At 38.7% G+C, this 57,671-nt stretch carries 44 protein-coding genes and 1 tRNA gene (2 of these 45 cut by a window edge); 28 read left to right on the top strand and 17 right to left on the bottom strand.

What is annotated here, in order from left to right:
* On the bottom strand, positions 1-594 hold the 5' portion of the coding sequence (locus tag B9Y87_RS17755) for a sensor histidine kinase (RefSeq protein WP_245808740.1). It extends 1,332 nt beyond the left edge of the window; only the first 594 of its 1,926 coding nucleotides appear in the window; the start codon lies at positions 592-594; its stop codon lies off the left edge, out of view.
* A 670-nt stretch (positions 595-1,264) separates the two neighbouring features.
* Positions 1,265-2,032 carry an XRE family transcriptional regulator gene (locus tag B9Y87_RS17750; RefSeq protein WP_085500310.1) on the bottom strand — a complete coding sequence of 256 codons (768 nt, stop codon included), beginning with the start codon at positions 2,030-2,032 and terminating at the stop codon, positions 1,265-1,267.
* 173 nt (positions 2,033-2,205) lie between these two features.
* On the opposite strand from B9Y87_RS17750, the gene B9Y87_RS17745 reads away from it, so the two are divergent.
* Together B9Y87_RS17745 and B9Y87_RS17740 are read left to right on the top strand one after the other, a co-directional pair.
* Positions 2,206-2,385, top strand: coding sequence for a hypothetical protein (locus B9Y87_RS17745; RefSeq protein ID WP_085500309.1), 180 nt, complete (start codon positions 2,206-2,208; stop codon positions 2,383-2,385).
* Positions 2,386-2,387: 2 nt separating this feature from the next.
* Entirely contained in the window at positions 2,388-3,107 is a 720-nt protein-coding gene (locus tag B9Y87_RS17740; protein WP_085500308.1) for a TIGR03915 family putative DNA repair protein, read from the top strand.
* 108 nt (positions 3,108-3,215) lie between these two features.
* Here B9Y87_RS17740 and B9Y87_RS17735 read toward each other — a convergent pair whose 3' ends face one another.
* On the bottom strand, positions 3,216-3,743 hold the full coding sequence (locus tag B9Y87_RS17735) for a hypothetical protein (protein WP_085500307.1): 528 nt from the start codon (positions 3,741-3,743) through the stop codon (positions 3,216-3,218).
* Between the two features lie 121 nt (positions 3,744-3,864).
* On the opposite strand from B9Y87_RS17735, the gene uvrA reads away from it, so the two are divergent.
* The 5 genes from uvrA (at position 3,865) to B9Y87_RS17710 (ending at position 13,399) form a co-directional block, all read left to right on the top strand.
* Positions 3,865-6,699 (top strand): excinuclease ABC subunit UvrA, encoded by a 2,835-nt coding sequence (gene uvrA, locus B9Y87_RS17730; RefSeq protein ID WP_085500355.1) that lies wholly within the window; start codon positions 3,865-3,867, stop codon positions 6,697-6,699.
* Between the two features lie 94 nt (positions 6,700-6,793).
* Entirely contained in the window at positions 6,794-7,480 is a 687-nt protein-coding gene (locus B9Y87_RS17725) for an LOG family protein (protein ID WP_085500306.1), read from the top strand.
* Between the two features lie 11 nt (positions 7,481-7,491).
* On the top strand, positions 7,492-10,338 hold the full coding sequence (locus B9Y87_RS17720) for a gluzincin family metallopeptidase (protein ID WP_245808739.1): 2,847 nt from the start codon (positions 7,492-7,494) through the stop codon (positions 10,336-10,338).
* A 162-nt stretch (positions 10,339-10,500) separates the two neighbouring features.
* Entirely contained in the window at positions 10,501-12,912 is a 2,412-nt protein-coding gene (locus tag B9Y87_RS17715; protein ID WP_085500305.1) for an alpha-ketoacid dehydrogenase subunit alpha/beta, read from the top strand.
* Positions 12,913-13,036: 124 nt separating this feature from the next.
* Positions 13,037-13,399 (top strand): DoxX family protein, encoded by a 363-nt coding sequence (locus B9Y87_RS17710; RefSeq protein ID WP_085500304.1) that lies wholly within the window; start codon positions 13,037-13,039, stop codon positions 13,397-13,399.
* Positions 13,400-13,536: 137 nt separating this feature from the next.
* Here the strand turns inward: B9Y87_RS17710 and holA are convergent, their stop codons facing one another.
* On the bottom strand, positions 13,537-14,535 hold the full coding sequence (gene holA, locus B9Y87_RS17705; protein ID WP_085500303.1) for a DNA polymerase III subunit delta: 999 nt from the start codon (positions 14,533-14,535) through the stop codon (positions 13,537-13,539).
* Between the two features lie 26 nt (positions 14,536-14,561).
* Between holA and B9Y87_RS17700 the strand changes: the two genes are divergently transcribed.
* From B9Y87_RS17700 to B9Y87_RS17690, 3 genes are all read left to right on the top strand, one after another.
* Positions 14,562-15,011 carry a type I restriction enzyme HsdR N-terminal domain-containing protein gene (locus tag B9Y87_RS17700; RefSeq protein WP_085500302.1) on the top strand — a complete coding sequence of 150 codons (450 nt, stop codon included), beginning with the start codon at positions 14,562-14,564 and terminating at the stop codon, positions 15,009-15,011.
* Positions 15,012-15,170: 159 nt separating this feature from the next.
* A complete protein-coding gene (locus tag B9Y87_RS17695) occupies positions 15,171-16,175 on the top strand; it encodes a glycosyltransferase family 2 protein (RefSeq protein WP_085500301.1) in 1,005 nt (334 codons plus the stop codon).
* A 96-nt stretch (positions 16,176-16,271) separates the two neighbouring features.
* On the top strand, positions 16,272-17,120 hold the full coding sequence (locus tag B9Y87_RS17690; protein ID WP_031443860.1) for an OmpA/MotB family protein: 849 nt from the start codon (positions 16,272-16,274) through the stop codon (positions 17,118-17,120).
* Between the two features lie 240 nt (positions 17,121-17,360).
* Here B9Y87_RS17690 and B9Y87_RS17685 read toward each other — a convergent pair whose 3' ends face one another.
* Entirely contained in the window at positions 17,361-17,981 is a 621-nt protein-coding gene (locus B9Y87_RS17685) for an L-threonylcarbamoyladenylate synthase (protein WP_085500300.1), read from the bottom strand.
* 46 nt (positions 17,982-18,027) lie between these two features.
* Between B9Y87_RS17685 and B9Y87_RS17680 the strand changes: the two genes are divergently transcribed.
* Entirely contained in the window at positions 18,028-18,771 is a 744-nt protein-coding gene (locus B9Y87_RS17680) for an alpha/beta hydrolase (protein ID WP_245808738.1), read from the top strand.
* A 144-nt stretch (positions 18,772-18,915) separates the two neighbouring features.
* On the opposite strand, the gene B9Y87_RS17675 is transcribed toward B9Y87_RS17680, so the two are convergent.
* On the bottom strand, positions 18,916-21,237 hold the full coding sequence (locus B9Y87_RS17675) for an ATP-dependent helicase (RefSeq protein ID WP_085500299.1): 2,322 nt from the start codon (positions 21,235-21,237) through the stop codon (positions 18,916-18,918).
* A gap of 255 nt (positions 21,238-21,492) precedes the next feature.
* Between B9Y87_RS17675 and B9Y87_RS17670 the strand changes: the two genes are divergently transcribed.
* The 4 genes from B9Y87_RS17670 to B9Y87_RS17650 all read left to right on the top strand — a co-directional run bounded on the left by B9Y87_RS17670 (position 21,493) and on the right by B9Y87_RS17650 (position 26,266).
* Entirely contained in the window at positions 21,493-22,767 is a 1,275-nt protein-coding gene (locus B9Y87_RS17670; RefSeq protein ID WP_085500298.1) for an amidohydrolase, read from the top strand.
* Between the two features lie 129 nt (positions 22,768-22,896).
* Complete coding sequence (locus B9Y87_RS17665; protein WP_085500297.1) at positions 22,897-24,477, top strand: FMN-binding glutamate synthase family protein; 1,581 nt, start codon at positions 22,897-22,899, stop codon at positions 24,475-24,477.
* Positions 24,478-24,682: 205 nt separating this feature from the next.
* The gene (locus B9Y87_RS17655; RefSeq protein ID WP_085500295.1) at positions 24,683-25,486 is read left to right on the top strand and encodes an OmpA family protein; all 804 of its coding nucleotides are present in this window, start codon (positions 24,683-24,685) and stop codon (positions 25,484-25,486) included.
* Positions 25,487-25,747: 261 nt separating this feature from the next.
* Entirely contained in the window at positions 25,748-26,266 is a 519-nt protein-coding gene (locus B9Y87_RS17650) for a DUF7935 family protein (protein WP_072860966.1), read from the top strand.
* A 7-nt stretch (positions 26,267-26,273) separates the two neighbouring features.
* Here B9Y87_RS17650 and B9Y87_RS17645 read toward each other — a convergent pair whose 3' ends face one another.
* Genes B9Y87_RS17645 through B9Y87_RS17625 form a run of 5 tightly spaced genes read right to left on the bottom strand, consistent with a single transcriptional unit; the run spans position 26,274 to position 31,525 of the window.
* Complete coding sequence (locus B9Y87_RS17645) at positions 26,274-27,167, bottom strand: patatin-like phospholipase family protein (RefSeq protein WP_085500294.1); 894 nt, start codon at positions 27,165-27,167, stop codon at positions 26,274-26,276.
* Positions 27,164-28,075 carry a patatin-like phospholipase family protein gene (locus B9Y87_RS17640; protein WP_085500293.1) on the bottom strand — a complete coding sequence of 304 codons (912 nt, stop codon included), beginning with the start codon at positions 28,073-28,075 and terminating at the stop codon, positions 27,164-27,166. Before B9Y87_RS17640 ends, B9Y87_RS17645 begins: the two co-directional genes overlap by 4 nt.
* Entirely contained in the window at positions 28,072-30,159 is a 2,088-nt protein-coding gene (locus tag B9Y87_RS17635; protein WP_085500292.1) for a M1 family metallopeptidase, read from the bottom strand. The genes B9Y87_RS17640 and B9Y87_RS17635 overlap by 4 nt, the downstream gene beginning before the upstream one ends.
* 54 nt (positions 30,160-30,213) lie before the next feature.
* Positions 30,214-30,939: a hypothetical protein gene (locus tag B9Y87_RS17630; RefSeq protein ID WP_085500291.1), complete on the bottom strand. Its 726-nt coding sequence runs from the start codon at positions 30,937-30,939 to the stop codon at positions 30,214-30,216.
* 4 nt (positions 30,940-30,943) lie between these two features.
* Entirely contained in the window at positions 30,944-31,525 is a 582-nt protein-coding gene (locus B9Y87_RS17625) for an RNA polymerase sigma factor (RefSeq protein WP_085500290.1), read from the bottom strand.
* Between the two features lie 313 nt (positions 31,526-31,838).
* Between B9Y87_RS17625 and B9Y87_RS17620 the strand changes: the two genes are divergently transcribed.
* The 6 genes from B9Y87_RS17620 (at position 31,839) to recG (ending at position 41,687) form a co-directional block, all read left to right on the top strand.
* A complete protein-coding gene (locus B9Y87_RS17620; protein WP_085500289.1) occupies positions 31,839-32,855 on the top strand; it encodes a hypothetical protein in 1,017 nt (338 codons plus the stop codon).
* Between the two features lie 165 nt (positions 32,856-33,020).
* Positions 33,021-33,587, top strand: coding sequence for a hypothetical protein (locus tag B9Y87_RS17615; RefSeq protein WP_085500288.1), 567 nt, complete (start codon positions 33,021-33,023; stop codon positions 33,585-33,587).
* A 114-nt stretch (positions 33,588-33,701) separates the two neighbouring features.
* Entirely contained in the window at positions 33,702-34,724 is a 1,023-nt protein-coding gene (locus tag B9Y87_RS17610; RefSeq protein ID WP_085500287.1) for a hypothetical protein, read from the top strand.
* A 179-nt stretch (positions 34,725-34,903) separates the two neighbouring features.
* A complete protein-coding gene (locus B9Y87_RS17605) occupies positions 34,904-36,856 on the top strand; it encodes a PKD domain-containing protein (RefSeq protein ID WP_085500353.1) in 1,953 nt (650 codons plus the stop codon).
* A 30-nt stretch (positions 36,857-36,886) separates the two neighbouring features.
* Positions 36,887-39,415, top strand: a complete 2,529-nt coding sequence (locus tag B9Y87_RS17600; protein WP_085500286.1) for a CHAT domain-containing protein — start codon at positions 36,887-36,889, stop codon at positions 39,413-39,415.
* 172 nt (positions 39,416-39,587) lie between these two features.
* Positions 39,588-41,687, top strand: coding sequence for an ATP-dependent DNA helicase RecG (gene recG, locus B9Y87_RS17595; RefSeq protein WP_085500285.1), 2,100 nt, complete (start codon positions 39,588-39,590; stop codon positions 41,685-41,687).
* A gap of 18 nt (positions 41,688-41,705) precedes the next feature.
* On the opposite strand, the gene B9Y87_RS17590 is transcribed toward recG, so the two are convergent.
* Both B9Y87_RS17590 and B9Y87_RS17585 read right to left on the bottom strand, forming a co-directional pair.
* Positions 41,706-42,302, bottom strand: a complete 597-nt coding sequence (locus B9Y87_RS17590; protein ID WP_085500284.1) for a hypothetical protein — start codon at positions 42,300-42,302, stop codon at positions 41,706-41,708.
* A 161-nt stretch (positions 42,303-42,463) separates the two neighbouring features.
* A tRNA-His gene (locus B9Y87_RS17585) sits at positions 42,464-42,539 on the bottom strand.
* 237 nt (positions 42,540-42,776) lie between these two features.
* Here B9Y87_RS17585 and B9Y87_RS17580 point away from each other — a divergent pair.
* Entirely contained in the window at positions 42,777-44,861 is a 2,085-nt protein-coding gene (locus B9Y87_RS17580; protein WP_085500283.1) for a tetratricopeptide repeat-containing sensor histidine kinase, read from the top strand.
* Here B9Y87_RS17580 and bshB1 read toward each other — a convergent pair.
* The 4 genes from bshB1 to ccsA form a co-directional block, all read right to left on the bottom strand.
* Positions 44,858-45,580, bottom strand: a complete 723-nt coding sequence (gene bshB1, locus B9Y87_RS17575) for a bacillithiol biosynthesis deacetylase BshB1 (protein ID WP_085500282.1) — start codon at positions 45,578-45,580, stop codon at positions 44,858-44,860. The genes B9Y87_RS17580 and bshB1 overlap by 4 nt on opposite strands.
* Positions 45,581-45,678: 98 nt before the next feature.
* Positions 45,679-46,851: a trans-sulfuration enzyme family protein gene (locus tag B9Y87_RS17570; RefSeq protein ID WP_085500281.1), complete on the bottom strand. Its 1,173-nt coding sequence runs from the start codon at positions 46,849-46,851 to the stop codon at positions 45,679-45,681.
* 53 nt (positions 46,852-46,904) lie between these two features.
* Positions 46,905-48,314, bottom strand: a complete 1,410-nt coding sequence (locus tag B9Y87_RS17565) for an MATE family efflux transporter (RefSeq protein ID WP_085500280.1) — start codon at positions 48,312-48,314, stop codon at positions 46,905-46,907.
* 156 nt (positions 48,315-48,470) lie between these two features.
* Positions 48,471-51,647, bottom strand: coding sequence for a cytochrome c biogenesis protein (gene ccsA / locus B9Y87_RS17560; protein ID WP_085500352.1), 3,177 nt, complete (start codon positions 51,645-51,647; stop codon positions 48,471-48,473).
* A gap of 428 nt (positions 51,648-52,075) precedes the next feature.
* On the opposite strand from ccsA, the gene B9Y87_RS17555 reads away from it, so the two are divergent.
* From B9Y87_RS17555 to B9Y87_RS17530, 6 genes are all read left to right on the top strand, one after another.
* Entirely contained in the window at positions 52,076-52,840 is a 765-nt protein-coding gene (locus B9Y87_RS17555) for a Rossmann-like and DUF2520 domain-containing protein (RefSeq protein WP_085500279.1), read from the top strand.
* Positions 52,824-53,351 carry a KdsC family phosphatase gene (locus B9Y87_RS17550; protein WP_085500278.1) on the top strand — a complete coding sequence of 176 codons (528 nt, stop codon included), beginning with the start codon at positions 52,824-52,826 and terminating at the stop codon, positions 53,349-53,351. The genes B9Y87_RS17555 and B9Y87_RS17550 overlap by 17 nt, the downstream gene beginning before the upstream one ends.
* Positions 53,352-53,355: 4 nt before the next feature.
* Positions 53,356-53,943, top strand: a complete 588-nt coding sequence (locus B9Y87_RS17545; protein WP_085500277.1) for a Maf family protein — start codon at positions 53,356-53,358, stop codon at positions 53,941-53,943.
* A gap of 35 nt (positions 53,944-53,978) precedes the next feature.
* The gene (locus B9Y87_RS17540) at positions 53,979-54,929 is read left to right on the top strand and encodes a septum formation inhibitor Maf (protein WP_085500276.1); all 951 of its coding nucleotides are present in this window, start codon (positions 53,979-53,981) and stop codon (positions 54,927-54,929) included.
* Positions 54,930-54,934: 5 nt separating this feature from the next.
* Positions 54,935-55,483, top strand: coding sequence for a mechanosensitive ion channel domain-containing protein (locus B9Y87_RS17535; protein WP_085500275.1), 549 nt, complete (start codon positions 54,935-54,937; stop codon positions 55,481-55,483).
* 78 nt (positions 55,484-55,561) lie between these two features.
* Positions 55,562-57,671 carry the 5' portion of a PIG-L family deacetylase gene (locus B9Y87_RS17530; RefSeq protein WP_085500274.1) on the top strand. The gene runs 401 nt beyond the window's last position, so 2,110 of the gene's 2,511 nt are visible here — the first part of the coding sequence; its start codon is at positions 55,562-55,564; its stop codon lies off the right edge, out of view.

Here is a 57,671-nt window from a genome sequence, read left to right as displayed (position 1 = left end):
CATATCCAAAAGAAGGTAGTTCCCAACGTTGCTCTGATATTCCGCCTGGCCATAATAGTCGTCTTCCCTTATAGTTTTAAGCTTGTCCTTGATATAGTCGTCCATTGCCTTTCTATGAAGTCCAAGGTTGGAGTAGATATCATAGAAAATAACCTTATCTGTAAGGCCTAAATTCTTTTTCTCATTTCTTATTTCAAATTGCCTATCATATAGCCCCAATTTAGCATAGTTGTTGTCTATCAGGTCTAAAAGGATTTTTTTGGATGGCATATCCAAATTATCAATTTTCTTGTACAATTGGTTTGCAATGGCCACACTTTTGCTAAAGTCGCCTATATCATAATAAAGTTGGGATTGCATAAGCTCATATTTGGTGATGCTTGTTGAATCCTTAACTTTTTGAGCATTGTTGTGATAAACATTTACTGCAGCTTGCCAATCATAGGCTGAATCCTCTAAATAGCGATTGGGCACACCAAAGAAATAATCAAATCTTTCCTGTACTCCCTTCTTATTTTGAAACTCCTGGAAATAATCCGGTTTGGTAGAAGGGTCTTGGGCAGACGAATACCAAAAACACAATGAACAAATCATTAATGAAAAAAACATTTTATTAAAAGACTTCACCATTGTTCAATTGTTGTCTAAATATTCTAATTACTTCTTGGTCTTTTTAATAATTTTAAAGCCTTTGGGCGTTTTTACACCCAATACAACAAACGCCAAAGCAGGGTTATTGTTGTGCCCTGTGTATCCCTAAATTACCATCATCGGTACTTGCCCATGAAAAACACAAATCAAATTAAAGGATTTGTGGACAAGTAAACCATTATTTATCCTACATTTTTGTACCGGTAGTAAGATTTTAAAATAAAAAAGGCGATACAATATTATTGCACAGCCTTTTTATATATGTAATGATAAGATTTGGGACTCATTATCAGCTCAAAAATATGTTGTTGTACTTTGAATTTTAGAATTTTGTTGTGTAACCTCACGATCTTGTTGTGAAAGCGTACAAATGAAGGTAATACTGCATTTCATCGATAAAAATATACGCTTTATCGATAAAAATACCTATAAGGTAAAACCTACAATAACAAGATATTAATCCTATTTAATGTAAAAACTCCATGATGGGTCAAGTTTAATCCTATCCGAAGCAGGCAGGAACAATAGGTTTCAATAATCTTTTTATTACAGGAAAAGGCTTCCCTAAAAAATATTTTGGATATAAGCCTCTAAGCCTAAAAATAAGGAGGTATTAGTTGTTGACTTTTTTTAATTGATTTTTTAGCTCATCCATAGATTCCTGTAATTGCCTTAACAATCCCTTCTCGGAAGTGGCATCTACGCCAAAGGTTATTTTACTACTAACTTGCCAAAGCTCTTGTATGTCTTCAGTGTTTACGCTGTATGGAGGATAGTTTTCATTTAGTGATATTAATGAAATTACGGCCGGATTGGGCGATTTTTCAATCTTTTTCACCAAAACCGCGTCCTGTAATACCACAACATAAATCTTATTGGGACTGATATCCTTTAGACCTTCAACGGCTCTGGCCAATACCCATTCGCCTGGCTTTAGATTGGGCAACATACTATCCCCTTCAATTTGGAAACCTCTATAGGTGGCATTTCTGAATTCTGGCAAAGGAATATCGAAGGCAGGCAGCTGTTTGTACCAACTGGTGTCCTGAATATTTTGGGGGTATCCGGCGGCGGCCTTTGCATTTACCAATACCATATTCTCGTTTTCGGATGAATTAACCGTAACCACCTTGGGAATAACACTGACATTGGTAACCGCTAGAAATTTTTGGGAACTGTCACCGAATAGCCAAAGTGGATTTATTTTAAATTGCTTGAGTAATTCAGCCACTACTTTTCCCGATAACTTGGTACGCCCCCTTTCTATGTCGGCCGTAGTATTTGAAATGCCAAGCAAGTTGGCAAAGTCAGATTGGGTATACCCCAATTCACGACGTAAATCGGTAAAACGCTTTGTAACAATTTCCATATCCTCGTTCATAGTACAGATTTTTAATTCATATAGTTGATATATAGATATTCCCTATTTGGGTAAAAGACTATATCCCATAGCCTCAAATATACGTATTTTGGAATATATCCAAAAAATTTATTGGACTATTTCCATAATTAGGAAATAATCCATATATTTGGAATAATTACAAATACGAAAACATGACTTTGGACGATTTGCATCAAAAATTAAGTAGTCTAGCCTTTTCCGGGATGGATGATAATCACTTTGTTTCCATTAGCTCTAAAAAAGAGAGTGGTTTATCCAAGGGTCGTTTAGTAAAGACGGAAAGAAGACGTTTAAAAAAGGAATTAAGTGTACAACTCAGTTTATTTGAATAATTATGGAAAATCCTAAGGTTTTAATTTACGACGGCAGTTTCAATGGTTTTCTAACTACGGTTTTCAAAATTTTTGAGGAGAAAATCCCTGTGGCGAACATCCAAAAAAATAAGGAGCTACAAAAAGGTCTGTTTTCGGAAGCGATAACTGTTTTTACCCAGATGGATAAGGCAAGACGGGTTTGGAACAGTATACAGAACAAAAGCAATGCGGCCATTAAGTCCATTTACTTTGCCTTTTTAAGCGAAACCAAAGGTATTGAACTACTGCTGTACCAATACATCCGTTCTATGTATGCCAATCCCAATGAAAACCCTGTTGAAGGATTGTCGGAAATTGTTTTAAAAATTCAGCAACTCTCCAGAATGGTGGCACGGGAAAAACATAGAATAGAAGCCATTGCAAAGTTTAAGATATCGCAAGATCAGGTCTACTTTTCCAATGTTTCACCAGGATTCGACGTGCTACCGCTTATTTCCAAATACTTCAGGTCAAAATTCCATGGTCAGGAATTTATGGTTTACGATCAAAAAAGGAAGTATGCCATTTATTACAACCTATATACTGTAGAGATTATATCCTTGGAATTATCAACCTATGATTGTACCGGAGATCTTTCCCAGACGAACATAAAACAATTGATAAGTAACAAAATACACTCACATTCCCGATATTCCGGACAACGGCAGTTAGCAATAGTAAGTGAAAAGGAAGCGGTATAATAAATGTGTCCGTATGTTTGGCACAGTGAATCAATTAAGCCCCCCTATTCCTTCTTTATACAAATGTGTCTTGTACCTTCAATTTGTGGTATAGAATGCTATTTTAGGTTACTTGGATTTTTCTCCAACAAAATTATCGCTCTGATTTTTAAAAAGTACGTTGAAGGTAGTTAGGCTACCATAAATTCGGGTTATATACTGCTGTAGGTCAACTTTTTCCTGATCATCCAAATTGTTGCTGCTGTTTATTTTTTGCTCCATTACCCTAATTCGGTCCCTTACCATAACAATTTTGTGAAAAAAGGTATCCAGTGGAATTTCCTTATCGGATAAGTTGGCATCACCAGGTTTTAAAACTAGGCTCCCGCCCTTCCATTTGTCCGCAATTGGAGTGATGGAACTGGTATCGCTCCATCGTTTTAAAATGGAAATCAGCGATTGTTCCACTTCGGAAAAACTTATGGTATCCACTTCGTCCTCCACTGCTTCTATAACATCAAAATTGGAATCCAATTCTATGGTTTCCAAACCATTTTCCATGAAAGTCACCCAGTAATGTTTAGACGTAACATTGGTAACTACCCCTTTACCGTATTCGCTATGATTAATCCTAGAACCAATTCCTAAAAGCTGCATTTAATAATATTTTAAAGTTAAGAACGCTAATTTATAGCTAAGCTTTTAATCTACAAAAAACTAAATAGCACCTACTTCATTTTTAGGAGTCAAAGTCGTAACTTCGCACATTGCTATGAAAATGATTAATTACGAAGAGAATATTGAGGTTAAAGGCGCTCGTGTGCACAACCTTAAAAACATAGATGTTACCATACCCCGAGAAAAGCTGGTAGTTATTACCGGACTTTCAGGAAGTGGCAAATCATCCTTGGCTTTTGATACCATTTATGCCGAAGGGCAAAGGCGGTATATTGAGACTTTTTCGGCCTATGCCCGACAGTTTCTGGGTGGCCTGGAGCGCCCGGATGTGGACAAGATCGATGGCCTGTCACCTGTAATTGCCATAGAGCAAAAGACGACTTCAAAATCTCCAAGGTCTACCGTAGGCACCATTACCGAAATCTATGATTTCCTTAGACTTTTATTTGCTAGGGCCGGGGATGCCTACAGTTACAATACTGGGGAGAAGATGGTTAGTTATGATGATGCACAGATAAAGGAATTGATCATATCTTCCTATAAGGGCAAGAAAATAAATATACTGGCTCCAATAGTTAAATCCAGAAAAGGTCATTATAGGGAGCTATTTGAGCAAGTTGCCAAACAAGGTTTTGTCAAAGTGAGGGTAGATGGTGAAATCAAGGATATTGTAAAGGGCATGAAAGTAGACCGTTACAAGACCCATGATATTGAGATTGTTATTGATCGACTCAAAATTGAGGAGAGTACCGAATTGGACAAGCGTATTTCGGAAACCATCAATACCGCCATGTACAGCGGTGAAAATGTACTGATGATTTTGGAAGAGGGCAAGGATGAACCCCGTTATTTTAGTAGGGATTTAATGTGCCCTACCACTGGAATTTCATACCCCTCCCCAGAACCCAACACCTTTTCCTTTAATTCACCAAAAGGCATGTGTCCCGATTGTAATGGGCTTGGACATATTTATGAGGTAAATGAAAATAAAATTTTCCCAAACAAAACTCTGTCCATTAAAGGAGGTGGCATTGCTCCATTGGGCGAATATAAAAATTCGTGGGCCTTTAAACAGATAGAGACCATTGCGCAGCGATATAGTTTTGAACTAACCACATCAATTGCCAAAATACCCGAGGAAGCTATTGGGGTACTGCTTTATGGGGGTAAGGAAAGTTTCGAGGTTGACTCTAAAACCCTTGGGGTAAAACGTCTATACAAAATAGATTATGAAGGCATATCCAACTTTATAAAAAGTCAATTTAACGAGGCCAACTCCACCTCCATCAGACGTTGGGCCAAGGAGTATATGGACAAAATTAAATGTCCAACTTGTGAAGGCACTAGGTTAAAACAAGAATCGCTTAATTTTAAAATAGACAACAACAATATTGCCGAACTATCCAATCTGGATATCGCGGAATTGGCCGATTTCTTTAACGGTCTGGAAAAAAAACTAGAGGGAAACCAATTAAAAATTGCAGAGGAAATTATAAAGGAGATCAAAACAAGGGTCCAATTTCTACTGGATGTCGGTTTGGATTATCTCTCCTTAAATAGAAGTAGTAAATCCCTGTCCGGAGGGGAAGCACAGCGTATTAGATTGGCAACCCAAATTGGGTCACAGTTGGTAGGTGTACTTTATATCCTGGATGAGCCAAGTATTGGTCTGCATCAGAGGGATAACGAACGATTGATAAAGTCTTTGGAATCGCTCAGAGACCTTGGTAATTCAGTAATTGTGGTAGAGCACGATCGTGATATGATAGAACGAGCAGACCATGTTATAGATATAGGGCCAAAAGCCGGAAAACATGGAGGGGAAATAATTTCAGAAGGTAAACCCGATGATCTAAAAAATCATCATACCCTAACAGCCGATTATATTACCGGAAAGTTAAAAATTGAAGTTCCCAAAAAAAGAAGGCAAGGTAATGGAAACAGCCTGGAATTATCCGGTTGTTCAGGAAATAATCTTAAAAATGTTTCGGTAAGTTTTCCTTTGGGAAAAATGATAGGGGTAACGGGTGTTTCGGGCAGTGGTAAATCTACCTTGATCAACGAAACCTTATACCCTATTTTGAACGCCCATTATTTTAACGGCGTAAAAGTTCCTATGCCCTACAAGAAAATTAAGGGCTTGGAACATATAGACAAGGTCATTGATATTAATCAGTCGCCCATAGGAAGAACGCCGCGGTCCAATCCGGCAACCTATACTGGTGTTTTTAGTGAGATTAGGTCCCTTTTTGCCAAAACACAGGAAGCTTCGATTAGGGGCTATAAACCCGGGCGTTTTAGCTTTAATGTTACTGGAGGACGATGTGAAACCTGTCAAGGTGGAGGTCTAAGGGTTATTGAAATGAATTTTCTTCCAGACGTATATGTAGAATGTGAGACCTGCAATGGCAAACGGTTTAACAGGGAAACCTTGGAGATTAGATATAAGGGCAAATCTATTGCCGATGTACTGGAGATGACTATTAACGAGTCTGTGGAGTTTTTTGAAAATATCCCTAAAATCTATCGCAAGTTAAAAACCATTCAGGATGTGGGACTGGGATATATCTCCTTGGGCCAGCAGTCCACTACCCTATCGGGTGGAGAAGCGCAGCGTATAAAGTTGGCTACCGAACTTTCTAAAAGGGATACTGGAAATACCTTTTATATTTTGGACGAACCTACTACGGGACTCCACTTTGAAGATATTAGGGTATTGATGCATGTACTTAACAAACTGGTAAACAAAGGAAATACCGTTCTGGTAATTGAACACAATATGGATGTCATAAAAATGGTAGACCATATTATAGATATTGGCTATGAAGGCGGTCGAAATGGTGGTATGGTAGTTGCGGAAGGTACTCCGGAGGAAGTGGCCTTGGATAAAAAGAGTTACACCTCAAAATTTTTGAAAAAGGAATTAGGTTTGTGAAATTAAGTGTCGGCCAAAGATACTTTTTTCTTCAAAACTGCATTATAATGATAAGAAAACGGTAGTCTATATTGATTATTGATAATATTCAAATATGAGAAAAGAACAGCATCACAAAGGTTGGAACGAGATTAAAACTAACGATTCCTGGGCCTTATTCAAGATTATGGGCGAGTTCGTAAATGGATTTGAAAAAATGAGCGCCATTGGCCCATGTGTTTCTGTATTTGGGTCTGCCCGTACAAAGCCTGGGGACAAATATTACGAATTGGCGGTTAGTGTGGCCAAGAGTATTGCCGAGGCAGGATATGGGATTATTACCGGTGGTGGTCCAGGGATAATGGAAGCCGGGAACAGGGGAGCACATCTGGCAGGGGGTACCTCTGTTGGTTTGAACATTGATTTGCCTTTTGAACAACATGACAATCCTTATATAGATGGGGATAAAAGTTTGGATTTTGATTATTTCTTTGTCCGTAAGGTTATGTTCGTAAAATATTCCCAAGGCTTTGTGGTTATGCCTGGCGGTTTTGGTACGTTGGATGAACTTTTTGAAGCAATTACGCTAATACAGACCAACAAAATAGAAAAATTCCCAATTATTCTAGTGGGCTCGGAATTTTGGAATGGCTTGTTGGACTGGATTAAGGATGTCATGCTTAAAATGGGAAACATTAGTCCTAGTGATCTGGATTTGATACAAATTGTTGACACGGAAAAGGAAGTGGTAGATATAATAGATTCCTTTTACAAAGGCAATATATTGAGTCCTAATTTCTAAACACAAGGTTCTTGAAGAAGTTGGATTGCATACGGAAACCTATTTTATTGTTGATAATTTTATGTATCAATGGTCTCTGCATTGCCCAACATTCCAATAAACTTACGGCCACCTTGGACGTAGAAGGTAAAACCATTAACATACAACAGGAAATTAATTATGTAAATAATTCCAAGGATACCTTGGAGTTTTTATATTTCAATGATTGGGCCAATGCCTACGCGAACAAGAATACGGCATTGGCCAAAAGATTTTCTGAAGAATTTAAAAAAGGGCTACATCTGGCCAAAGAGGAAGAAAGGGGTAATACCAAAATAACAAGTACCGTTGACGATAATTACCAAGGTTTGGATTGGGAATATGCCCCAGGAAGGGACATTATAAAAATTAATCTGAACCACCCCCTACCGCCGAAAGAATCCACTAAAATATTTATTACGTATAGAGTGAAGTTGCCTTCGGATAAATTTACCACTTACGGATATGATAACAGGGGAGGATATTATTTAAAGGATTGGTACCTCACCCCTGCCGTTTACGATGGGTCATGGCATTTATATTCCAACAAGAATCTGGAAGATCTATATACGGATATGGCCGATACTTCCATAGAACTCATTATACCCCAAAATTTATTTGCCGTCTCTAATTTTCATGAATTGGGCAAGAATAAGGAAGGTAGTGTTCAGCATATTTATTTTCAAGGAATCAATCAGAAAAGTGGGGAAATAATTATAAGGCCTTCCAAGCAGTTTGTAAAGCATGTAACGCCGGAGATCACCATATTAACAGACCTACAGTCCGCAAAGTACGATGAGATTTCTTCGGGAATATCCATCAATCGGGTGGCAAAATATATTTATGAAAATTTGGGGGATTTTCCACATAAACAATTATTGGTCTCGGAATTGGATTATAATAAGGACCCGTTATATGGCATAAACCAACTCCCCAGTTTTATTAGGCCTTATGAAGAACAGTTTCAATTTGAAATGAAGTTTTTGAAAACAGCACTCAATAGCTTTATCAAGGAAACTCTCTTCCTGGATCCCAGAAATGAAAAATGGGTTACCGATGCTATTTTGAACTATTTAATGATCGGTTTTGTGCAGGAATACTATCCAGATCAAAAACTATTGGGAAAATTATCCCGTATTTGGGGGGTACGAAATTTTCATTTGGCCAAAATGAATTTTAACGAACAGTATCCCCTGCTCCATATGTTATCGGCAAGACGAAATATTGATCAGTCCCTTACTACTCCCAACGATTCCTTGGTAAAATTCAATCAGAAAATAGCTAACCGGTACAAGGCTGGTTTGGGATTGGCATATTTAGCCGACTATACGGGTAAAGAACATGTTGACCGCAGTGTGAAGGAATTTTACATCAATTATAGGTTAAAACCCACCACAGCGGCAGATTTCAAGTTTATAGTCGTAGAAAACTCGGACAAGGATATTAATTGGTTTTTTGATGAATATGTCTCTACCACACAAAAAATCGATTTTAAAATTAAAAAAGTCCGTAAAATGGAGGATTCTTTGGTGGTCATCTTAAAAAACAAGGAAGGCACCAATGTACCCATTTCTCTTTTTGGGATAAAAAACGATTCCGTAGTTTCCAATTATTGGTATACGGATATTACGGATCAACAGGCCTTTAGAATTCCAAAGAACGGGGAAGATCGTTTGGTTTTAAATTATGATCAGACCATCCCTGAGTTTAACCAAAGGGATAATTGGAAATCTCTGAACGGCTTCTTTTCAAGTAACAAAAAACTGAAGTTTCAGTTTTTTAAGGATGCCGAGGACCCTTACTACAATCAAATTTTTTATGTTCCTGTCCTGGGATTCAATAAGTATGACGGACTCTCGCCAGGCATGCGATTGCACAACAAAACCTTATTGGAAAGGCCGTTCGTTTTTGATCTGGCACCTACCTATGCTCCCAATGAAAAAACTTTTGTTGGTTATGGTAAATTTAATTTCCGTAAATATCATGGTAAAAGCGGTCTGTACGTTACCAACTATTCCTTAAGGGGATCTACTTCCCATTTCCAGGAAAATTCGCGCTATAGTACCGTGAGTCCGTCTATAGGTTTTGGTTGGAGGCCCAGCAATCTTTTATTGAACAAAAGGGAGGCTTTGATATTAAGGACTATTAGTGTTTTTAGGGACATAGATCCGGATTTACAGAGTTTAGGGCTGGAAACGGATCCTGATTATAACGTGTTCAATGCCAAATATTATAATACCCATAATAATATAATCAATTATCTCTCGTGGTCTGTGGACGCTCAGTATTCCGATAAATTTACCAAGCTGGCATATGAATTGGAATACCGAAAACTTTTCGAAAACAATAGGCAGTTTAATTTGCGATTTTTTGCCGGTAAGTTTCTAAGAAACGAAACAGCTGGTAGTACTGATTTTTTTAGCTTTTCCCTGGATAGGCCTACAGACTATTTGTTCGATTACGAATACTTGGGCAGATCGGAAGGATCTGGAATATATAGTCAACAGATCATAGTTGCGGAGGGCGGTTTTAAATCCAAATTGGAAAACCCCTTTGCCAATGATTGGATGGCAACCATTAATACCAGTGTAAATATTTGGCGATGGATAGAGGTTTATGGTGATCTTGGTTTTGTTAAAAATAAAGGGTTAAAGGAGCGTTTTGTATACGATTCCGGTATTCGTTTAAATTTATTGACAGATTATTTTGAACTATATTTTCCATTATACTCCAACAATGGTTGGGAGATTTCGCAACCTCAATACGACCAAAAAATTAGATTTGTTATAACCTTTAGTCCAAGGACATTAACAGGATTATTTACTAGAAAATGGTTCTAAATTTTTAATATATTCTCAAATATCAGTACTATTATTGCGATATTACTAATATTTAAAAATACACTTCAATTATTTTTAAGGAATTATTAATTATTATCCTGCACTATTGGTTGCAAAAACCATATTGATTTGATATTTTTGCGATAAACCATCAAGAGCGTAATGAATATAGATTCCGAAGCAAGCAACGATATTTCATTTGACGATTTTCAATTACAAATATTGAAAGACTATGAAATAGCAGTTACGAGCAGGGAATGTAGCCTATTGGGCAGAAGGGAAGTTCTGACAGGAAAAGCGAAATTTGGAATTTTTGGTGATGGTAAGGAGCTTCCACAATTGGCCATGGCCAGGTCTTTCAGGGATGGCGATTTTAGAAGCGGTTATTACAGGGATCAAACCTTCATGATGGCCTTGGGGCTACTTACTCCAAAGGAATTTTTTCACGGACTATATGCCACCACCGATATAACCAAAGAAACTATGAGTGCCGGAAGGCAAATGGGAGGTCACTTTACCACCTATAGTATAAATGAGGATGGCAGTTGGCGGGACCTCACCAAACAAAAGAACAGCAGCGCCGATATTTCCTGTACAGCGGGACAAATGCCAAGATTACTAGGCTTGGCCCAGGCATCCAAAATATATAGGAACGTAAAGGTCAAAAACAGCACCAAGTTTTCTGATAATGGTAATGAAGTTGCTTGGGGAACTATTGGAAATGCCAGTACCAGTGAAGGAGTTTTTTTCGAAACCATAAACGCGGCCGGGGTTTTGCAGGTACCCATGGTAATCAGTATTTGGGACGACAACTACGGTATTTCCGTTCATGCCAAACACCAGACCACCAAGGAAGATATATCAAAAATCTTAATCGGTTTTCAACGGGACAAGGACCATAAGGGCTATGAAATCTTAAAAGTTAAGGGTTGGGATTATACGGCCTTGATCCACGCCTATGAAAATGCTTCTGATATTGCCAGGGACGAACACGTTCCAGTGATTATCCATGTAACCGAACTAACGCAACCACAGGGACATTCCACTTCGGGTTCCCATGAGCGTTATAAGAGTGAGGAGCGTTTGGAATGGGAAAAAGAAAATGACTGTAATAAGCGATATAGGGAGTGGATATTGGAAAATAAAATTTCTACGGAAGAAGAATTAAAATCGCTTGAAAAGAATATCAAAAGGCAGGTTAGAAGTGCTCGAAAAGAAGCTTGGGAAGAGTTTTTAAGACCGCATAAGGAGCAGAAAAGAACATTGGTGAACTTATTGGATAATGCTGCCAATTCCAGTATGAACAAACTTTTTATCACCAAATTAAAAAACGATCTAATCGCTATTGAAGAGCCCATAAAAAAGGATATGGCTTCCAAGGCTAGGAAGGCTCTGCGTTATTTGTTGGGGGAAAGCAGTAAGGAGAAAGATCTTTTGGCTGCATGGACCAAGAACTTTTTGGAGGAATCCCAAACTAAGTTCAGTTCCCACCTGTACAACGAGCAGCGTAACAATGCCTTGAATGTTCCTGAAGTGAGACCAACTTATGATGAAGAACCAGAGCAAGTAGATGGAAGAATTATCCTCAGGGACAATTTTGACTCCCTTTTTGAAAGATATTCCCAAGCATTGATTTTTGGCGAAGACAGTGGTACCATAGGAGATGTAAATCAAGGTTTGGAAGGATTGCAAAAGAAATATGGAGAACTTCGGGTTGCAGATGTTGGTATTAGGGAGGCCAGTATAATTGGACAAGGAATAGGAATGGCACTAAGAGGATTACGACCCATTGCGGAAATCCAATATTTGGATTATATATTTTATGCACTTTTTACATTGACCGATGATTTGGCCACACTACTATATAGAACTGTAGGAAAACAAAGAGCCCCATTGATCGTACGGACCCGTGGACACCGATTGGAAGGAATATGGCATTCCGGTTCCCAAATGGGTGGATTGATTCATTTATTGAGGGGTATGTATATTCTAGTGCCAAGAAATATGACCAAAGCAGCCGGTTTTTACAATACCTTAATGAAAGGAAATGAGCCGGCCCTTTTGATTGAGAGTTTAAATGGATACCGTTTAAAGGAACCTAAACCAAATAACCTCGGGGATATATGTACCCCCATCGGAATCGTTGAAGTAGTTAGGGCCGGTACGGATATTACCTTACTTTCCTATGGATCTACCTTAAGAACAGTATTGCAGGCCGCTGAAGAACTTAGGGAAGTAGGCATTGATGCGGAAGTTGTGGATGCTCAGAGCTTATTGCCATTCGATTTACGACATGATGTGCTTAAGAGCATTAAAAAAACAAGTAGGTTGTTGGTTATAGACGAAGATGTTCCTGGAGGTTGCTCTGCTTATTTAATACATGAGATTATTGAGAAACAAGGTGCCTATAAATATTTGGACAGTGCCCCACAAACCCTAACGGCAAAGGCACATAGGCCGGCATATGCTACTGATGGGGACTACTTTTCAAAACCTAATGCCGAGGATATATTTGAAAAGGTATATGCTATAATGCACGAGTCCAATCCTACGGATTTTCCTAAATTGAGATAAACCTAGCTCTATTTTAAGGTCTGTACAAAATTGACCATTATAATTCCTTTTGATTTTAATAAACTTATGGTTACTTTTATAAGCTTTAAATCTATTAATTTTTTATAAAACCTATCTCCCCCAAATGAAAGACCTAGGCCTACTATTTCTTCGCATTTCCTCGGCTATTTTAATGATGACCCACGGACTACCTAAATTTCAAAAACTTATTAGTGGTAATTTTGAATTTGGGGATCCTATTGGAATTGGTGCCGCTCCTTCCCTATTTCTTGCGGTTTTAGGGGAATTTATTTTTCCAATTTTGGTTATTATTGGTTTTAAGACCCGTTGGGCAACAGTTCCTCCTATAATAACCATGATGGTCGCTGCAGTGATAGTTCATGGTGCCGATCCTTTCAATGTAAAAGAAAAGGCTGTTTTATTTTTGGTTGCCTTTATCTCCATACTTATGCTGGGTCCTGGAAAATATAGCTTGGACAAGAAGTAGTTCCTACTCAATATAAGTTTGTTGCTACCAAAGCTTAGGGCTTCCTTGGATTTATACCAAATGGGTTATTCCCATGCATTCCAAATAGACACTTTTGTTTAATTTTCTAGCGGTAGGCCAATCAATCCATACAGGGCCTAGAATATTTTGATCAATAGTTCTTTAAGCAAGTCTGCCTGTGATATGTTGGAACCTACTCCTTTGCCTTTTACATCCAATTCCCTTAAGCCGGAAATAATTTCACTAACGCGTCTCATAGGATAATTTCTGGCCGCTGTCTGAATTTCGGCAACAAAAAATGGCCTAATGCCCAGCGCGGAGGAAACACTCTTGGGGGAGTGATCCTTTAAACCGTGATATGAAAGCAACTGTATAAAAAAAGAATACAAAAGGGTTACGGTTAGCACAAACGGATTGTCCTTTGGGTTTTGCGCAAAATAATTGACAATTCTAGTTGCCTTTTCAACATCTCTTTCACCTATAGCTTTTTTTAGTTCGAAATTGTTATAGTCCTTACTAATTCCAATATTGGATTCAATAACATCTGGGTTGATTTCAATTCCCTTTGGGACAACCAAACACAATTTCTCCAATTCCTTGTCTATCTTGCCTAAATCCGTACCTAGGAACTCGACCAGTAGATTGGCAGCCTTAAAAGTTATACCGTAGCCCCTTGAGTGCAAAGATTTTTTAATCCAGTCCCCTACCTGATTTTCATATAACTTTTTACCTTCAAATATTACCCCTGATTTTTTAATGGATTTATATAACTTCTTACGCTTATCCAGTTTATTGTATTTATAACATAATACAAGGATAGTGGAAGGTTGGGGCTGATCGGCATAGGAAACAAGATTTTCTATGGTACGGGACAAATGTTGTGCCTCCTTCACAATGACCACTTGGCGTTCTGCCATCATAGGATATCTCTTGGCATTACTAACGATGTCCTCGATGGTGATTTCCTTGCCGTAAAGAACAACCTGATTAAATCCACGTTCTTCTTCTGTAAGGGCATTTTTTTCTATATACTCCGCAATCTTATCAATATAGTATGGTTCCTCCCCTGTAAGAAAATATATTGGTGCTATATCTCCTTTTTTTATATTGCTTACAATTTGTTTTACCTCGTCCATCTAAAAAAAATCATCAACTTTGCACAATGCAACCATTAAACTATCCGTCTTATCCCTTTCGATTCAAAAATAGGGAAAATAAAATCTATATTTTTGATGTCATACGCAAAAAATTTGTGGTTCTACAACCTGAAGAATGGGTAAGACAGCACGTAGTGCACAATCTAATTTCGGACAAGAATTATCCTAAGGCGCATATCAACGTTGAAAAGCAACTCCTAATTAATAATCTAAAAAAAAGATACGACGTAGTGGTCTTTAATCCAAACGGTAGTATTGAAATCTTAGTGGAATGTAAATCACCCGAAACTAAAATTGACCAAGTGGTTTTTGACCAAATCGCCCGATATAACCTTTTGCTCAAAGCCAAGTATTTAATGGTTACCAACGGTTTGGATCATTTCTTTTGCAGTATGGATTTCGAAAGGGAGCAATATAGTTTTCTTAAGGACATTCCGGAATATAGACCTGGATAAGGGAATGCCACTATATCTAATTGCATAATAAAAATAAGGGATTGGGAATAACGGTTGTCCAAATATACATCGTTAAATATAAATTATTTCTTTACATTGCCAACTTAATCAGAACCTCTTAATTTGAATATATGCCTGTTGTTTTGGGCATTATAGAAAATGTTGAAAATAGCAGTAGTTATACTTAATTGGAACGGGGAAGCGCTTTTGGAAAAGTTTCTGCCATCCGTAACGGAATTCTCCAAGGAGGCTGATGTCTATGTCGCCGACAATGCCTCTACGGATGGTTCTATCGCCTTTCTTAAAAAAAATTATCCAGGGATTGGTATCGTCCAAAACTCGAGCAATGGGGGTTACGCCAAGGGATACAATGATGCCTTGCCCCATATAGAGGCAGATATTTATTGCCTTTTAAATTCTGATGTGGAAGTGACCAAGGATTGGCTTGCCCCAATAATAAAGGAATTTAATGACAACCCTTTGACATCCATTGTACAGCCCAAAATATTGGATTATAAAAATAAGACCCAATTTGAGTATGCAGGCGCTGCCGGAGGCTATATTGATAAGTTTGGTTACCCCTTTTGTAGGGGGCGTATTTTTAATGAATTGGAAGCGGATAATGGCCAGTACAACGACGTAAGGGAAATATTTTGGGCTACCGGAGCATGTTTGTTTATTAAAGCGGATGTATTCCGGGAGCTAAAAGGATTTGATCCAGATTATTTTGCCCATCAAGAAGAAATTGACTTATGTTGGAGAGCCAAAAATAAGGGCTATAAAGTTTATTATGTAGGAGAATCTGAAGTATACCATTTAGGTGGCTCCACTTTAAGTAGTATGAATCCGAAAAAGACTTTTCTCAACTTTAGAAATTCCCTTTTTTCGCTAGTCAAAAATCTTCCTGGACCAAAAGTATTTCCAATAATCCTTATAAGAATGGTTTTGGATGGCCTAGCGGCACTACATTTTATTGTTCAGGGTAGGTTTAAGCATTTTTGGGCAATAGTACAGGCCCATTTTAGCTTTTACAGAAATTTTAGGAAAATTTACAAAAAGAGGGAAAAGGACTGTTATACAGGTGATTATTACCTAATAAAATCTATTGTATGGGCCTATTATATAAATCATGTAAAAAATTTTAACAATTTAGTAAAAGATTAACTAAATTGGTCTCGCAAAATATTGCGTTTTACATAATTTTGCGAACATTAAAACGAACTAATTAAATTATAAATTATTAATTCTATTATCATAACTATGAGAAAAATCATTTTAGGCTGTTTAGGTATTACCCTTTTGTTGTCTTCGTGTGTATCACAGAAGAAGTATGCAGATATGGAAGCCAAGGCAAAAGAAGCACAAGATTTATTAAATTCCGCGACAGTTAAATTAAATACCTGTTTAGAGGACAAGGCCGCTGCAACTTCAAAAATGCAGACTTTGGAAGATCAGAATGCCTTCCTTAAAGCCAATAATCAAGACTTAATCAACAATATGGGTAACCTAACTACTCTTACAAGTAAAGGTGCCGATAACTTGGAGAAATCTTTGGAAAGTTTAAAAGAAAAGGATCTGACCATAAGAAAGCTTAACGACGCCATTACCAGAAGAGATTCTGTAAACTTGGCTTTGGTACAAAGTTTAAAAGGTGTTCTTGGAAACTTGGATGATGAGGACATTGAAATCAGTGTAGAAAAAGGAGTTGTTTTTGTTTCTATTTCTGACAAACTTTTGTTTAGAAGCGGAAGCTTTAACGTAACTCAGAGAGCTAAGGAAATCCTAGGTAAAGTTGCCCAAGTGGTTAATAACAAACCTGATTTCGAATTTATGGTTGAAGGTCATACCGATACTGATCCTTACAACAGTGGTGTATTGTATGACAACTGGGATCTAAGTGTGAAGCGTGCTACTTCAGTTGTACGTATTTTACAAAAAGATTATGGTGTTGATCCTAAGCGTATGACTGCTGCAGGAAGAGGAGAATATATTCCTGTTTCCCCAACAGACAAAGCTAAAAACAGAAGAACACGTATAGTTGTACTTCCAAAAATTGATCAATTCTACAGCATGATCGAAGAAGGAATGAAAGATCCTAAGATTAACTAAGAATAACATATTCAACTTAAAAAGCGACCTTATGGGTCGCTTTTTTTTTGCTCTAATTGCAGTTAAAAAACATAATAAGTGGAACTCAATTTTGAGAAGTCGGTAAGATGTACTTAAAATTGCAAGTTGAACTTACCATGCCTTTTTCGGCGGGATCCAGGTTGAATACCTCGACCCTTGGGTCGGTTCCTATTATTGGGTTCAGGGCTTGCCCTGAGGTTTAATTCTTTTTATTTCTTCTTAAAAGATATCCAAACTCCCCTTTCCTTCCCTGACCACAATGGGTTCATCTTCAGAAAGATCTATTACCGTTGATGCCATGTTGTCCCCATAACCCCCATCAATAACTATATCTACAAGATTTCTCCATTTTTCATAGATCAATTCCGGATCGGTAGTATATTCCAAAAGCTCATCCTCATCGCGAATGGAGGTGGAAACGATAGGATTCCCTAGAGCTTCTACCAAGGTCCTGGCAATGGAATTATCAGGAATACGGATACCTACCGTTTTTTTCTTTTTAAATTCTTTGGGAAGATTGTTGTTCCCGGGAAGTATAAAGGTATAGGGGCCTGGTAGGGCACGCTTTAGTATTTTAAAGGTCGAGGTGTCTATTTGTCTTACGTAATCCGAAAGGTTACTGAGATCGGCACATATAAAGGACCAATTGGCTTTGGCCAATTTTACCCCTTTTATCCGCGCTATTTTCTCCAAAGCTTTGGTGTTGGTAATATCACAACCCAAGCCATAGACGGTATCTGTAGGATAAATAATCAGCCCTCCTTTACGCAGAACATCCACAACTCTCTTAATTTCCTTAGGATTAGGATTTTCAGGATATATTTTAATAAATTCAGCCATATTATTGGTTCAAAATAAACGTTATCAATATAATAAATAATGTTTTATGTATAAGTTTCAGTTTATCCTACTTCTTGGATTTCTCTTTGTTACTTGTAATTCCTGTACAGAAGATCGTATTGAAACCAGTACGGGCACATTGGAGGCCAAGAATATTATCGACTTGGAATACGGTTCCCATAGCCATCAAAAATATGACATTTATCTTCCAAAAAACAGGACTAGTAAAACTAAAGTTTTGATTTTGGTACATGGAGGCGGATGGAATGCCGGTGATAAATCGGAAATGAATGCCTTTAAAGATTTTATCAGGGAACAATTACCGGAGGTAGCTGTGGTAAACATGAATTATAGATTGGCAGATGAAAACAATCCGCCCTACCCCATGCAAATCAATGACATAGGCCAATTGGTACAGGAATTATACGATAGAGCGCAGGAATTTCAAATTTCCAAGGAGATCGGATTTATTGGTTCCAGTGCCGGGGCACACCTTTCATTGTTGTGGAGCTACGCTCACGACACTAAAAAACAAGTGAATATGGTCTGCAGTATTGTGGGGCCTACCAACCTTTTGGACGAGGCATATATAAATACTCCCAATCAAGTTCTGAGGACCCTTTTAGATCAATTTGGAAATGAAACAGGGGTTTTGGAAGAGGTGAGTCCGTTATACCAAGTAAAATCAACTTCTCCGGCAACTATATTGTTTTATGTAGCGCAGGATCCACTAGTTCCAAATACCCTAGGAATAAGCCTAAAAGATAAATTAGTGGAACTAAATGTGTAACATCAATTTAACCTGTACCCCAATGGAGGTCACGGCTGGGTTGGGTTGGACCTTTTGGATACTTCCATTAAATTAAAGGCTTTTATCCAAGAACATTTATAACCTATCCTAGAATACTAGGTGTACACATGGCGCCCTTCGGAATCAGAGAACTTCCAATTTGGCAAACCTTAGCAAAAGCTTTTTAATGTCTCCCTTATCAAATTTTATTTCAGCTTTCCTATCATTTCCTACCCCTTCAATTTTCAGCACTTGCCCCCTTCCAAATCTAGTATGGTTTACCAAGGATCCTTCAGATAAATTGGGGTCTACCGCATTGGTGTTTCCAACGGGAGTACTGAGTTCGGGTTTTAATTTACGGAGTTTTCGCAACTGATTTTCATTGGGCTTAACACCGCTGGGTGGTGTGCCTTGTATGGGTTTGTTCTGTCTCAATCTACTTTTGTCAACATCGCCAAAAATATCAACATCAATTAAGGGAGTGTATCTGGATCTCTGAACAGGTGTCAGGTTTTCAATATATTTTTCATCAATTTCTTCTATAAATCTACTAGGTTCGGCATCTACCAATTTGCCCCAGCGATATCTATTTTGTGTGTAGGTTAAATAGGCCTGTTTTTCCGCCCTGGTCAGGGCTACATAAAATAGGCGTCTTTCCTCCTCCAGTTCACTCCTGGTATTCATACTCATGGCTGAGGGGAAAAGATCTTCTTCCATCCCTACAATGTATACGTGAGGAAATTCCAACCCTTTTGCCAAGTGAATGGTCATTAGGGCCACTCGGTCATCATCTCCGGTATCCTTATCTAGATCGGTTGCCAGTGCCACATCCTCCAAAAACTCCCCAATGTCGCCCTTGGTATCGGCCAATTCCTTTTGTCCTTCCACAAAATCCTTAATACCGTTCAGCAGCTCCTCAATATTCTCCATCTTGCCAATTCCCTCTGGAGTCCCGTCTTTCTTAAATTCCAATAAGACCCCGGATTTTTTGGCAACATGTTCCGCCAAGGTAAAGGCATCGGCACTTTCGTTCATGATCTGGAAGCTCTTGATCATGGCCACAAAGTCTCCCAATTTTCTTTTTGTACCAGAATTGATTTTTAAATCTATCCTTTCAAGGTTCTCCATAACCTCAAAAATTGAGCGATTATAGTGATTTGCGGCCACGGTAAGTTTATCCAATGTGCTCTGACCAATGCCACGCGCCGGGAAATTGATAATACGTTTAAGTGCCTCTTCATCCTTTGGATTGATAACCAATCTCAAATAGGACAGTACGTCCTTAATTTCCTTTCGTTGATAAAAGGAGAGTCCACCATAAATTCTATAAGGTATATCCCGCTTTCTAAGGGCATCCTCAATGGCCCTGGATTGTGAGTTGGTCCTGTACAAAACGGCAAAATTGCCATTTGGCAATTGATTCTGCATTTTATTTTCAAAAATGGATCCTGCCACAAATCTACCCTCCTCCGCATCCGTGGGGCTTCGGTGTACCTTTATCAATGGACCCTCGTCATTGGAGGTCCACACTACCTTTTCCAATTGATTGGTATTTTTGGAAATTATGGAATTGGCGGCATTCACAATATTTTTAGTAGACCTGTAGTTCTGTTCCAATCGGTACATTCCCACATTGTCATAGTCTTTTTGAAAATTTAAAATATTGCTAATGTTTGCCCCCCTAAAGGAATAAATACTCTGGGCATCATCCCCTACCACACAAATATTCTGGAACCTGTCCGATAGCGCCTTAACGATCAAATACTGTGAATGGTTGGTATCCTGGTACTCATCTACCAGAATGTACCTAAACCTATCCTGGTATTTGGCGAGAACTTCAGGGAATCTTGTTAGTAGTTCATTGGTCCGTAAAAGTAGATCATCAAAATCCATAGCACCCGCCTTAAAGCAGCGATCCACATAGTTCTGATAAATTTCTCCCATCCTAGGACGCTTGGCCATAGCATCTGCCTCTACCAAATCCGGATTATTGTAATATGCCTTAACAGTAATAAGGCTGTTCTTATAGGAAGATATTCTATTTTGTACCTGCTTGTATTTATAAATATCCTTATCCAAGCCCATTTCCTTAATAATAGCGGACAAAAGGCGTTGGGAATCTTGAGTATCGTAAATGGTAAAATTGGAAGGATAGCCCAGTTTGTCCCCATCGAACCTTAATAGCTTTGCAAAAACGGAATGAAAGGTACCCATCCAGAGGTTCTTGGCTTCCGAGGTTCCAACAATATCGGATATACGCTTTTTCATTTCCCTAGCTGCCTTATTGGTAAAGGTCAGTGCCAAAATATTAAAGGAATCCACGCCTTGGCTCATTAAATAAGCAATACGGTATGTCAATACCCTTGTCTTACCGGAACCGGCACCTGCAATCACCATTAAAGGCCCGTCCTTATGCAAAACGGGAGCCTTCTGGGCTTCATTTAATTCATTAATATAGTTCTCCAAAACGCATGTAGATATTAAGCTCGTTACGATCGGTGAATTTAACCATAAATAGCCTTATCAAAAAATCAACTTTAATATTTGTGATAATCCAACCGAGTTAATAGTTCTAATTTGAATATATTTATCCTTTAAATCCAGTTTTATGGGAAGTAACTTTTTTTATAATGTTACCTACTGTAAAATTATTAAAACTATGTTCAGTGTTTAAGGCAATTCAATCTTAGGCATCAAAAATTTTAAATCCCATTTATTTGTATGAAGTTATATTTGATTCTACCAATGCTTTTATGGTTTTTGAACTCCACGGCCCAGAAATACAATTTTGAAAAGGAATATAAGGCTATTGAACCGAAGGTAATCGATTGGAGGAGGGATTTTCACCAAAATCCGGAACTATCCAATAGGGAGTTCAATACTGCCGAAAAAATAGCGGTCCATTTAAAATCCTTGGGGCTGGAGGTACAAACCGGAGTAGCCAAGACGGGGGTGGTTGGGATCCTTAAAGGCAATAAAAATGGAAAGGTAATCGCTTTAAGGGCAGATATTGATGCCTTACCCGTCACCGAAAGAAACAATCTTCCGTTTAAATCCACTGTTACCTCAGAATTTCTAGGTCAAGAGGTAGGTGTTATGCACGCCTGTGGCCATGATACCCATACCGCTATTCTTATGGGTGTTGCGGAAATCCTGTCCAAAAATAGGGATAAGATTAAAGGAACCATCAAGTTTATATTTCAACCCGCCGAAGAAGGTCCTCCGCCTGGGGAAGAAGGTGGAGCACTATTAATGGTCAAGGAAGGGGTTCTTAAAAATCCGGATGTGGATGCTATTTTTGGACTTCATATCAATTCCGCTACTCCAGTTGGGGTGATAAGATATAAATCGGAAGGACTTATGGCGGCAGTGCAACGATTCGTTATTCAGGTAGAGGGACAACAGACCCATGGCTCACAGCCATGGAAGGGCATTGATCCCATTCTTATCAGTGCCAAGATTATAGATGGCCTTCAAACGATTATTAGTAGGGAAGTTGACCTTACCAACGAAGCAGCTGTAATCAGTGTGGGCAAGATTACAAGTGGTGTACGTTTCAATATAATCCCCGAAACTGCCGAAATGATCGGAACCATAAGAACCTTGGACTACGACATGCAAAAACAGGTTACCGAGAGAATGAAAGAAATGGTACCCGACATTGCCAAGGCATATGGCGGTACGGCCACTATTGAGATAAAAAGTAATACGGACATCACTTTTAACAATCCCGACTTGGTGATACAAATGTTGCCTACCTTAAAAAGGGTCGCTGGCAAGGATAATGTGCAAATACAAAAAGCGGTTACAGGGGGTGAGGATTTCTCTTATTTTCAAAACGAGGTACCTGGATTCTTTTTCTTTTTAGGCGGCATGACTCCTGGAAGCACGGCTTCTTTTCCACATCATACGCCCGACTTCAGCATAGATGAAAATGGAATGATTCTTGGGGTAAAGGCGCTTACGGAAATGAGTTTGGACTTTCTAAACCAATAAAGTCTTTGATTAATTTATGAATATTCTTAATATATTATTGGGACAACTATAACTTTGGTATCAAGCCTTACTTGGTATTCCACTATTTCTTATATCGTTCATATCATCATTAAAATAATATTTTAGAAAATGGATTCAATGTTAAACGCCCTAGCCAACCTACCTTGGTGGGCATGGGCAATAGTGTTTTTAGCCTTGGTGGCTATAAGGGATGTCTTTGTACAGAAGAATCACACCATTTCACATAACTTCCCTATAGTAGGCCATTTAAGGTATTGGCTAGAAAGTATTGGACCTGAAATGAGACAATATTTTGTTGCCAACAATAGGGAAGAACTCCCATTTAACCGTATAGAAAGAGGTTGGATCTATGCCTCGGCGAAGAAGGAAAACAATTATGAAGGCTTTGGAACGGACAGGGACATTTATGCACATCAACATATTTTTGTCAAGAACCGGATGATGGCCTATAAGCTTCCCGGAGGTCACCCTAACATAAGCGACCCCTGTTTTTTGCCCTGTGCCAAAGTCATTGGATCGTATAACAAACGTAAAAAGCCCTATAGGCCTGCATCTGTAATCAATGTCTCGGCCATGAGTTTTGGGTCTCTATCCGCTGCGGCAGTAGATGCCATGAACAATGGTGTAAAAAAATCGGGAGCTTATCAAAATACAGGGGAAGGTGGACTTTCCCCTTATCATAAACAAGGTGGGGATGTTATATTTCACTTTGGAACAGGATACTTTGGGGTACGAACTGAAGATGGAAATTTTTCCATGGAAAAAATGAAGCAACTGGTTTTGGACAATCCTAGCATCAAGGCTATTGAAATTAAAATTTCACAGGGTGCAAAACCAGGTAAGGGAGGGGTATTGCCAGCTGCAAAGATTACCCTTGAAATTAGTGAAATTAGAGGCGTTGCAATGGGCAAGGATGTATTGTCCCCAGCTACCCATTCCGCTTTTAGTTCCGTACCGGAACTAATGCAGTTAATTGAAGATATTGCGGAACAAACAGGCCTGCCCGTCGGCATAAAAGGAGCCATTGGTAAATTGGATCAGTGGGAGGAATTGGCTAAATTGATGATAGAAACTGGAAAGGGACCCGATTTTATTACTGTAGATGGTGGTGAAGGAGGAACGGGAGCTGCCCCTCCAAGTTTTGCCGACCATGTATCCTTGCCTTGGGTATACGGATTTTCCAGTCTTTATAAATTGTTTAAAAACTATGATCTAACAGATAGAATAGTGTTCATTGGAAGTGGGAAATTGGGGTTCCCTGCAAAAGCAGCCATGGCATTTGCCATGGGCGTAGATTGTATAAATGTCGCTAGGGAAGCCATGATGAGCATTGGTTGTATCCAGGCTCAGGTGTGCCACACCAACCGGTGTCCGACCGGAATTGCTACCCAAAGTAAATGGTTACAGGGGGGAATAAATGTTCCTCTGAAATCTGATAGATTATCACAATATTTCAAAACCTTTAGGAAGGAATTCTTGGAAATAACACATGCTGCCGGATATGAACATCCCTGTCAGTTTACTATGGATGATATTCAGGTAAATGTGGATGACAATGATTTGAACAGGTCATTATCCTCTACATATGGATATAATAAGGCCGTGGTAGCTTTTTCTGGAATACAGGATCTTTATAAATGCCCCTATTTGGGAGGCAAAGAGTATATGAAAAATAAGATTGGCCCTTAATCAAATATAATATTAATTTTGTACGCAAATTCAAATGGCATATCCTTGCAGTAAGGCAACCAAATAGAATTACCCGAATATTCAAATAAATAAATTTTATCTATGAAATGCCCATTAACAACTTGCGTACTTCCCAATATTTTGGGGAGGGAAATGATTAATAAGGCATTGCATCCGACCATTAAAAACAAATAAATAATAACAGATGAAAAGAATTTTTACCATTCTAATTTTATTAATGTGCATATCCATTTCACAGGCGCAAAGCAAAAAAGATCTTATCTTGGAAGTAGATGGACTAAGGTCCAAGCTTAGGGAGGCGGAAACGGCCCTGTCGGAATCCAAACGCGAAGAAAGAATTGCTTCGGCAAAAGTAGAATCTTACGAAGCGCAGGTGAATGAGCTTAAGGAAACCAATTCCAATCTATTAAAAAATTTGAACAGCTTTACGGAAGCCTCCAATAAGAGATCGGACCACATAAATAGTACCCTGGAAAGCCTTGTTCAAAAGGAAGCGCAATTAAGGGTTATCAATGATGCTTTAAGCAGCCACGACTCTATTACCCTAGCTGTTTTTACCCAATTTAAACAAACATTGGGCAGTGATCCCAAGATAACTGTTAGTAATGGTGCCGTAGCCGTCGTGATGGACAATAGTTATATATTTGGGGAGAATTCCAAGAATTTCAAAGTGCAGGACAAGGCAGAGGCCATTATTGCCAAGATTGGAAGTATTTTAAAGGCCAACCCAACAATGGACATTCAAATTGTTAGCAATAGCAATTTGGTAGAATCCAAAGACAACAAATTGAATAATTGGGAGATCGGTACGCAACAAGCTGCTGCCATAGCCCGGATCTTGGAAAGCAAATATCAAATAGAGCCTAAGCGTATTGTAGCCACCGGGAAATCGGAATTAGGACTTTACAGCATAGAAACTGCCACTGAAATTATTGTACAGCCAAGATTTTACGAATTCTTCAAACTGGTAAAAGAGTCTATGAAATAAGACGTTTTAATACTTGCTACCATCTGTAGGTTTTATGGTATATTAATTTAAACTCCCTATGGGTAGTTATTTTAATTTACTCTAAAACAAAACAGACAAAATAGTCTACAAATTTTAAAAAGCGCTTTATGGCGCTTTTTTTTTGGACATGGTTAGATGAACCTAGATTATGGTGTGGACAGGTAAAAAATTGAAACCCACCATAATTTTTGAGGGAATAAGCCGTTAATTAATCAACAAACCAAAAAATACCAATACAAAATGAGTGGAGATGAAATTTTTCAACTATTTGCCTATTTGCTACCCGCTGTAGTAACCGGAGTGGTCGCCTTTTATTTTTTTAGATTACATACCAGAAACGAAGAAGGAAGAAGACGCTACCTACTGCACAAAGACAGTCAAAAAAATACATTGCCCATTCGATTACAAGCATACGAAAGAATGGCCCTTTTTCTAGAGCGAATTGCAATTCCCAGTCTGGTGGTAAGGGTAGGACCAAAAAATAGCAACAAAAACGATTATGAAAATTTGCTGATCAAAAGTATTGAAAATGAGTTTGAGCATAATCTATCCCAACAAATCTACATGACGGATGAATGTTGGAATATAATTAAGGCAGCAAAAAGTGCTACCATCCAAATGATCAGGAAGGCGGGTATGAGCGAATCGGATTCGGCCGACAAACTCCGTGAGGATATTCTAAATGAAACCATGGAAAAAAGTTCTCCTTCGGCAACAGCTTTGTCCTTTGTTAAGAAGGAAATTGGAGAGCTTTGGTAACTAAATGTTACTGATCCACGCTAGAAAATTTATCCTCGGCGTACTTATATCCTTGTTGCCACCATAGGGACATAAGTTTCTTATTGAAAACCAAGGAGTTTTCGGTTAATTTAGTAGGGGTGTAATATAAATTTAATTGCACCCCATTATGTTTTGCTGCCAATACCCCTTCTGAAATGTCGTGGTATTCAATCTGGTCCAAAACAAAACCATAAATACTCAGCATAAGTGAAAATGGGTTTTTGCCCAAAACCTTGTTGTGTTCCATATTTTCGGACTCCAGGATAATGGCATCAATTTCCGTGGCTCCGCGTCTAATGGCCTCCCTAATGGGAACAACGCATCCTAGGCCACCGTCCCCATATTCGAATCCGTCTTTTTTTACCAAGGACATAAAAGGAATATAGTTGCAAGAGATCCAGATCCAATCACAGAATTCATCATAAGAAAAATCCATAATGGATTTATACTCGATCCGGTTTTTGGAAAGGTTGGAAACTGTTACCACTATATCTTTTTTTCCTTTTTTTAACCTCCTGAATTCGGCTTCACTAAAATTCTTTCTAATTGTACGTCTCAAAGCCTTACTTTCCCCAAAAGTTCGCTTGCTCTTCACAAATTGTAGAAAGGTATTTAGAAAGTTTATGGAGACATATTCCCTATCACCCTTTTTCCGTACTACAAATGGATTAAGGCTAAAAATGGAACGTTGGCTAACGTTGGTATAAATATTATGTAGTTTGTCTATTTGGTTTAAGGCCAATTGTGGAATTAAGAGACTGCCCGTGGAGGTACCTACCAAAATGTCGTATTCCCGTTTTTCAACTTCCATGAGGTATTGGGCCACTCCACCGGCAAAAGCTCCTTTACTTCCTCCTCCACTAATAACAAGTGCTTTCATAAAATCCCAGTCTCTATAAGGTTGGTTTCAGCGTTTTTATGCTTGGCAAAATTAAATCCACTTTCCCACCAAACCGTCATTTTTTCCTTTTCAAATATTAGGGAGTTAGTGGTGAGGACAGTGGGCGTATAATAGAAATTGATAATTGCATTGTTATGGTTGGCCACAAACTTGCCTATCCTTATATTTTGTTGTTCTATTCTATCCAACATAAAGGCAAACATACTGGTAAGTAATGAAAATACATTCTTGGAGGGCATTCTATTCAATTGGGTAACCTCTGTTTGCAAAATTATGGCATCCACTACCTTGGCTCCTCTCCTAATGGCCTCTTCAATCGGAACCATACTGCCCAATCCCCCATCGGCATATTCGCATCCATTTTTCTTAACCAATGTCATAAAAGGGGTATAATTACAGGAAACCCATATCCATTCACAAAATTCCTCGTAGGTGCAATCCTTAATGGATTTATACTCTACTTGGTTTAACGATAAGTTGGAAACGGTTACCACAATATCCAAGGGACCATTTTTTAAATGCTCAAATTCCTTAATGGAAATGGTATTTTTGATCAATCGAAGTAAATTATGACTTTCCCCAAAAGTCTTGCTGCCCCTGAAAAAATTTTTCATCACATTGATATGATGGACCCCGATAGTCTCTATGCCATATTTCTTTTTAATCACAAAGGGGCAATTGCTAAAAATATCATCTTGATTCACCGAAGTATATACCTCTCTGATCTTTTCAATTTTTTGCAATGCGAGATGGGAAATCAAAAGACTGCCGGTAGAAGTACCTAAAAACAAATCGTAATTATGGTTCAATTCCTGCATCAGATATTGGGCCACGCCTCCGGCAAATGCGCCTTTGCTACCACCACCAGAAATTACCATTGCTCTCATTCTAAAATCAGTTTGTTGCTAATATAACGCAATTCCTCCTTATTAAATTTTACGCTCAGTCTATCTATTCTATCCCTATATTCCTTTTTTTCCAAAAGTTGGTCCAATAATGAACGGGCATATTTTCGAAACTGCCATGAATGATGCTGGCTTGCATTTACAAGGTCCAACAAATTGTTGTCTGACAAACCTATCAATTGATCCAGAAATTGAAATGCCCCCTGCCGAACTTCAGTTGAATATAGTGGAGAGGTGTATTGACTCAATTCCTGATAATACTCGTTGGTATTATTGGATTCGTACTCCTTGGTCAGTAAGGCCAAGGAGAGCCATAATAGGCGAATGTTCTTACTGGAAAAGCCTATGATGCCTTTGGTCTTGTTCAGATAATTGGCCCTGTCGCTAGGGTAATTTATCCATAGCTTGTACAGTATCGCCTCTTGGGTAATATAACTTTCATCTTCCAAAAGGGATTCAAATTCAGATTTTAGGTCCAAGGGGAACTGTCCTACTGCAAGAGCTATGGCTTGACGGACCCTAACGTTATTGCTCCTTAGTGCCTCACTTATAAAATCGTCGGATATTGATTTATAATAGGTCTTGATAATTTGGGATTTTAATTGGTCGGATTTTGTGTTTTCCCAATACCTTTTTATTATGGATTCATTGTCTGTACTACTTGTCATTAATTCCTTTTGCAGCCCCAAGAAATTCCTCAAATCCTCTGATTCACGAATCAAGCTTGTTTTAGCCTCCCCAAAAGGAAAATCCTTATCCTCCAACCATCGCTTCCGGAACGCATCCAAATTGGTATCACTGACCAACTCCATAACCTTAATAAAGTCATCCACGGTTGCATTTCTATATCCGTACGTTGTTAAATAGTGTTGGATTCCCTGTCTAAAATATTCCTCCCCCAATTGTTCCCTTAACATATGCAATGCCCATGCTCCCTTTTCATAAAAAGTAAGGCTACTGGCTTTGGGATCCATTAGGGCCTCTCCCCTATCCTCTTGGGTCATTTCCTGTAACTGCATTGCCGATTCGTATAATTTCCAATAATAATATTCATTACCAAAAAGCGCTCTCTCTGCCAACAAGGCATAATAGGTAGCAAAACCTTCGTGGAGCCAGTGGCTACTGCCATCCACCTCGGTAACCAAATCACCAAACCACTGGTGTGCCATTTCATGGGCGTTTACATTAACATAATTTCGATCCTTAAAAGCAACGGAATCCATAACAAAGGAATCCGAAAAAATTGTGGTTCCCGTATTTTCCATGCCTGCGTATAAAAAATCCCTAACAGGTACCTGCTTATAATTCTGCCACGGGTAGGGCACTCCTATCTCCTTTTCCAAAAAGTTGAAAATAGCAGTAGTATATCTATAAGTAGGTTCCACCAATGAGCTATCACTGGGGTAGAAATAGAGGCTAATGGGAACCCCGGTACTGGATTCAACATCTTTCTTACGATAATCCCCAATGGCAAAAGCCAACAAATAGCTGCTCATTGGACTGTCCATATTAAAACTCCATTTTTTCAATCCGTCCAACTCTTTGGTTGTAACCAGGGTACCATTGGCTATGACTTCATATGTCCTATCAAAACTGATATCCAGATCATACTCCACTTTTTCGGTCATATCATCAAAACTGGGAAGCCAGTGACTGGTATATTTTCCTTGACCTTGGGTCCAGATCTGCTCGTTGCCAAGTACGTCATCCTTCCAACCTAAAAAATATACGGTCTGTTTGGGAAGGGCAGCATAGGTGACCTCCAAAGTATAGGTTTTATTGGCCTTAAAACGTCTATGGACCACTATTTTCTTGCCGTTGTTGGTAGCCTTGACTTTTTTATTGTTGAGTGTGACCTGGATTAATTTTAAATTTTGGGCATCCAGAAAAACGGTATCCACTTTTTGTAGTACCTTAAATTTGTACGCCACGGATCCCGTGATGGTTTCAATCTTGGGATCTATTTTTATATCCACTTTTCCATGAATAAAATCTACCTTGTCCTGTTGCTGGGCAGAATGCACAAAGCTTATCAGAAAAAGAAAAACAAAAAGGGAATGCTTCATACTTCAAATATAATGCCTTGGTATTGCCTTTTTAAATTAATTATGGCCTTAGGTCTATAATTTTTTGAGCAGGGTTTGGGCCTTATTATACTCATCGGCCGATGGTGGAATTTCAACCAAAACAAGCTTACATTTATTGTAATTCTTTTGTTTTAGAAGTCCCAAAGCTTTTTGCCATAAGGCCTCATTTTTATAAACCGAGCTGCCAGAGGCCACTTCGTCCAAATCTTTGTAGGCGTTCTGATAGTTCCCGGTTTCAGTTTGGGCTATTCCTCTATACAACAACAATTCCTGATTGTTGGGGTCATTACCCAATAGCTCATTTAAATAAGCCGTAGCCTCTTCAAATGACTTGTTGTTGAAGGCGTTCTCTGCTTTTTTAGCCATTGGGTCGCCACTACCTCTCTGAACCAATGAAATAGTTGGATAGGTTGCAAAATCAGTATACTGCGGCTGATCATTATCCATAAGAAAAAACCCTCCAATAGTGATCAACATGACAATTGCGGCTGCGTACTTCCAAATTTCAGTCTTGTAGCCCGAGGACGTTTTTTTGGTAAAATGCTCCTCGCTAAGGTTTTTGAGATTATTTTCGAAGGCGTTTAGGTCTTCTTGGTCGGAGTACTTTTCAGACAGGAAAACGGAAGTTTCCTTGTAAGCTTCAAAAGATTCCTTAAAAGAGGTATCATCCAACAAACGCGCCTCGAAGGCTTTTTTAGCTTCCGAATCAAGGGTGTTGTCTAGATATGCTTCGTATAGTTCCAAATCCAATTCGTTCATGATTTTAGGCTTTTAGGTTTTTATATTCCGGCGATTCCTGTACCATTCGCGTCAACTCTCCTATGCACAAGGATTTCTTTTTTCGGGCATAGGCATAGGTTACCCCAAGTTTTTGAGCTACCTCCTCCATAGATTTTATTTCGAAAGTTGCTTTTAATAGGTCTTTGCAGGCGTCTCCTAGTTTTTGAAACATGAGATCGAACACCAACTTCTTTTGTTGTTCAATATCAAATTCATCCGCTAGTTGCAGCGCATCGTCATTAATAGATACAACCTCTTCGTTTATTGTTACCTCCTTTAAAGAACTTTTTTTGATTTCGTTCAACCATCGCCGTTTACAAAGCAGGAAAAAATAGGCATCGAACGGACAGGTCAACTTTAATCCTTTATGTTTGGCTTGTTTGTAAATTGCAACCAAGACCTCCTGGACAACATCTTTTGCGGCATCCTCATTACCACTATTTTTAGTGATATACCCCACCACCTTTGGTACAAACCTGTCGTAGATGCTTTTGATCACCAACGGACTATTCATCAATAAACCCTCTATGTACTTCTGATCGGGATGGGTACTGGATCCTGCCATGAACTGAAAATTTTGCCTAAAATAAGAAAACTCTGGGTTCCTTTCTTGTAAAACAAAATATCAGCTACATAAAGCTTCCATAACCCCAGCTATTCTTTTTCTGGCTCCTTAAAGGTGTTGGCTGATGTTGTCCTAGGAAATTAGCTAATAATTAATAATGAAGGATCCTTGGTATCATCAAATAACGCCTCGCATCCTTCATTAGAACCTAATAAAATGAAAATATTTTCATCCAATGGGGTAACAAAATACAAAGCACATTGATATAAGGGTGAACAATCAAAAAATTCATCCTTAACGAAAAATAATAATCATGAAAAATTCAAAACAAATTTTAGGACTTTTTTTAATGACAGCTGCATTGATGACAAGTTGCCATAAAGATGATAATGGAGATAACGATATTGACGTAACAATTGAACGGGCTTCTCCCCAAGCTTTTACAGATCTTAAAGCTACGGCCATAGAAAATCTAACACAGACATTTCAAATAGATGTTGATGGTTCCGGAACTTTTACGACCGAAAAGGGTGTTGAGATCACTATCAACGGAAGCTGTTTAGCCAATAATGGCAATGCCGTTACGGGTATGGTAGATGTAGAGGTAATAGAACTTTTTGACAGAGGTACTATGCTGGCCACCAATAAAACTACTATGGGTCTTTCTCCAACCGGAGGCAAGGAACTTTTGGTTACAGGAGGGGAATTCTTTATTGAAGCTACCCAAAATGGACAGCCGTTACAACTTATTTGCCCCATGCAAGTTCTCGTACCAACGGCACTTACCGGAGGTGATGATACTGGAATGACTTTATGGGACGGGCTTATAGGCATGGATTGTGCCATAGAAACCGGATGCGACGACGTTACTTGGGTAGAGCAAAAGCGTGATGGTCAAGGAGCGGGTATAGACATTGGTCAGGGTGCTGCAGGGCAATCATTATATGTAGCCTTCTTTAATAATTTCGGTTGGACCAACGTTGACCGTTTTTGGAGCGACCCTAGACCCAAGACCAAGTTATGGGCAGCGGTACCTGAAGGTTTTGACAATGGGAATTGTGCGCTGTACCTGTCCTATAATGGGGAGGCAGGATCACTTGCCAACTTGGACGCTTACGACTCTGAGACCGGATTATTTTCTGAGCATACCGGTATTATTCCAATTGGTCTAGAGTGTCATGTCATCTTCGTTAGTGAAGACAACGGAAATTGGGTATATGCTATAAACCCCGTTACAATAATTGCAGATGGCACCATAGTTATCGAAGAAAGCGACTTGAGCACGACCACCGAGAGCCAATTGATAGCCATGATAAACGGTTTGCCATAACTGGAACATGGTAAAATGAAAGGATGATATCCTCTAACTCATCCCTTGTTTATGTGCAATACACAGAAAAACAAAATTAGTTCTATAGATAGGGTAACAAAAACAAAGGGCTGTTGATATAGAATTATAAAACAATAAATAATATAAATTTTAAAATAATCTATTATGAAAAAATTGATGCTAATATTAGTTCTTGGAACTGTGTCCTGTACTCCAGATGACGGTGATCCCACAGTGTTTTGTGATAATTCCACTTCCGACTTTCAAACACTCTATCAAAATACGATCATTGCCGGTCATTCGGACAATGTAACTTACGACACTGAAATACACGAATATACTTTTATGCTAAGTGCAACCCAAGAAGTATGCGAAATTGGGTACCAAAGTCAACCCGGTATAGCCAATACACCATATGTTATAGAAATAGTGGACAACACTACAACAAATACCATTTACACGGGTTCCCATATTTTCTCGTCTACCGGAACTTCTTATGCCACTCCTTCTGCTACCATTAACCTAGTAGCAGGAACCTCCTACACTATAAAACGAATTCAAACCAATTGGGGGAACAATATTGGGAATACTATTGGACGATTGGCTACGACAAACACCATGAGCTTTCCCTATACATATGGTATAATGACGATTACAGGTTCAAAATTTCATCAAAACGGTGGACCGGCCATCGACTTTGGTGTCCCCTATATTGATATAATCTTTAAATAAACCCATTATAAAACAGTTTTCAAAAAAAAATTAGAAATCAGGGGTAACAATACTGAAGCCCTCTTGATATAAGGATGTAAATCATTAAATAAACATATCTTAAAATAATCAATTATGAAAAATACTAGAAAATTATTCGGAATGATAGCAATAGCGGTTATAACATTGACCAGTTGTTCAAGGGAAGAAGACGATCAAACAGACGAACAGGGAATTCCGTTTCAAGCGGCCACACCTCAGGCATTTGCTGGCCTGAAAGCGGATGCCTTGGCAGAATTGACCCAAAATTTTCAATTCGACGCCTCAGAAACGGGAGTTTTTACGACCGAAAACGGGACCCAAATAAGCATTAATGGTAATTGTTTAACAAAAAACGGAAATGCCGTTACCGGACAGGTAGCTGTTGAGATCGTGGAACTTTATGACAGGGGCAATATGTTGTTGACCAATAAAACAACAATGGGCAGAATGGACGACGGAGGGAAAGCAATATTGATTTCCGGCGGAGAATTTTATGTCAATGCCACCCAAGGAGGCGAACAATTGAATTTAGGTTGTAATATGCAGGTAATAATTCCTGTTGATTTAACGGGGGGTGCCGATAACGCAATGTCCTTGTGGAAAGGAACCATAGGAGAAGATTGCGATAGTACCGTGGGATGTGACGATATAATTTGGGATGAAATTCGTGATGATGAAGGAAATATGCCTGGTATTGAAATCGGTAAAGGCATAACACAGGGAGACGCCTATTATACCTTTTTTCAAGAATTTGGATGGACCAATGTTGATCGTTTTGCAAGTGACCCTAGACCAAAAACAGGACTGTTGGTTGATGTGCCAGAAGGTTTTAATGATGAAAATAGTGCTGTTTATATCTCCTATGATGGAGAGCCAAATGCCCTGGCCTTTTTGGATAAATATGATGAAGATCTAGAATTGTTTACGGAGCACTATGGTCAAATACCTATCGGATTGGAAGCTCATGTCATCTTTGTTAGTGAGGATAACGGAAACTGGTTATATGCCATAAAAGCCGTAACCATTGTGGACAACGGTACAATTACCTTTAATTTAACGGAAACGGCAACTACATCGGATTCACAACTTAAGACCCTGATCAACAATTTGCCTTAAAAGTAAGGTGTACAATATTTGTTGATTTAGTTTTAAATTATATTTCAAGAATGGTGGCCGAAATACGGTCACCATTCTATAATTGCTTAATTCCACAAAAGAATTTTAACATATACCAAAGAGTTATAGAAAACGTTAGGTAGATGGGAGTTTTAAATGTTAAATCCAATTTCGCTCCAATGCAAAAACAACTCACATTACTTTTCCTATTATTTTACGGATCGATTATCCACGCCCAAGAACCGGTTGCCAAAGACACTGTAGTGCGCTACGCCAATATTGGCTATGATGCCAATGGCAATGAGGTATCCTTTCTCTCCGATACCCCACCATTACAACAAATAGCAGGGGCACCAAAGGCTTTTTATAGCTATTATTGGGAGTTTGGGGATGGCACTTATAGTACCGAAAAGAACCCGAAACATACCTATAAAAAAACAGGTAGCTATGAGGCAAAACTCTGGGCAACCAACAATTACGACACAGGGAAACCACCGGCTACCAGACCCAAAAAAGTGGTCATTAACGAAATTACAAAGACGGTAGACGATCTGGCTACCATGACCGACGATTTTATGTTGAAACGCAATCGTGAACCAATGATAGATGAAGAAATGGTCATGATTGTAAGCTATAAGAACACTAACAACTACTCCTCTTCAGGGAATATCCATTTGTTTTATAATGAAATGGCTTTTAAGAACGATAATTTCTTAGAACCGGAAATTAGATTGCACCATGGTGAAACTTTGATTCCTACGGATGTAATGGTCTACAATAAGGACCATAATCCTACAAATACCTTTTTGACTTCAATAGAAAATGAACTGGTTTCTTATAGCGTCCAGCCACAGGATTCTACAAAGAAAACCAACCTTCCACTAAGTATGGAAGAAGCCAAACAGCTATACCGCTCTCAAAAATCCATTTCATTCGAGAATATGCAGCCAGGCGAAGAAAGAAACTTATTTTTGACCATGCGTACCGCTCCGGAAATGATCAAGGATACCAGTGCCATTATTTCCGTTAGAGGTATTTATGTGCCAGATAATAATTATGGTGACCACACTGTGAAAGATATGGAAATGGAAATCGTGACCTCACATGATCCCAATAAAATGTCATCGAACGGGGTATTGATGAACTACCGTTTGGTACGCTTTAAGACCTTGAAATACAAAATCAAATTTCAAAATAATGGGGATGGGCCGGCAAGGACCATCCGATTGGAAACGGATATTCCAGACATGTTGGATATGTCTACCTTGAAATTGGAGGACCAATATCCGGCCTGCCCTATTTGTCCTAAAGAACCTGTGCGTTACAGTTGTTTGGATACCACTTTTCTGAAGAACAAGGCTATTTTCACCTTTAAAAATATTTATCTCCCTGGAACGGAACAGAAAAATGTACAGGAAAAAGATTCTACCAAAGGATTTGTAAAATACAGCATCCGTTTTGCACAAGACTTTCATAAGCAGAAAACAAAGAGTCGGACTGCGATAATTTTTGATAAAAATGAACCTATTATAACCAATTATGCAACTACCCGTTTTACACCAGGTATTTCTATCGGGATCAAAGCAGGATATAATTATTATCCCAAGGTAGAAAATGCACAGAGCTATTTTCTAAGTGCCGTAGTTTCGCCATACAAACCTTACCGTTTCTATGGACAGGCCGAATTCAGTAATAGTTTTAATGCCAGTACAAGTACCACAAGTATGGACCAAATAGTTGACGACCCAAGAAATGGAAGCATACAGTTACAGCGTACCATTACCGCTATCGAACAAAAAAGTGTGAATTGGGAGGTACCTGTTTTACTTCGATATAATATTAATAATTACCTTGGTATTGGTGCAGGTGTGCAAACTAATATTAATGTGAGCAATACGACCCATAACAATGTTACCGTTGAATATTACGAAGGTGATTCGGATCAGTTTTTAATGGATAGCAAGACCGATGCCAGTTCCGAGAGGGAATCCTTTACCAATTGGAGAACGGGTATATTGCTGGATTTTACAGCAGGATTTTCCCGATTGGGACCAAGTTTAGGTGCACGATATGTTATGAACAATATAACAGATTTCAACTACTGGCAACTCTATGCCCTATGGCGTTTCTAATTGAAAAACCTTAGAAAAATATTCGTCTATATGGTTTGGGCACTTTCCTTCTGGAGTTCGGCCCAACTTTCTGCGGATGAACTTTACAAGGAATTGGACCATCTTGTGGCAAAGCCAACGATTAAAAATCTCCAAAGACTTGAAGGTTATTGCGATAAATTCAACTTAACTGTCAAATCTTCCAATCAACAGCTTGCCTTGGTTATAGCCAGAGCTAATCTTGGATATTATTTCGAAAGATATGGGGACCTTTCCAAAAGTATCGACAACTATGAAGATGCCTATCATCGTTTCAAATCCAACCAATTATCGGATTACAATATTTATGAAAATGTAGCAGTGCCTTTAGCTGCTATTTATATCCGCCAAGGCGACTATTTAAAGGCTGAAGAATTGTTGATTCAGTGCGCTTCCCATGCCAAAAACACTGCAAATAATTCCTTGATGTACAACACTGTACTCTCGCTTTCTGCCCTATACAATTCCACATCTAGATACGAAAGGTCATATTTATTGATCAATGAAACCTTAAAAAAGAAAGGCATTCCTCCTGGTATCGCTGCAGCCTTAAAGAACAATCTAGCTACCTCGTATTTTAGGGCCGGTGATTTTGAAAAGGCAAAACAACTGCTTTCTGAAATACAAGTATTGGCAGGGATCGATCTTGTTAACACCTATAAAAGTCTTGCCTATATAGCGCTCAAGGAGGCTAAAGCTGAAGAAGCCATGGAATATTTTGAAATGGCCAAGTCAACACTATCGAATAAAGAAAACGTATCCGCAAGGGACTGGGTAAACTTATTGGTGGAAGAGTCAGAATTATTATTGGAATTGGGTTATACCCTTGAAGCCCAAAACACCTTGCACAAGGCTTTATCCGTAATGCTTCCCTCCCATTCTGGTCAGGTCCTTCCCGATGAAACCATTTTATATCCGGAGCGTAATTTTCTGCGCATTTTTGATATCTATGCGGCTACAACTGAAACAGTAAAGGATGCCTTGCGGGCATATGATCTGGCATTTTATGTGGCCAATTTAATTCAACAGGACTATAGCTCCCAGGAAACCAAAATTATACACCAAGGGGATATAAAGCATCGCACGGAAAAATGTTTAAACCTAATCTGGAAGCACTATTCTGACAGCACTGATACAGATTGGGCCGAAAAGGCCTTTGCCTATGCAGAACAAGGAAAGGCTTCGGTATTGATGGAAAAAATGGTGCTTAATGGGCAGCAGAATGAAAAAGCCAGTACATTGGTAAACCTCCAAAGCAAACGTGATAAGATTACCGATCAATTATTACGGGCGCAATTCAAAAACTTGGATGACAATATATTGGACACTTTCATTTCCGAATTGGCAGATATTGACAGGCAAATTAAGAAGGTGCGCTCCAATTTACCTAAAATGCTTCGGACGGAACTAAATTTAGTTGAATTGCAACAAAAGTTGAAATCTGATGAAGCGGTACTTCAATCTTATTTTTTGGGTGAAAAAACTAATTATCATTTTACAATAGATAATTCAGGAATAAGAATGTACCGACTCCCTGATATTGAAGAATTGTCCCCTTATATTTCAAAATTCGTAGATCTATTTGATAGTCCCGAAGGCATAAATAATAATGTTCCCAACTTTACTAAATCTGCCCATGAGTTATTTGAGTTGCTACAATTGCGGTACGCCCTGAATAATAACCGCCTAGTGTTGATACCGGATGGACTACTTAACTTTCTTCCTTTTGAATCACTTTTGACCGAACCCGCAGAAGGAACAATATTTTCCAAAATGCCCTTTTTGGCCGTATCGGAAAAAGTAGCATATGCGGTAAATGCCCAACATTATCTAACTTCAAGATCGACAGGTAAAATAAAATCGGTTTTAGGAATTTTCCCCATTTTTAGAGGAAGTCCCGAGGAATTATCGTATTCCGAAAAAGAAGCAAAAGCACTCGGGGGCACAATGTCGACAGAATTGGTTATGGAGTCCCAGGCCACCAAAAGCAATTTTATAAAGAAAACGAAAAACCATGACCTAATTCATTTGTCCACCCACGCCGGTAGTGGTGACTTTATAATTCCTGCCTTTGTACAATTTTATGATGATCTGCTATATCTACCAGAACTTCACAGTTTGGATATGAGTGACAAGACTATCGTTTTGAGCGCCTGTGAAACCGGAATAGGTAAACTCCAAAAAGGGGAAGGAGCCATCAGTGTAGCCCGTGGTTTTCAGTATGCAGGTGCTTCCTCTGTACTTTTTTCGCTTTGGAAAGTAAACGACCAGAGCACAGCCTCACTAATGTCGCGATTTTACAAATCCCTATCAACTACAGCATCCGTATTTGCATCGAATCATGCAGCAAAGCTGTCTTATCTACGGGATGAAAATGTACCTAATTCTAAAAAATCGCCCTATTATTGGAATGCTTTTGCCTATTATGGAGCCCTTGATTCCTATGACGAGACCAACAACACTTTTTGGTGGTGGAGTACTTCATTACTTTTTGTCGGATTCCTAGTAATAGTATTTGGCTTCAGGAAAAAACGAGATTGAAGTATGGATGGTTTACCTTTTCTTTTAAAAACATATAATATAAACCCATACTTGCAGTTGTTTGAGGGAACTGCTATTTTAGTCTGATCAAATTTAGGGTCGTTAAATCCGGTCGTCTTTTCTTACTTTGCAATAAAAGTTGATAGGACTTCTTATAATTAAGTATATCCCAATGAATTCCAATGTACTACAAACGCCTATTGTCTACCTGAAAGGCGTTGGTCCCAACCGTGCTGAGACCTTACAATCGGAGCTTGGAATACACACCTATCAGGATCTTATAAATCTTTTTCCCAATCGTTATATAGATAAAACACAATATTATAAAATTGGGCAACTGCAACGAACCAGTTCCGAGGTTCAAATTGTTGGAAAGATTGTCAACATTAAAACCGTTGAACAAAAAAGGGGAAAACGATTGGTAGCCAAATTTATAGATGATACCGGAGAAATGGAACTCGTCTGGTTTCGGGGGCAAAAATGGATCAGGGAAAATCTGAAGTTGAACATTCCTTATGTTATTTTCGGAAAGGTCAATTGGTTCAATGGCTCTTTCTCGATGCCACACCCAGAAATGGAATTGTGGGAAGACCATGAAAAGGGCTTAAAAATATACATGCAACCCGTTTATCCTTCCACCGAAAAATTGGCCAATAAGGGGATAACCAATAGGGTGACCAACAAACTTATTCAACAATTATTTTTGGAGACCAAGGGCCGGTTTAAGGAAACCCTATCCCCTGGCCTTATTAATGAATTAAGCCTTATTTCTAAAGGAGAGGCACTTTTTAATATCCACTTTCCAAAGAATCAGGAATTATTGGCCAAGGCGCAATTTCGGCTGAAGTTTGAAGAATTATTTTATATCCAAATACAGTTGATTTCCAAAAATTTAATGCACAAACAGAAAATAAAGGGATTTAATTTTGAGAAGGTCGGAACCCTTTTCAAAACCTTTTATGAGCATCATTTGCCATTTGAACTGACCAATGCCCAGAAAAGGGTCATTAAGGAAATTAGGTCCGATCTGGGCAGTAATGCCCAAATGAACAGATTATTACAGGGCGATGTTGGGTCTGGGAAAACCATTGTGGCACTTATGACCATGCTCCTTGCTATAGACAACGGTTACCAAGCCTGCCTAATGGCCCCAACGGAAATACTGGCCAACCAACACTTTATGGGCATAAAGGAGCTACTTGGAGATATAGGCGTTAACATAGCCCTACTTACTGGGTCTGTTAAAAAAACGGCACGGAAGATAATCCATGAACAGTTGGAAAATGGGGAGCTCCATATATTAATTGGGACCCATGCCTTGCTGGAGGATAAGGTGGAATACAAAAATCTTGGGCTTGCTATTGTGGATGAACAGCACAGATTTGGTGTGGCACAACGCGCCAAGTTATGGCACAAGAATGATGTTCCGCCCCATATTTTGGTGATGACCGCTACCCCTATTCCCAGAACCTTGGCAATGAGTTTATACGGCGATTTGGACATTTCTACCATAGATGAGCTTCCCCCGGGAAGAAAACCCATAAAAACGGTCCACAGGTACGATTCCAACCGCTTAAAGGTATTTCAGTTTATAAGGGACGAAATTAAAAAGGGGCGACAGGTCTATGTGGTTTATCCCTTAATTCAGGAATCCGAGGCTTTGGACTATAAAGACCTTATGGATGGTTATGAGAGTATAGCAAGGGATTTTCCTATGCCCGATTATCAGATTTCCATTGTACATGGTAAAATGAAACCTGCTGACAAGGATTATGAAATGGAACGATTTGTTAAGGGTGAAACACAGATCATGGTGGCCACAACGGTAATAGAGGTAGGCGTAAATGTTCCCAACGCCTCGGTAATGATCATAGAGAGCGCCGAACGTTTTGGGTTGTCCCAACTTCACCAACTAAGGGGAAGGGTTGGTCGCGGGGCCGATCAAAGTTTTTGTATTCTTATGACGGGACACAAATTATCCTCGGATTCAAAAACCAGATTGGAAACTATGGTAGGCACCAATGACGGATTTCAAATTGCCGAAGTGGATTTAAAGCTACGTGGCCCGGGGGATTTAATGGGTACCCAACAAAGCGGAGTTCTTAATCTAAAAATAGCCGATATCGTAAAGGATAACGATATTCTTAAGACAGCCCGGTACCATGCCCTTAAAATTTTGAGGGAAGATATTAGCTTGCAAAAGCATCCGGTTATACTTCATGCCTATACGCAACTGGTGAAATACAAAAATATTTGGAATTATATTAGTTGAGATTGCCGATAAAATTGGTCAATTGGTTTTATTACGGTTTTTAGGGGGCTTGCACTCCTTGCAGTAATCTGAATATGCCTTAAGTTCACTTTTCACCGCTTCATGTTCTTTTGTCAATACTTCCTGATTGTTGCCAAAATCAGTTTCTGAATAGACCCTTGAACTGATCTTGTTGCGTTCCGCTATCATTTTATCAAAATAGGGTTGAAAAAAGGTGGCATCCGAAAAGGTTTTTTTGTTTTCGAATAGTTCCTTTCTAATTTTTCTGGCATAAAGCTCAGAGAGATCAAAATCAAATTTAACTAGATCCATTAGTCTTTCCGCAGCCAAACTATCGGGAGCCATTATCACTGCGGCATCCCTGTGAAAGGTGCAACTCACCTTGGAATTGAAGTTCTTTGTAAACATAAACTCAACGTTGGACATTTGATATTCAAAATCCAGTATAACACCAGAATGTACCAACTCTTTGTCTATATCCTCATTAATGGAAGTTTTGGCGCCTTGGAAATCCTTAATGTTAAAGGAGTAATCCGGCTCCCATTCAATGCTATTTACCTGTGAAAACAGGCCATTGGTAAGTATTAAGAAAAGTAATGATAATCTAAATGACATATAATGGTTTACTATGGTGTACAATCAATCTATTTTTGTTGATTGTTCGTTTTTATTAATAATAGTAAATATAATAAATCTGTGATGTTTTGTAAGTTCCCCCAAAAACCAAACATTAAATCACAAAAAAACCCTGTCATTTCTGACAGGGTTGTATTTCTGGGTGGAAGACCGGGTTCGAACCGGCGACCTCTGGAACCACAATCCAGCGCTCTAACCAGCTGAGCTACAACCACCATTTGTAAGCGGTGGCAAAGATAAATCTTTAGTTCTATCGCACAAAATAATTTTCTGCTTATTTTATATCATTTCGTAAAGGACTCATTTAGCGAAATATACGATAATTCTCCGCTCCAATTATCGACCAAATACTCATTATACTGGATGAAACACACAAAAAACCGCACTTTCACAACATAAATTAGCCTATATTTTAAAGGAAAGATATTTTTATCCACAGTTAAATTAAGATAAATGTCTTTTAAAGCATCGTATATAAGCTCGCGGGAGATTAAATTAAAATTAACGGTATTATGGTTACTCCTCTTCCTATGTGGCGTCAACTTTGCCCAAGAAACCTCCATTCGGGAATTAAGGCAAAAAATTACCAACATAAGAAGTCAAAATAAACAGGTAAATAAAGATACCCTATATATTGGATTGTTAATGGAACTGGGGGCCAAACTTAGATTTTTGAATCCCGATAGTCTCTTATTACTTTCCAGTGAAGCCCAGAAATTAAGTAGCAACATTGATTATAAAAAAGGTGTTAGTGAAGCTTTATACAACCTAGGAACCTATTATTCAGATATGGGTGAGCATTCCAAAGCAATAGATAATTATGAAATGGCATTGGCCAATGCCAAAAAGTACAACAATCATGACTTAATATTAAGGGTGGGCAATGAATTGGCGAATGAAAACGTATATAGCGGGAATTATTCAACGGCCTTGCTCGGCTATTTAGAGAATATTAAATTGGCACAAACCTATGGCAACAGTAAAATGGAGTCCATACTTTATGAAAATGTTGCGGACTTATATGCTACCCAAAAAGATTACGATCAGGCCCTATATTTCTATAATAAGGTTGAAAAATTAAACTTAAAAATAGGAGATGACATCAGCTCTGCAGAAACTATGAGCAATGTAGCTTCAATTTATGCCGAAACTGGAGATTTTCAAAATGCCCTTTTTAAAATAAACCGTAGCATTAAAATTTTTGAACAAGGTGAGGTATGGGACTGGCTGGCCTATGCCTACGAGGTTAAGGGCAAGGTATACCTAAAACAACAGCAATACACCAGGGCATTATACTGGTATAACAAAAGTGTAGAGCTACATGAAAATCTTCAAGATGATCGCGGAATTATAGATTTGTACAACGGGATGGCCGAAGCGAATTTTGGATTGGAAAAGGACAGTATTTCACAGAATTATGCGATGATGGCCTATGAAATATCCACAACCATTAAGTCTATGGAGGGCATTAAAAAATGCTCCAATACCCTATACAAAGTTTATAAGAATCAGGAGAACTATGCTGCGGCCCTTAAATATCATGAAATTTTCAGGCAAATATCGGATACCTTGTCCAGAGATGGGAACAAGATGAGTATGGCGATGCTGAAAACCGAAATAAGTCATAAGAATCAGCAGGAAGCATTGGTATCCAAAAATGAAAAAGCTTTGGCCAAACAACGTCTCTATATCTATATAGCCGTGCTGTTTGTAATCATTATGGGCGCTATAGCATTTTTAGTGGCAAGGGGACAAAAAATCCTGAAAAAACTAAACAAGGAACTAGAAAGCCAAAAGCATGATCTTGAACAAAGGGAGGCTGAATTATGGGAGACCAATAATACCAAAAACAAACTTTTTTCTATTATAGCCCATGATCTCCGAGGCCCAATAGGTGCTTTGGAGGGACTATTAAAATTACTGAACAGTGGCGATATTAAAGAATCGGAATTTAAGGGGTTTATACCCAAATTAAAGAACGACGTGAATAGTATTTCCTTTACCCTGAACAATCTACTTACTTGGGGCCAATCGCAAATGCGGGAAGCCACCACAGACCCTACCAATGTAGATTTAAATACGCTTGTTGAGAACAATATTAATTTATTAAGTGAATTGGCATTTACCAAAATGATTACCATGGATAATTTAATCGTCAACAAGGCCATAATCTGGTCCGACGAAAATCAAATGGACATCGTTATCAGAAATCTTTTGAGCAATGCCCTAAAATTCACTCCCAACAACGGACACATAACCATTGGATACGTGGACAGGTTGGATTATTTGGAAGTATTTGTTAAGGATAATGGCATAGGTATGGACGAGTATGTTCAAGAACAAATACTATCAAAAAATACCAATATCACCACCTATGGTACCAATAACGAAAAGGGAACCGGGCTTGGTCTATCGCTCTGCAGCGAAATGGTCATTAAAAATGGCGGTACCTTATGGGTCAAGAGTGAAATTAATGAAGGTTCTACCTTCTATTTTACTGTTCCCAAGGGAAAAAAGCAATTCCAAAAATCGGCCTAAATAAGGCTATCAAGGCTTTTAACGGCAACGAATCTTTCGGTAGTAAAACCTTCCCCATAGCCTATACCGATCATTCTACCCAAGTCCCTTGACCTATACACTACGCTATCTATAAAGTTTTTGCTACTAATTGGTGTTTCAGGTTCCTTACTTTTAGGATCATAAAATTGGGAACTATAAGCCATTATTGCCTGTACTTTTACGTCTATATATTCCGATACATCCACTACAAAGTCCGGTTCAAGGTTTTTCCATTGAATGTAATGATGCACCAATTTTGGTCTCCAGGCCTCTTGCCATTGGTCCTCCCCGTCAATTTTGGTATCTATTTTTATAAGTCCGCTTAGGAAGCAGGCGTCACTTACCAATTTACTACCCTTGGCATGATCTATATGCCTATCTTCAATAGCATTGCATAGGACGGTTTCGGGCCTGTACTTTCGGATCATTTTTATCACTTCCAACTGATGCTGTCTGTCATTTGTGAAGAAACCATCGGCAAATTCCAGATTTTCACGTACAGCAACCCCTAAAATATTAGCAGCTGCCGCGGCTTCCTTATCCCTAATTTCGGCAGAACCACGGGTACCCAATTCCCCACGGGTCAAATCTACGATACCTACTTTTTTGCCATTGGCCACTTCTTTTGCTATGGTAGCCCCTGCCCCCAATTCGGCATCATCAGGATGCGCGCCAAATACTAATATGTCTAATTTCATTTAATCTATGTCTACTATGTTCCTGAAAGCTTTCAATTACACTCTGGCACATCTCCACTTTCTTTAATATTTTCCTCGAATAATAGGCGAAAATAAACCTAAACGGCCAGTTTACTTTCTTTTCTTACTATTTCCAAAGCCTGTTCCAAATCTGCAATTAAATCCTCTGTTTCTTCTATTCCTACAGAAAAACGGATCAACCCATCTGCAATTCCTTGTCGCTTTCGCTCTTCGGCACTTAAAAGGGAATGTGAGGTTAAGGTTGGGGAAAGTACCGTGCTTTCCACCCCCGCCAAACTCATGGCCGGTTTTATTAATTTTAATGACTTTTGAAATTGTGAAGCATTAAAATCGGCATTTAACTCAAAGGATAGCATGCCCCCGAAGCCCTTCATCTGTTTTTTAGCTATGTTGTGGTCTGGATGCGAGGGTAGACCAGGATAATATACGGCAGATATATCTTTGTGCCCATACAGATATTCGGCCATTTTTTGTGCATTTGCATTTTGGGCCCTAACCCTGATTCCCATGGTCTTAATGCTCCTTTCCAATAGCCAAACGGTGTAATCGCTAAGACTACCCCCAAAATTTTTGGCCAAACTGAATATCTTTTTAATATTAGCTTCTGTTGAAGCTACGGCTCCAGCACAAATATCGGAATGTCCACCCATGTATTTTGTAGCGCTATGGATTACCACATCTATGCCAAAATCAACAGGATTTTGATTCACCGGACTGGCAAAAGTATTGTCGATCATGGATATAAGACCATGTTTTTTAGAAAGGTCGGCCACTGCCTTTAAATCTGTAATGTTCAATAACGGATTGGATGGGGTCTCTATATAAATTACCTTGGTATTTTCCTTAATTTTTGCCTCAAAGTCCTCAGCCTTAAAACCATCGGTAAAAGAGTACGATATCCCAAACTTTTCAAATTCTTCAACTATGAGATTGTAGGTGCCGCCATAAATGATCTTTTGTATTACAATATGGTCCCCAGCCTTTAAAAATGCCAAGAGGGAAGTACTGATTGCGGCCATACCGCTTCCAAAAATCAATGCCGCTTCGGCATGCTCCAGGGCCGCTATTTTTTTGGCCAAGGCCACTTGGTTGGGAGTGTTGAAATATCGTGGGTAGCGTTTAACATCAATATCCTCAAAGGCATAGGCTGTTCCCATGTACAAAGGTGAAATGGCCCCTTTGAACTCCTTGTCCTCCAGCTGTCCGAAATGGGTACAGATGGTATTAAGTCCCTTTTTTTGCTGTTTCATGCTATCTATTTAAATTGATTAAGACTAATGGTGGATAAAGTTACAAAAATAGCTTATACCTTAATTTCTTTCCATTTACCCTTTTTGAACAGTATATAACTAACTAGGGTTAGCAAAACCTCGGCTATTGAAATGGCTAAAAACACCCCAATAGCCCCAAACTTAAAAGTCATAGCCATTATATAAGCAAAAGGAAGCTGTAGCACCCAAAATATTAACAAGTTAATCTTAGTAGGGGTATTTGTATCCCCTGCTCCATTAAATGCCTGTGTCAATACCATACCGTAAGCGTAAAACACATAGCCTGCAGCAATAATTTGTAGGCACAGAGTGCCATATTCTACAACTTGTGGAGTGCTATTAAAGGATAAAATGATATTTTCTGCAAAGAATAGGTAAATCAAGGAAATAGAAAACATAAAGATGGCATTATACTTGCCAGTTTTCCAAACAGATTCTTCGGCCCTATCTGGTTTATTGGCTCCCAAATTTTGGCCGACAAGCGTGGCGGCCGCGTTGCTCATTCCCCACGAAGGCATTAAGGAAAACATTATAACCCTAATAGCAATGGTGTAACCTGCCAAAACTTCACTTCCAAATTCGGACATAATCCTCATTAAAAATATCCAACTAGACGTACCGATCAAAAATTGGGCAATACCGCCAGCTGACACTTTAATGATGTTTGTCATCACTTTAAAGCGGATTACTATATCCGAAATGCCAATTTTGATCTTACTCCATCCAAAGAACAAAATTATCAATTGAAACAAAACTGCAGTACCCCGGCCAATGTTGGTCGCTATTGCAGCGCCCATAACTCCGTATTCAGGAATTGGTCCCCACCCAAAAATAAAAATTGGATCAAGAATGATATTTAGACCATTGGAAAGCACCAAGATCCACATGGCAACCGAGGCATCCCCTGCTCCCCGAAAAATGGCATTTATTAAGAAAAGCAGTAGTATAGTGATATTACCTCCGATCATCAATTGGGTGTAACCATGGCCCTCTTCTATTAGTTCTGAACTTCCGCCCATTAAACCGAGGATTTCCTTGGAATATATAGCTCCAAATATTCCAGTAATAATAGCTACGGTAATTCCCAGTATGATAACCTGTACCGCCGATTCCCTAGCTCCCTGAAGATTTTTTTCACCAACCCTTCTGGCCACAATTGCCGTTGCAGCCATACTTAAACCAATGGCTAGGGCATAAATCAATGTAATTACCGATTCTGTGAGACCTATTGTTGCTACTGCATTAACGCTAACCCTGGATACGTATGCAATATCTACCAAAGCAAAAATAGATTCCATTAACATTTCCAATACCATAGGTATGGAAAGCATAAAAATCGCTTTTCTGATACTTCCAGAAGTAAAATCAGTATCCTTGCCGGTCAAAGCTATGATGAAGTACTTGTATAATTTACCTAAGGTAAGTTTGTTAGCGTCCGGCATGAGTAATGAATTGTGTTATGTGAAGAAAATAAACACTGTCAATAATCAAAAATCCACCAAATGAATTCTTAATATTCCATCTAAGATATCTAAAGAAACATAATCGCTTTACTTCATATTAAAACATAATTGCTTTAAAATTAGAAAAGTTTAAAGTTACTTGGTATAATATTTTTTATTACACCAGTAACTTACCGCTCCCAATAGCAATACCCCGAAAACGGTATAATAAATAAAAGTGGGCGTAATCACCTGTGCCCCACTGGCATAACTATGAAGTCCTACTAAATAGAAATTCACCCCAAAATAGGTCATCATAATACTTCCAAAGGCCACTACACTGAGAAAATTGAACATCCATTTACCACGTAGGCCTGGAATTAACCTGGTATGAATTACAAAGGCATAGATCATTATAGAGATCAAGGCCCACGTTTCCTTTGGATCCCATCCCCAGTAGCGACCCCAACTTTCATTAGCCCATTGTCCTCCCAAGAAATTGCCTATAGTCAGCATAACCAGACCTACCGTTAAGGAAAGTTCATTGATGATGGTAAGCTCCTTGATGTTCAGGTCCATTTTTTCCTTATTCTTACTATTGGTCATGATGATCAACAAAAGACTAACTACACCCAAGATCATGCCCACGGTTAGGGGGCCGTAACTACCAACTATTACCGCAACATGGATCATTAACCAATAACTATCCAAGACCGGCACAAGATTGGCTATTGATGGGTCTACCCAACTCTGATGCGCAATCCACAACAGCATGGATGTCACAAAAGTAGCCGCGGCGACCGTCATATTACTTTTCTTGCTGAAAAGAAGCCCCATACCCAAAGTGGCCCAGGAAACATATAGGATACTCTCATAGGCATCGCTCCAAGGAGCATGCCCGGATATGTACCAACGCATTCCCAATCCAAGGGTATGTACGATAAAAAACACATAAATTAGGACTTTGATCCCGGCAATGCTAAAACGAAGAGCTTTTCTATCCTTAATAATTTGGAATACCAGTAGCACAAACATTAGGAGTCCCACCAAGGCATAATACTTATATAGCTTATTATAAATATCTGCCTTATTGTAGAATACTTCCGCATTAATTTTGCTTTCAGAGGGCAATACCTCACTACCGTGGTTTTCTTGGTTCTTTTTAAAGGCGGCCAACAATTTATCGGCTTCGGAATAGTCGCCAGATTTTACTGCCTTCTCCAAGCTCATTAAATAGAAGGGAACGGCATTCTTTATAAAATTGGCATATAGGGAATCCGATACCTGATATTGGCCTCCCCTATATTCCACGGCCGAGATCCATTTATTATTGTCGTCATTGAGCAACGGAAATATCTTGACTATTTCACCTCCCAAAGCCCTGTTCAATAGCACCAAACGTTCATCCAAACTCTTGAAATCTTTTTGGAATTGGTTTGGGGTATTGGTGGCATAGGCTTCCTGTAGGTAAGAACTTAATTTGTATTGCCCTTTTTCATCAAAGAAATCTGTAGCCTTTGCAAATTTTTTGCCATGTTCCAGACCTATTATCTTACGGATACTGTCATTTTGCCCTTTTTTATCCAAGGCAATAAATTCGGCGTAATACCAAACTCTTGGATTTAGCATCATGGATAGAAATACCTGATCGGAATTGAAATCGGTATATTTATCCTTAAGACTTAGTTTTCTCAACAATTCGGAAGAAAACGTATTTATGGGTTTCATTCTTCCACCGGCATCCTGAATTACAAGTTTCCCAAAAGAGGCAGCATGCTCCTTGGATGGGGTCATGGCGTGCAACAACGAATCTACCTGCTGGGCAGTAGGGGTATTGTCATGTGCATGTGAATCTGTCTCTACATTATCCTGCGCCATTGTATTTAATGTACTTCCTAGGATAAATAGTACAGCCAATTTGGATCTTTTATTTTTTAGTTTCTCCAAGGAAGCACCCAAACTTTTAAACCTGGTCTTACCATAGAACATAATACCCATGAGTCCGGCATACAATAAAAAATACCCGATATAAGTTATCCAAGTACCCCAAAAATCGTGGTTTACGGACAATATTGTTCCTTTCTCATCTTGGTTAAAACTAGCTTGAAAAAAGCGATATCCCTTGTGGTCCAAAATATGGTTCATGTAAATATCGTAGTCGAAAGGACGTTCGTCCTCAATGGTTACCTTACTCATAAAGGAGGCATAGCTGTTTTCGGTTCCCGGATGTTTCTCGGCAATAAAATCATTTAATTTAATTCCAAAAGGCAAGGTGTACACCTTGGAACCGTACGAAAGGTTAAAGTCCAAACCTCCTACCTCAAATTCCCCGGAAAAATTGGCCACACCCTTTGCTCCCAACAATTTTTTGCGGACAGTTTCACCATTGCTGCTAATATCCACTATCAAGGCATCCAGGTCATTTTCCGTTTTTTCGTTCTCTGGAATGGAAATTACCCCATAGGAACCTTTGGTAATAGGTTCGGGAATTACAAATTGCATGCCTGCAGTAGTATATAAAGATCTTAACTGCAGGGTTTGAAGGCTGTCTTTGAACAATTCTCCCTGCAATTGATCGGCCATTCTCATAAACTGTCCTTCGAAAGGGGATTTAATCTGATAATTACCATCGGACTCAATAATATTGATAGCTCCTTCGGTCATTTTGTTCAAGGAAAACAAAACATTGTGTATACTGCTAACCTCCCCGCTTTCCAAATAATGCTCATGACGTTGTCCGTCACCTGCTTCTACAATTTTTAAATATTCCTTCCCATTGGAATCTTCGACCAAACCTTCTTTTGCGCCTTCAATAAATCCGGCATAGGATATGGTAAATGGTTGTCCATTAAAATCGGAATTCCAGGGCAAATTGGATTTGATAGCTTCCGTGGTAACCAATATATCGTCTTCTAAAATCTTCCGTTTGGGCTCGTTGCTTATTTCCCCATCCACATAAACGGTAAGGTAGGTTTTGTCGGAATAAAAAACATTTTCCGTGTTCCCTTCCCTTATTGGCATCATTCCTTCAAAACTTATATACCGGGTAACAAATGCTCCAAGTATTATTAAAATCCAAGAGAGATGTAATAACAGTATTGCCCATTTTTCCTTTTTTAAAAGATTATAGCGATTAATATTCCCAATAAAATTAATAACAAAAAATACCATGATGGCCTCGAACCACGTAGTGTTGTAAATCCATATTCTTGCGGTTTCCGTACTATACCAGCTTTCTATAAAGGTACCAAAGGCCATGGCAGTAGCGAAAACAATAAATAAAACAGCCATTAAACGTGTGGAAAAGAAGATTTTTTTAAGGAGTTCAATCATTTTGGCAAGAAGGTTTGATTTAAACATGCAAAAATACATTTTTATAGGAGTTTAATTATTAAATGTTTTGTTAATTGAGTAATTACCCACCAAACGGGATTGGAATGCTCTGATGTTTACCGATATAGTTTTATATTGCCTGTCTGCCAACGGCTATATCCTTTTACTCTGGGATTCATATCCATGGTTTAGGTGATAAAAAATTATATAAATAAATTCCTATTAAGACTATGCAGTGTTTTGCTATATAAAGGGAGCAAGTAGTATTTCTACATCTTAGTTTAAATTTGCAGCAATTCATTTCAGTAAGTACTTGCCGTCAAAATAGGTTAACATTGGCCGCCCGTTTCAAACGTAGTCAAACATCGATATTCAAAAAACTTATCGCCCATAAACCTTTAATTTTGATTTAATATTTACTTTTGACTATGATATCTATAGTTTTACTGGGAACTGGCAATGTGGCCAAGCATTTGTACGATGTCTTTACGGGTGTTGAAGAAATAAATGTGCTACAGATAATAGGCAGGAACGAAGACCACCTCACCCACTTTAGGAATAAGGTTGCTACGGGGACGGATTTCACTAAGATTACGGACGCGGATATTTATATTATTGCCGTAAGTGATGATGCCATTGCCCATGTGGCTTCTTATCTAAAGGAGAAAAAAGGTTTAGTGGTCCATACCTCTGGAAGTGTTGCCTTAAATTCTCTGGGAGATTTAAATCATAGAGGGGTCTTTTATCCCCTGCAGACCTTTAGTAAGGCCAAAACTATAGATTTTAAAAAGGTACCAATCTGCATAGAGGCCGAACATAAAATCGATATCAACCTATTAAAGAAATTGGCAGGACTCATTAGTTTGGAAGTACAGGAGATAACGAGTGAGCAACGGAAAGCGCTTCACCTAGCGGCAGTATTTGTAAATAATTTCGCGAATTATCTTTTTTCGATAGGCCACGACATTTGTGCTGAAAATAATTTGCCATTTTCCATGTTGAGGCCTTTAATTAAAGAAACCGTAGATAAATTAGAAGAGCTATCTCCCACAGAAGCCCAAACCGGACCGGCAAAAAGAAACGATGTGAAGACTATGGAAAGCCACTTAAATCTGCTAAAAAATAAAAATTATCAGGATATTTACAGCTTGTTAAGCAAATTGATAGGAGAAAAGTATGGACAAAAGTTATAAGGAGCTGCTACAGGACATAACCACTTTTGTATTTGATGTGGATGGTGTATTTACAGATGGCAAAATTATGATCACCTCAGACGGTGAAATGTTAAGGACTATGAATGTTCAGGATGGTTATGCTGTAAAGGTGGCCATTCAACAAGGTTATAATATCTGTATCATTTCTGGTGGTACCAACGAAGGCGTTAGGTTAAGATTAAGGGGCTTGGGAGTTACCGACATACATATGGGGGCCCATCACAAAATAGACCCCTTTGACGAATATTTGGATATATACAATATAAACCCACAGCATGTTCTCTATATGGGTGATGACATCCCCGATATCCCCCCTATGAGATTGGCGGGTATTCCCTGTTGTCCACAAAATGCTGTCCCTGAAGTAAAGGCCATATCTAAATACATTTCGCATAAATACGGTGGAGACGGCTGTGTTAGGGATGTCATAGAACAGGTTTTGAAAGTGAGAGGGCATTGGGCCGAAAATTTTAGCGCCAAGAACGATTAACAATATGCCCAATAACAAGCTAAAGGAATATCGCATAATTCTTGCCTCCGCCTCTCCCAGAAGACAGCAATTCTTTAGGGAAATGGAAATAGATTTTATTGTAGATCCAATACATATTCAGGAGATATATCCCGATCATTTAAAGGGTGCGGAAATTTCGGATTATCTGGCAGAATTAAAAGCTGGCGGATATCCAAAAAACTTAGCGCCCAAGGATATCCTCATCACTTCCGATACCGTGGTTTGGCATTACAATATCTCATTGGCAAAACCTGCCGATGAAAAGGAGGCGTTTTCCATGTTAAATACACTCTCCAACGATTGGCACGAAGTAATTACCTCTGTTTGTTTTACCACGAACAAAAGTCAACAAACTGTAAGTCAATCTACAAAGGTGAAATTCAAGACATTGAGCCATTGGGAAATTGAAAATTATATTCAGAACTATAATCCGTTCGACAAAGCTGGGGGTTATGGCATACAGGATTGGATAGGCCTTATCGGGATTGAGGAAATACAGGGTTCTTATACCAATGTGGTAGGATTGCCGACCCAATTGGTTTACAAAACGTTAATGGCCATGGTAGGTTAGCTTATTTTGAATAATTTTAGAAAAAATTATATCCTATGCAACGTCTGTTTACCTTCATTTTTGCACATATTTTATTGTTATTGGTTCTTATTAGTGCATGTAAGGAAAATACTAATGATTCCGAAAATATTTCTTTGGACGGCAATGATAAGGAAATTTCCGAGCCTAAATTGGTCAAAACTCCCTTATCCGAAGAGTTCAAAGAGTATTGGTATACAGGGAAAGCCGAAATAACTTCTTATACATTGGAACAGGCCCGTTACGGTGAACTGAGGGATGGCAAAGCGGTTTTAATTTATGTTACCGAGCCTTTTTTAGCGGACAAACAGGTGAAAGCCGATCAATCAAATTCCAATAACGTTTCTGTATTGAAACTTAATAGTACTAAGAAATTCTTAACCGGTATCTACCCCTACTCTATAATGAACAGTAGTTTTTACCCTGTATCGGATAATCAACACGCCATTAAACTAACCGCCTCGGTTCAGGAATGGTGTGGTCAGGTATTTTCGCAATTGAACAACAGGGATAAATTTGAGATAAAATCCTTTTCCTATTTTGAGAGCGAGGGGGATCAAACCATTACTTTGGACAAAACGCATTTAGAAAATGAAATATGGAACAAAATAAGGATCAATCCAAGCAACCTTCCGGCAGGCAACATTAAAATTGTGCCTTCCATGGAATATTTGCGCTTGGCGCACAAACCTTTAAAAGCTTATGATGCCAATGCTGAACTCAGTACTACAACGGATCTTTACACTTATAAAATGGATTATCCAGAATTGGAAAGAACCTTGGAAATTAGCTTTTCCAAATCCTTCCCACATACTATTGAAAATTGGTCCGAAACTTATAAAAGTGGATTTGGACCCAATGCCCAAACACTAACTACCAGGGCAACAAAAATAAAAACATTAAAAAGGGCTTATTGGCAGGAAAACAAAAATAGTGATGTATTTTTACGCGACAGTTTAGGATTATAGATTTTATGGATACACTATTTTTTGAATACAAGAACGAACTCTTGGGGACGGCTATATGTTTGTTGGTCCTATTGATATTGAAGTATCTAGGCACTAAAGCCATAAAAAAAGTTGGAAAGATTAGCGATATCAATGAGGTACGTACTAGGTTGATCATAAAATACTCCACTGTAGGCCTTACTACCTTGGGAATAGTGGCGCTCATTCTTATTTGGGGTGTAGAAATGAAAGACATCGGTCTTGTATTTTCCTCAGTTTTTGCCGTAATAGGAGTGGCCCTTTTTGCCCAATGGTCCATATTGAGCAATGTTACTGCCGGGGTTATACTATTTTTCTCGTTTCCATTTAAAATTGGGGATAAAATAAAAATAATGGATAAGGAAATTGAATTGCCAAATGAAGTCTATCTGATAGAGGATATAAGGGCATTTCATATCCATCTTAGAAGGAATAACGGGGAACTTTTTACCTACCCAAATAATATGATGCTTCAAAAGGCCATAGCTCTGGCACAAACCTATGAAGACTCCTTGGAAAGGAGTGAAGTACTTTAAGGTGTTAAAGTAGTTGTAAAAATTACAGCTACGGATTTTATATTTTTATATTTGGGAACCAACTAAAACTGTATAAATATGCGCCTTCCTTGGGTATTCTTTTGGGGGATACTACTTTCTTGCCAACTTATTGACGCTCAGGCACCAAAAAAAAATACTTCCTCGGACATCTATCAATCCATTCAAAAATTGAATTTTTTGGGGTCTGCCCTTTATATTGCCGCACACCCCGATGATGAAAATACAAGGTTAATTTCCTATTTATCCAATGAAGTAAAAGCCAAAACAGCCTACTTATCCCTCACCCGTGGTGATGGAGGTCAAAATTTAATAGGTTCCGAACTAAGGGAATTGTTGGGAGTTTTGCGCACCCAAGAGTTATTGGCTGCCAGGCGTATCGATGGCGGGGAACAGTTTTTTACGAGGGCCAATGATTTTGGTTACTCCAAGCACCCGAATGAAACCTTAAAGATTTGGAATAAGGAGGCCGTGTTAAGTGACGTTATTTGGATTATTCGCAATTTTAAGCCAGATGTTATCATTAATAGATTTGACCACAGATCCCCAGGTTCCACACATGGCCACCACACCTCTTCTGCCATGCTTAGTTATGAGGCCTTCGATTTGGCCAACAACCCTAATATATATCCGGACCAACTAAAAAGTACGGACGTATGGCAACCAAAAAGGCTATTTTTTAATACTTCATGGTGGTTTTATGGAAGTGAGGACAAATTTCAAAAAGCGGACAAATCCAAAATGATAGATCTTGATGTTGGGGTCTATTATCCCTTAAGAGGCGTATCCAACAACGAAATAGCATCACTTGCCAGTAGCCAGCATTTGTGCCAGGGTTTTGGAAGATTATCAACACGGGGTAGTGAGAACGAGTATATAGAACTTTTAAAGGGCGACCTCCCCCAAAATAAATCCGATATTTTCGACGGAATAAATACGACATGGTCGCGTGTTGAAGGTGGGGAAGCTGTTGGGAAGATTTTATATGAAATTGAAAGAAATTTTGATTTTACCCAACCAGCAAAACACCTGCCGCAACTTATTGAAGGATATAAGGCCATTTTGAAATTACAGGACGAGCATTGGAAAAAAATTAAAAAAAAGGAGTTGGAGGACATTATCCAAGCGGTTTGTGGACTTTATTTGGAAGCAACAGCCGAAGAATCCAACACCTATCCCGGAAGTACTATCAGTATAAATATTGAAGTTTTGAATAGAAGCAATACCGACATTAATCTATTAGCTGTTTCCACCGGCCCGGATAATCGTATAAATAAAAATATCGCCCTAAAAGAAAACAAGAAAGAGTTATTCCAAATAAATATAAATGTTCCAAGCAATAAGGACTACACAAGTCCCTATTGGTTGAACAATAAAGGAACTACTGGAATGTATACGGTAAAGGACCAAAACCTAATTGGAAAACCGGAAACTCCCAATGCCTTTGAGGTAAATTTTGAAATGGAATTCAACGGATTCGCCATAAATATTACAAAACCGGTTGTTTACAGATACTCCAAACCGGATAAGGGGGAAATATACCAACCCTTTGAAATATTGCCAGAGGCAACGGCGAGTTTTAAGGATAAGGTGATTATTTTTGCCAGTTCCGAACCCAAGGAAATTCCCGTTACAATTAAAGCACTTAAAGACAATGTAAAGGGGGAACTACAGCTGTGCTTTGGAAAGGGTTGGAAAGTTGATCAAGAAATAAAATCCTTTGAAATTGGAAAAAAGGGAGACCAACGAATATTGAATTTTATATTAACACCCCCTGCCAATGAAGATGAAAATTATATTTCCCCAATTGTAAAAGTGGATGGTAAGGAAATCTCGAAAGAATTGATAGAAATATCCTATGACCATATTCCCAAACAATCTGTGCTGTTGCCTTCCGAAACCAAAGTGGTGAGACTGGACATTAACAAGAATGGGGAAAATATAGGATATATAAACGGGGCTGGCGATGAAATACCCGAAAGTCTCAAACAAATAGGATATAAGGTAGAATACATAGACCCTAAAACCATTCAAGCTGGTTCCTTGAACAAATATGATGCTATTGTTGTTGGTATAAGGGCGTACAACGTGGTGGATGAATTAAAATTTAAGCAGCGCTATTTATTGGATTATGTAAAAGAGGGTGGCAACCTAATTGTTCAGTACAACA

Source organism: Arenibacter troitsensis (assembly GCF_900177645.1).
GTDB lineage: Bacteria > Bacteroidota > Bacteroidia > Flavobacteriales > Flavobacteriaceae > Arenibacter > Arenibacter troitsensis.
This window is presented reverse-complemented; position numbering and strand designations above follow the sequence as displayed.

What these genes read in the sequence shown, in the direction of transcription:
- B9Y87_RS17750 (WP_085500310.1), bottom strand. Translation starts at nt 2,032, where the DNA reads ATGAACGAGGATATGGAAATTGTTACAAAGCGTTTTACCGATTTACGT.
- B9Y87_RS17745 (WP_085500309.1), top strand. Translation starts at nt 2,206, where the DNA reads ATGACTTTGGACGATTTGCATCAAAAATTAAGTAGTCTAGCCTTTTCC.
- B9Y87_RS17740 (WP_085500308.1), top strand. Translation starts at nt 2,388, where the DNA reads ATGGAAAATCCTAAGGTTTTAATTTACGACGGCAGTTTCAATGGTTTT.
- B9Y87_RS17735 (WP_085500307.1), bottom strand. Translation starts at nt 3,743, where the DNA reads ATGCAGCTTTTAGGAATTGGTTCTAGGATTAATCATAGCGAATACGGT.
- uvrA (WP_085500355.1), top strand. Translation starts at nt 3,865, where the DNA reads ATGATTAATTACGAAGAGAATATTGAGGTTAAAGGCGCTCGTGTGCAC.
- B9Y87_RS17725 (WP_085500306.1), top strand. Translation starts at nt 6,794, where the DNA reads ATGAGAAAAGAACAGCATCACAAAGGTTGGAACGAGATTAAAACTAAC.
- B9Y87_RS17715 (WP_085500305.1), top strand. Translation starts at nt 10,501, where the DNA reads ATGAATATAGATTCCGAAGCAAGCAACGATATTTCATTTGACGATTTT.
- B9Y87_RS17710 (WP_085500304.1), top strand. Translation starts at nt 13,037, where the DNA reads ATGAAAGACCTAGGCCTACTATTTCTTCGCATTTCCTCGGCTATTTTA.
- holA (WP_085500303.1), bottom strand. Translation starts at nt 14,535, where the DNA reads ATGGACGAGGTAAAACAAATTGTAAGCAATATAAAAAAAGGAGATATA.
- B9Y87_RS17700 (WP_085500302.1), top strand. Translation starts at nt 14,562, where the DNA reads ATGCAACCATTAAACTATCCGTCTTATCCCTTTCGATTCAAAAATAGG.
- B9Y87_RS17695 (WP_085500301.1), top strand. Translation starts at nt 15,171, where the DNA reads ATGTTGAAAATAGCAGTAGTTATACTTAATTGGAACGGGGAAGCGCTT.
- B9Y87_RS17690 (WP_031443860.1), top strand. Translation starts at nt 16,272, where the DNA reads ATGAGAAAAATCATTTTAGGCTGTTTAGGTATTACCCTTTTGTTGTCT.
- B9Y87_RS17685 (WP_085500300.1), bottom strand. Translation starts at nt 17,981, where the DNA reads ATGGCTGAATTTATTAAAATATATCCTGAAAATCCTAATCCTAAGGAA.
- B9Y87_RS17680 (WP_245808738.1), top strand. Translation starts at nt 18,028, where the DNA reads ATGTATAAGTTTCAGTTTATCCTACTTCTTGGATTTCTCTTTGTTACT.
- B9Y87_RS17670 (WP_085500298.1), top strand. Translation starts at nt 21,493, where the DNA reads ATGAAGTTATATTTGATTCTACCAATGCTTTTATGGTTTTTGAACTCC.
- B9Y87_RS17665 (WP_085500297.1), top strand. Translation starts at nt 22,897, where the DNA reads ATGGATTCAATGTTAAACGCCCTAGCCAACCTACCTTGGTGGGCATGG.
- B9Y87_RS17655 (WP_085500295.1), top strand. Translation starts at nt 24,683, where the DNA reads ATGAAAAGAATTTTTACCATTCTAATTTTATTAATGTGCATATCCATT.
- B9Y87_RS17650 (WP_072860966.1), top strand. Translation starts at nt 25,748, where the DNA reads ATGAGTGGAGATGAAATTTTTCAACTATTTGCCTATTTGCTACCCGCT.
- B9Y87_RS17645 (WP_085500294.1), bottom strand. Translation starts at nt 27,167, where the DNA reads ATGAAAGCACTTGTTATTAGTGGAGGAGGAAGTAAAGGAGCTTTTGCC.
- B9Y87_RS17640 (WP_085500293.1), bottom strand. Translation starts at nt 28,075, where the DNA reads ATGAGAGCAATGGTAATTTCTGGTGGTGGTAGCAAAGGCGCATTTGCC.
- B9Y87_RS17635 (WP_085500292.1), bottom strand. Translation starts at nt 30,159, where the DNA reads ATGAAGCATTCCCTTTTTGTTTTTCTTTTTCTGATAAGCTTTGTGCAT.
- B9Y87_RS17630 (WP_085500291.1), bottom strand. Translation starts at nt 30,939, where the DNA reads ATGAACGAATTGGATTTGGAACTATACGAAGCATATCTAGACAACACC.
- B9Y87_RS17625 (WP_085500290.1), bottom strand. Translation starts at nt 31,525, where the DNA reads ATGGCAGGATCCAGTACCCATCCCGATCAGAAGTACATAGAGGGTTTA.
- B9Y87_RS17620 (WP_085500289.1), top strand. Translation starts at nt 31,839, where the DNA reads ATGAAAAATTCAAAACAAATTTTAGGACTTTTTTTAATGACAGCTGCA.
- B9Y87_RS17615 (WP_085500288.1), top strand. Translation starts at nt 33,021, where the DNA reads ATGAAAAAATTGATGCTAATATTAGTTCTTGGAACTGTGTCCTGTACT.
- B9Y87_RS17610 (WP_085500287.1), top strand. Translation starts at nt 33,702, where the DNA reads ATGAAAAATACTAGAAAATTATTCGGAATGATAGCAATAGCGGTTATA.
- B9Y87_RS17605 (WP_085500353.1), top strand. Translation starts at nt 34,904, where the DNA reads ATGCAAAAACAACTCACATTACTTTTCCTATTATTTTACGGATCGATT.
- B9Y87_RS17600 (WP_085500286.1), top strand. Translation starts at nt 36,887, where the DNA reads ATGGTTTGGGCACTTTCCTTCTGGAGTTCGGCCCAACTTTCTGCGGAT.
- recG (WP_085500285.1), top strand. Translation starts at nt 39,588, where the DNA reads ATGAATTCCAATGTACTACAAACGCCTATTGTCTACCTGAAAGGCGTT.
- B9Y87_RS17590 (WP_085500284.1), bottom strand. Translation starts at nt 42,302, where the DNA reads ATGTCATTTAGATTATCATTACTTTTCTTAATACTTACCAATGGCCTG.
- B9Y87_RS17580 (WP_085500283.1), top strand. Translation starts at nt 42,777, where the DNA reads ATGTCTTTTAAAGCATCGTATATAAGCTCGCGGGAGATTAAATTAAAA.
- bshB1 (WP_085500282.1), bottom strand. Translation starts at nt 45,580, where the DNA reads ATGAAATTAGACATATTAGTATTTGGCGCGCATCCTGATGATGCCGAA.
- B9Y87_RS17570 (WP_085500281.1), bottom strand. Translation starts at nt 46,851, where the DNA reads ATGAAACAGCAAAAAAAGGGACTTAATACCATCTGTACCCATTTCGGA.
- B9Y87_RS17565 (WP_085500280.1), bottom strand. Translation starts at nt 48,314, where the DNA reads ATGCCGGACGCTAACAAACTTACCTTAGGTAAATTATACAAGTACTTC.
- ccsA (WP_085500352.1), bottom strand. Translation starts at nt 51,647, where the DNA reads ATGATTGAACTCCTTAAAAAAATCTTCTTTTCCACACGTTTAATGGCT.
- B9Y87_RS17555 (WP_085500279.1), top strand. Translation starts at nt 52,076, where the DNA reads ATGATATCTATAGTTTTACTGGGAACTGGCAATGTGGCCAAGCATTTG.
- B9Y87_RS17550 (WP_085500278.1), top strand. Translation starts at nt 52,824, where the DNA reads ATGGACAAAAGTTATAAGGAGCTGCTACAGGACATAACCACTTTTGTA.
- B9Y87_RS17545 (WP_085500277.1), top strand. Translation starts at nt 53,356, where the DNA reads ATGCCCAATAACAAGCTAAAGGAATATCGCATAATTCTTGCCTCCGCC.
- B9Y87_RS17540 (WP_085500276.1), top strand. Translation starts at nt 53,979, where the DNA reads ATGCAACGTCTGTTTACCTTCATTTTTGCACATATTTTATTGTTATTG.
- B9Y87_RS17535 (WP_085500275.1), top strand. Translation starts at nt 54,935, where the DNA reads ATGGATACACTATTTTTTGAATACAAGAACGAACTCTTGGGGACGGCT.